A 57,255-nucleotide genomic window follows, 5' to 3' on the forward strand; every position below is an offset into this window, starting at 1 on the left:
AAACGCAGGTAGCGAGAGACCACGTCGAACGAGACAAAAGTACGCCCATGACCGATATGACAGAGATCGTAAACAGTGATACCACACACGTACATGCCGACTTCCCCGGCATGGATAGGTTTAAATTCCTCTTTTTGGCGCGTCAGAGTATTAAAGATTTTTAACATCGAAGATTCCGTGTAGACGTGTGTGGATAATAAAGTCTGTATAATACCCATAATTCAGACCGGAATCAGCACACAATGCAAGATGATCCCGTCTTACGGTTATGCTATAACAGCCCTCTTATCTGTGACCTTACAGAGGTCGACGTACCACAATACCGGAACAGGATGCAAAAATGGTTACTTTCCACACTAATCATGGCGATATCGTCATCAAAACTTTTGACGATAAAGCGCCTGAAACAGTTAAAAACTTCCTGGACTACTGCCGCGAAGGTTTCTACAACAACACTATTTTCCACCGCGTGATCAATGGCTTTATGATTCAGGGTGGCGGTTTTGAACCTGGCATGAACCAGAAAGAAACCAAAGAAGCGATCAAAAACGAAGCGAACAACGGTCTGAAAAACACCCGTGGTACGCTGGCAATGGCGCGTACCCAGGCTCCACACTCTGCGACTGCCCAGTTCTTCATCAACGTGGCTGACAACGACTTCCTGAACTTCTCCGGCGAAAGCATGCAGGGCTGGGGCTACTGCGTATTCGCAGAAGTGGTTGAAGGCATGGACGTGGTTGAGAAAATCAAAGGCGTGGCAACTGGCCGCAGCGGTATGCACCAGGACGTTCCTAAAGAAGACGTTATCATTACCAGCGTGACCGTCAGCGAGTAATTGGTGGCGACACTCTTTATTGCAGACCTCCATCTGCAAACAGAAGAACCGGCGATCACCGCCGGTTTTCTGCGTTTTTTACAAGGCGAAGCCCGCTCTGCCGATGCGCTCTACATTCTGGGCGATCTCTTTGAAGCCTGGATTGGCGACGACGATCCCAACCCTCTGCACCGTGAAATCGCCGCCGCCATTAAAGCACTGGTTGATTCCGGCGTCCCCTGCTTCTTCATCCACGGCAATCGCGATTTTCTGATTGGCAAACGCTTTGCCCGTGAAAGCGGTATGACGCTGCTGCCGGAAGAACAGGTGCTCGATCTCTACGGTCGCCAGGTGCTGATCATGCACGGCGACACGCTCTGTACCGACGATACCGGCTATCTGGCGTTTCGCGCCAAAGTCCATACGCCATGGATTCAGACCCTGTTTCTCGCTCTGCCGCTGTTTATCCGCAACCGCATTGCCGCCAAAATGCGCGCAGGCAGTAAAGCCGCCAACAGCAGCAAATCCCTGTCCATCATGGATGTGAATCCGCAGGCGGTTATCGAGGTGATGGAAAAACATCGCGTGCAATGGCTTATCCACGGCCATACCCATCGCCCGGACGTCCACACGCTGTGCGCTAACGGCGAGCCCGCGCACCGCGTCGTGTTAGGCGCCTGGCATACGGAAGGCTCGATGGTAAAAGTCACGCCAGACGGTATAGAACTGATCCCTTTCCCGTTTTAATCCCCCTCTGTTTGTTGCCGAAATCATCGCTACGCAATCGTTTTCCTGCTCGTGATTTAATGCTATTCTCTGTGCCCTCAAAGCAGTGTGTTCCGCACCCACAGGAGTTTTAAGACGCATGTCTTCCCGCAATAATCCGGCGCGTGTCGCCATCGTGATGGGGTCCAAAAGCGACTGGGCTACCATGCAGTTTGCCGCCGAAATCTTCGAAATCCTGAACGTTCCACATCATATTGAAGTGGTCTCCGCGCACCGTACTCCCGATAAACTGTTCAGCTTCGCCGAAGGCGCAGAAGAGAACGGCTATCAGGTGATCATTGCCGGTGCGGGCGGTGCTGCACATCTGCCAGGCATGATCGCCGCCAAAACGCTGGTGCCAGTGCTGGGTGTGCCGGTGCAAAGTGCTGCCCTGAGCGGCGTCGACAGCCTCTATTCCATCGTACAGATGCCGCGCGGGATCCCGGTCGGTACGCTGGCGATTGGCAAAGCAGGTGCCGCGAACGCTGCACTGCTGGCGGCACAAATTCTGGCAACACACGATAAAGAGCTGCATCAGCGTCTGGCAGAGTGGCGTAAAGCCCAGACCGACGAGGTGCTGGAGAATCCGGATCCGCGAGGTGAGGCATGAAACAAGTCTGCGTCCTCGGGAACGGTCAGTTGGGCCGAATGCTGCGTCAGGCGGGTGAGCCGCTGGGCATCAGCGTCTGGCCCGTCGGGCTGGACGCCGAGCCGGAAGCCGTGCCGTTTCAGCAAAGCGTCATCACCGCTGAAATCGAGCGCTGGCCGGAAACCGCGTTAACCCGCGAGCTGGCGCGTCATAACGCCTTCGTGAACCGCGATGTGTTCCCGATTATTGCTGACCGACTGACGCAAAAACAGCTGTTCGACAAGCTGGGCCTGGCGACGGCCCCGTGGCAACTGCTGGCGGATAAAAGCGAATGGCCGGCGGTCTTCGAGACCCTCGGCGAGCTGGCGATCGTAAAGCGTCGCACCGGCGGCTACGACGGGCGCGGCCAGTGGCGTTTACGTGCAAACGAAACCGCCGAGCTGCCGGACGAGTGCTACGGCGAATGTATCGTCGAGCAGGGGATCAATTTTAGCGGCGAAGTGTCGCTGGTTGGCGCGCGCGCCCATGACGGCAGCACGGTGTTTTATCCCCTGACCCATAACCTGCATCAGGACGGTATTCTGCGCACCAGCGTGGTGTTCCCGCAGGCGAACGCCGCTCAGCAGGCGCAGGCCGAAGATATGCTCTCAGCCATCATGCATGAGCTGGGCTACGTCGGCGTCATGGCGATGGAGTGCTTTATCACGCCAGCCGGTCTGCTGATCAACGAACTCGCCCCGCGCGTGCATAACAGTGGCCACTGGACGCAAAACGGCGCCTCCATCAGCCAGTTTGAGCTGCATCTTCGCGCCATTACCGATCTGCCTTTGCCGCAGCCGGTGGTGAACAGCCCGTCGGTGATGATCAATCTCATCGGAACCGATCTGAATTATGACTGGCTGAAACTGCCGCTGGTCCATCTGCACTGGTACGACAAAGAGGTGCGCGAAGGCCGTAAAGTCGGGCATCTCAATCTGAACGATGACGACGCTGGCCGCCTGAGCGCCACCCTCGAAGCGATGGTTCCGCTGCTGCCACCTGAGTACGCAAGCGGCATCGCCTGGGCGCAAAGCAAACTCAAATAAGGTCTAAATGCCGGGGAGTTGATCTTTTCCTTCCCCGGCATCTTTCAACGCGCGTAAAATCCCCGCCTATTGCTGTTTTGTTTCCTTCAGGACTTCTCATGAACGATGGAACGGACTATCGCGCGATCCTTGCCGCCGATACCCCTTTACTCGACGTTCGCGCGCCGATCGAATTCACCCAAGGCGCCATGCCTGCTGCGCTCAATTTGCCGCTGATGACCGACGACGAACGCGCCGCCGTGGGCACGTGCTATAAACGCCAGGGGCCAGAAGCCGCGCTGGCGTTGGGCCATAGTCTGGTCAGCGGCGACACGCGGGAAGAGCGGATTAACGCCTGGCGCGACGCCTGTCTGGCAAACCCTGGCGGCTATCTCTGCTGTGCGCGTGGCGGGCAGCGCTCGCACATTGCCCAGGCGTGGTTAAACGCGGTGGACATTGATTACCCGCTGATTGTGGGCGGCTACAAAGCCCTGCGTCAGACCGCGATCCAAGCCACCGCCGAACAGGTGCAAAAGCCGATGGTGCTGATTGGCGGCTGTACCGGCAGCGGCAAAACGCTGCTGGTTAAACAGCACGCGTCGGGCATCGACCTGGAGGGGCTGGCGCGTCATCGCGGCTCATCCTTTGGCCGCACGCTTAATGCCCAGCTGTCGCAGGCCAGTTTTGAAAATCACCTGGCCGTTGCGCTGCTGAAAAAGGACGCCGCACGCTGGGTGCTGGAAGACGAAGGCCGCATGATTGGCTCCAACCATCTGCCGGAGTGTCTGCGCGAGCGCATGGCGGAATCGCCTATCGTGGTGGTGGACGATCCTTTTGATATCCGTCTTGAACGCCTGCGCGAGGAGTATTTCGCGCACATGTGGCAGGATTTTTCAGCCGCATTCGGCGAAGAAAAAGGCTGGCAGGAGTACAACGACTATCTGCACCACGGCCTGTTCGCCATCCGCCGCCGTCTGGGGTTACAGCGGTTTGCAGAGTTCAGCGCCTTACTTGATTCCGCGCTCATCGAGCAGCAGCGCACCGGACGTACCGAGGCGCACTATTCCTGGCTTGCGCCACTGCTCGATGACTATTACGACCCGATGTACCGCTTTCAGCTGACGAAAAAAGCCGACAAAATTGTTTTTCGGGGCGAATTTAACGCGGTGGCCGCCTGGCTGGCGGCCTGATTCTCTAACGGCGATCGCGCTTATCGGCGCGTTTCGCCAGCCAGTCGCCCAGCACCTGAACAATCTGCACCAGCACGATCAGCGCGATCACGGTGACAACCATCACCTGGGTTTCGTAGCGGTAATAGCCGTAGCGGATCGCCAGATCCCCTACCCCACCGCCGCCGACAATTCCCGCCATCGCCGAGTAACCGATCAGGCTCACCAGCGTAATGGTCAGGCCGCGCAGCAGCCCGGCGCTCGCTTCCGGCAGTAAAACAGTGCAGATAATCCGCATCGGGCTGGCACCAAAGGCTTCTGCCGCTTCGATGATCCCCTTGTCCACTTCTCTTAGTGCGCTGTCCACCAGACGGGCGTAAAACGCAATCGCCGCCACGGAGAGCGGCACCGACGCCGCAATCGGGCCGATGGTGTTGCCGAGCAGCAGCTGCGTCAACGGCAGCAGCAGAACCAGCAGGATCACGAACGGCACCGAACGGATAATGTTCACCAGCACGGAGCTCACCAGATAGACAGCGCGGTTTTGCCAGAACAGGTGGCGGTCGGTGACAAAAATTAAAAAGCCGAGCGGCAGGCCGCCAATTATCGCCAGCACCGTTGAGATGCTCAGCATCTGGAAGGTTTCGTTAAACGCAAGGCCCAGATCGGCCACTAAATCATCCACGGATCACCTCCACCTGGGCTGTACGATGACGAATATGTTCCACGGCAGACGCCACCACGGACGTGTCATCCGCCGTCAGCTGCACCACCAGAATCCCCAGCGCGCGTTCACCGATGTACTCGATTTTGCCGTGCAGAATATTCACCGCCACGCCAAATTTGATCGCCACATCCGAGAGCACGGGCTGCTCGGCGGAATCCCCAATAAACAGAATTTTCAGCAGTTGCCCCGGCAGGTGCTGCTGCAACCGCTCCGGCAGGGTCAGGTTCAGAGTATGGGAGACCAGCTGCTGCGTGAACGGATGCTGCGGATGGGCAAAGACGTCAAACACCTCGCCCAGCTCCACCACTTCGCCGCCGGACATCACCGCCACGCGATCGCAGATAGATTTGATCACGTTCATCTCATGGGTGATCAGCACGATCGTGATCCCCATCTGCTGGTTGATCTGCTTCAGCAGCGCCAGAATGGTGGCCGAGGTTTCCAGATCCAGCGCGGATGTCGGTTCGTCGCAGAGCAGGACGTCAGGATGGTTGGCAATCGCACGGGCGATCCCCACGCGCTGTTTCTGCCCGCCGCTCAGCTGCACCGGGTAACGATTCGCTTTGTCCGTCAGCCCGACCAGGGCGAGGATCTCCGCCACACGCGGGGCGATGTTGCTGCGCGCCCATCCGGCGGCTTTGAGGCTGAACGCCACGTTCTGCGCCACTGTGCGGGTATGCATTAAATTGAAATGCTGGAAAATCATACCGATGCGCTGGCGTGCTTTACGCAGATTCACGCCGTCGAGGGCTGAAATCTCCACGCCGTTAACATTCACGCGGCCCGCGCTCGGGCGCTGGAGCGCGTTAAGGGTGCGCAGCAGCGTGCTTTTCCCGGCGCCGCTGGTGCCGACAATGCCAAAAATCTCGCCCGCCGCAATCGTCAGGCTGACGTCGGAAACCGCACGGGTGGAAGGTCCACGTCCTGTCTGGAAGTCGACGCATACCTTGTCTAACTCAATCATGACTACCTCAGAAATGCGAAAAGGGCAGACTCGGCTGCCCTGTCGATCGGTTACGCGATTACGGTTTTGCGGCCGTCATCCAGTCCGGTTTCTGGAAAGCGGTATACACGTTTTTCGGATCGTCGATCACCGCGCGATAGGCCGGGGACTGCACCACCGCCACGATATCTTTCGCGAAGGGTTTATCCGCATCTTCCGTGCGTACGGCGATGATATTTTTCAGGTTTTCATCGAGATGCTCCTGCGCCAGAGCGCTGGAGAGATCCAGCCCGGCGGCAATCGCAAAGTTGCCGTTCACCAGCGAGGCTGTGACGCTATCAAGCGTGCGCGGCAGCTGCGCGGCTTCCAGCGGTTTGAAGACCAGCCCTTTCGGATTGCTGGCAATATCGCGCTCAGAGGCTTTGGTCGGATCGATGTTGTCTTTGATGGTGATTAATTTCAGGGACTGCAGGAAACGCAGGCCGCGCGCGAGGTTGGTCGGGTCGTTTGACAGGGTCACAATATCGCCCTTTTTAAGCTGATCCAGGCTCTTGATCTGGCGCGAGTAAAAGCCCATTCCCGCAGTCGGCACGGTGAGTAATTTGGTCAGTTTCAGCCCTTTATCCGCCGTGAACTTATTAAAATAGAGCGAGTGCTGGAACAGGTTAACGTCGATGCTGCCGTTTGAGAGCGCCATATTTGGCTGCACGTAATCACTGAATTCGCGCACCACGACGTTGTAGCCCTTCTCTTTCAACGAGGGGGCAATGGCCTGTTTCACCATATCGCCGTAAGGGCCTGGGGCGACGCCAAACACAATGGTGTGCGGATCGCTGTTAGCGTGGGCGGTCTGCAAACCGCAGAGCAGCAAAAGCGCACCGGCGGCGGCGCGAAACGTATGACGAATTCCCATGAGATCTCCATTTCAAAGCGGTGTGACGTTGTGATGCCCCGTACGATGCGGGGCAGAGTCTGTTTAACATGACACAGATCACAAGCGGCTGTCCTTGAAATTATTTCATGATGTTGCGGAATATGTCGTTGAATGTGCAGGAAATTGGGATATGCGTTTTATGGGAAAGGATAGACCGTGCGCGTATATAACCGGTGAGATCGGCACAGTTCGTCGCCCCGGTAGCAACGTGCCACCGGGGCCATACGTTCAGACTTAGAAGTCGTAACGCAGACGTACCAGGTTCATATCACCCAGGTCGTCGGTGCTGGAGGTAAAGACGTGCTCGTAATCAACACGGAAACCGTAATCCAGCTGGAAGCTCACACCCACGCCATTATCAGTGCGCTGGTAGTTGCGGCCATTCACATACTCAATACGATCGCCCATCACGTACGGCTGAACGGATTTCAGCGCAAACTGGCCAACCGGGATTTTGTAGCCCGCGAAGTATTCAATACCCCACGCATCACCGGCAAAGTAGTCGTTCACGGACACTTTTTTGGTGGTCATGAAGTTCTGATACCAGCCGCCGCCTGCGGAGAAGGTCCAGTTGTCCGGGGTCCAGCTCAGCGCCGTACCGAGGATATTCTGGTCGTAAGATTTGCTGTCGCCGTTGTCCGGGTTACGCATATCCGCACGGGTGTAGTTCCACGCCGCGCCCCAGGTCAGGTCGGTAGTCAGGTGATAATCCAGACCCAGTGAACCGCCGCCTTTACGTTTGTAACGCAGGCCGTTACCTGGCAGGTATTCACCGTCTTCAAACAGGTAGGAGGCGTAGATATCGGCATCGCCCACGGTTTTCTTATATTTCAGCATTTTACGGGATCGATAAGAGCCGTCGTAGTCGCCGTTGATGCCGTTACCCGGAGCCTGACCGATCATGTCATAGTCCCAGATATCGGTTTTCGCGCCCACCACATCGTAATAGACGCTGTTCTGTTGACCGAAGGTCAGCGTACCCCAGGTATCGCTTTTCAGGCCGGTGTAGAGCATACGGCGAGAGGTGTTGTTCGCGCCTTCTGCGTAGTGATTATCCCAGTCGAACAGCGCCGGAATGTTCACACCCAGCTCGTAGTAGCTTATCCAGCTGATGTCATCGAACAGGTAGTAATCTGCGGCGAAACGGAAACGTGTACCGCCGTCGAAGCCGTTACGCTTGTAAGAACCTTTGTCGCCGTCGCCCGTCATCATGTTGAACTGAGGACGAATACTGCCGCCAACGGTGAAGTTAAGACGGCTGAGGGGGTTGCCCGCCTGCGGATCTTGTTTCAGTACGGTGATTTCCGCTTGTGCTGCGAAAGACGCCAATGCCACTGCCGCGCCGATCGTTGCCGCCAGCGCTGTTTTTTTTATGGTCATTATTATTCCTTGATAGACACGCTGCTAATTATTTAGCAGACAAATAATATCCGGAATTAAACGAGCCGTGGTGTTGGGTTTTTAATGTTTTGTGCTGCTAAAAGTGGGGGTATTATCGATTTGTGCTACTTAATGATTACACACCAGTATATAAACCGGTGCGTAATCATCACGTAAGGGAATTAACTGGCAAACTGACGGAACAGAGCTTTGCCTTTTAACAGACGCGTTCCCAGCCAGCCACCGCACAAGGAGAGCAGCACTGCGCCGGAGACCGGAAGGATCAGCCACAGCCGCCAGTCCGGCTCCCACGGGAAGTCGAAGACTTTGGTCTGAAGCACGGCCAGCGCGGTTTCTGCACCGATGGCCGCCACCAGTCCTGACACCAGCCCCAGCAGCGCAAACTCGCACCACAGGGTTGTGCGCAGCAGGGATTTACTCGCGCCGAGCGTGCGGTACACCACCAGCTCCTGATGGCGCTGTCGCATTCCCACCTGCACCTGCGCCAGCAGCAGCAATAGGCCGCAGGCGGTGACCAGCACCACCATGACCTCCAGCGCACGGCTTACCTGCTCCAGCACCTGGCCGACCTGTTTCAGGATCGCGCCAATATCCAGCAGGCTCACCGTCGGGAACTCGCGGTTCAGCTGCGTCAGCATGCCGTTGCCGTTTTCCCAGCGGAAGCTGGTCAGCCAGCTTTGCGGCTGCCCGTCGAGCGCCCCGGACGGGAAGATAAAGAAGAAGTTCGGACGCAGGCTTTCCCAGTCCACTTTACGCAGACTGGTCACTTTGGCGCTAAAGTCCTGGGTATCGCCAGTGAAGGTCACCGTATCCCCTAAACCGACTTTCAGCCGCGCAGCCAACCCTTCTTCCATCGACACTTCACCCGCTTTTGGCGGCCAGTTTCCGGCGGTAATCGGGTTATGATCCGGACGCTTATCCTGCCAGGTCAGATTCAGCTCACGGTTAAGCGCCTCGTCCTGATTCCCCTCCGTCGGCTTGCCGTTAATCTGCGTCAGCCGCGCGCGAACAATCGGATAGAACGACTCGGGCACAATCTGATGCTCAGAAAGGAAACCCTTCAGCGGCGTGACCTGCTCCGGTGCGATGTTAATCAGGAAATAGTTCGGGCTTTCCGGCGGCAGCTGCTGCTGCCAGCGGTCAAGCAGATCGCCGCGCAGCACCAGCAGCATCGCCAGCAGCATAAAGGAGAGTGAAAATGCCGACAGCTGGCTGAGGGTAGACCACGGCTGGCGCAGCAGACGATTCACCGCCAGACGCACGGGCAGGGATTTCAAGGTCAGCCCTTTCAGCACGTTCAGCAGCATCCAGCCCAGCACGCCGCACAGGAGCGCCAGCACAACGGCGCCGGCCAGCACCGCCCACAGCAACATGCTGCCGCCCATCAGCCAGGCGAGCAACATCACCACCACTGCCACCACAACCGGCAGATAGAATTTAAGCGGCCAGACGCTGGCAACCACATCTCTGCGCAGCACCCGCAACGGCTGCGTGGCCAGCAGCAGGCGATAAGGGCGCAGCCCCACCAACAGCGAAATCACCACCATCGCCCCCATGGCCCACAGCCAGGGCCACAGGCTGGCTGGCGGAAGTGCGGCAGGTAGCACCGGTTTCAGCAGGATCATCAGCACTTTTTCAAACAGCAGCCCAATCGCCCCGCCGGTGATGGCAGACAACGCCAGCACCATCAGCCACTGGCCGACGATCAGCTTACGCAGCTGCGCCCTGCCCGCGCCGAGGGTTTTCAGGATCGCCACCAGATCGTAGCGGCTGCGGCAGTAGTGCCCCATCGCCACCGCCACGGCAGCAACCGCCAGCAGCATGGTCAGTAGCGCAGAGAGCAGTAAAAACTGCTGCGAGCGTTCGAGGGATTTCCCCAGTGCACCGTCGTCCTGCTCCATGCCAATCCAGCGATGTTCCGGTTTCAGCTGCGGTTTCAGCCACTTTTCGTAGGCGTCGATCTGTGCAGGCGTGCCGCCAAATTTGTAGCGCCAGGTGACGCGGCTGCCCGGTTGTACGGCTCCGGTTTTTGCCACATCAGCGGTATTCATCAGCAGACGCGGTGCCATCTGGAAGGGGTTAAAGCCGGAATCCGGCTCCTGCACCACTTCCCCGGCGATTTTCAGCGTGGCGTCGCCCACGTCGATGCTGTCGCCGGTTTTCAGGTTCAGCAGCGCCATCAGCCGAGGGGCCAGTAGCACTGAGCCTGCCGTCGGTTTTAAGCCCGGCGGCTCGGTTTGCAGCTCGCCGTACATGGGATAGATGTCGTCGACCGCTTTCACGCTCGCCAGCTGGGGCGTATCAGCGGCGAAGGTCATGGTCTGGAAACTCAACTGCTGACCGACCTTCAGCCCCTGTTTACGCGCCTCATCGATCCACGCCTGCGGCACATCGCGTGAGCTGCTCAGGGTGCGGTCGCCCGCCATAAACTCGCGGCTTTGCTGACTTAAGCCCTTTTCCATACGATCGCTGACGCTGCCGAGCGCCAGCACGCAGGCCACCGCCAGACTCAGCGCCAGCCAGACAATCAATAGCGAGGGCGAGCGCCATTCGCGCCAGAACCAGCGTGCAATCATGCTTCCTCCTGCAATTGCCCGTTAACCAGACGCAGACGTCTGTCGCAGCGGGCGGCAAGCTGCGGATCGTGGGTGACCAGAATCAGCGTGGTGCCGTGCTCGCGGTTGAGGGAGAAGAGTAAATCGGCAATTTTATCGCCGGTCTGCCGGTCGAGATTCCCCGTCGGTTCATCGGCAAACAGCACCTCCGGGCGACCGTTGAACGCCCGCGCCAGTGCCACACGCTGCTGCTCGCCACCGGACAGCTGCGCCGGGAGATGATCCAGACGCTTGCCTAACCCAAGCTGCTCCAGCAGCGCTTTTGCACTGCTGCGGCTCTGACTGGCGTTTTCACCGCGCAGCAGACCCGGCAGCTCAACGTTTTCCAGCGCATTGAGAGTCGGGATGAGCATGAAAGACTGAAACACAAAGCCGATATGCTTTGCTCGCAGCGCCGCACGCGCCTCTTCATCGAGCTTATGCAGCGGCTGACCGACCAGGTTGACCTCCCCGCTGCTGCCATCGTCCAGCCCGGCCAGAATCGCCAGCAGCGTGGACTTACCGGAACCGGATTCACCAATCAGCGCAATGGTTTCAGCGCGTTTGACAACGAGTTCAACTCCGGTGAGGATGGATAGCTCGTGCTCACCCTGACCGACGGACTTCTTAAGATGATGAACTGCAACAATGTTTTCCGCTGGCATTTGCCCTTCCTGTTTCTGATTCTGATGACCTTTCGCGCCGCTGCGGCGGACACGTTACTGGTGCTGGGTGACAGCCTGAGTGCGGGCTACCGGATGGCGGCCACTGCCGCCTGGCCTGCGCTGCTCAACGATAAGTGGCAGACCCAAACGCCGGTGCTGAATGCCAGCATCAGCGGCGATACGTCCCAGCAGGGGCTTGCGCGCCTGCCCGCTTTGCTTAAACAACATCAACCTCGCTGGGTGCTGGTCGAACTGGGCGGTAACGACGGTCTGCGGGGATTCCAGCCGCAACAGACAGAAGAAACCTTACGCAAAATTATTACGGATATTCAGGCCGCCAACGCGCAGCCGTTATTAATGCAAATTCGTCTGCCTGCGAACTACGGACGCCGTTATAATGAGGCCTTTAGCGCCATCTATCCCAAGCTTGCCAAAGAATTCGATATTCCGCTGCTGCCATTTTTCATGGAGGAGGTCTATCTGAAACCGCAATGGATGCAGGATGACGGTATTCACCCCAATCGCGACGCCCAGCCCTTTATTGCAGACTGGATGGCGACTCGACTGGCTCCTCTAGTTAAACATGACTCTTAATTAAGCGGAGATCCTGACAGGTAAAGTTATGCAAAAATCGGTCTTAATTACAGGATGTTCCAGCGGAATTGGCCTTGAAAGCGCGTTCGAACTGAAGCGCCAGGGATTTTGGGTAATCGCCGCATGCCGGAAACAAGAAGACGTGGAACGCATGAACAGCAAAGGTTTTCAGGGCGTGTTACTGGATCTGGACTCGCCGGAAAGCATTGAACGCGCCGCCGCAGAAGTGATCGCCCTGACGGGTAATCGTCTGTACGGCCTGTTTAACAACGCCGGTTTTGGCGTGTACGGCCCGCTGCAAACCATCTCGCGCGAGCAGCTTGAGCAGCAGTTTTCCACCAACTTTTTTGGCATCCACCAGCTGACCATGGCGCTGTTGCCTGCGATGCTGCCCCACGGAGAAGGCCGCATTGTGATGACCTCGTCGGTGATGGGCCTGATCTCCACGCCGGGCCGTGGGGCATATGCCGCCAGCAAATATGCGCTGGAAGCCTGGTCAGATGCCTTACGCATGGAGCTGCGCCACAGCGGCATTAAGGTCAGCCTGATTGAGCCTGGCCCGATTCGCACCCGTTTCACAGAAAACGTAAATCAAACCCAGTCCGACAATCCGGTCGAAAACCCTGGCATTGCCGCACGCTTTACCCTCGGACCAGAGGCAGTTGTCACCAAAGTGCGCCATGCTTTTGAAAGCGATCGCCCGAAAATACGCTATCCGGTGACACTCGTCACCCACGCCGTGGGCTGGCTTAAACGTCTGCTGCCGGGGCGTATGATGGATAAAATTTTACGCGGTTGAGTTGAAGCCACGCTCCTCATCCCCCATGTATTTGTCAAATTGATAAAAGAGAATGCCGTATGTCCGTACAGAATATTGTCAACATCACTGAAGCGAACCTGCACCAGACACTCGAAGTGTCTATGACCAAACCTGTGCTGTTCTATTTTTGGTCCGAGCGCAGCCAGCACTGTCTGGAGCTGACGCCGGTGCTGGAAAGCCTGGCGGCGCAGTACAACGGTCAGTTCCTGCTGGCAAAACTGGACTGCGACGCCGAACAGATGGTGGCCTCCCAGTTTGGTCTGCGTGCCATTCCAACCGTCTATCTGTTCCAGAATGGTCAGCCCGTAGATGGCTTCCAGGGCCCGCAGCCTGAAGAGGCGGTTCGCGCCCTGCTCGATAAAGTGCTGCCGCGCGAAGAGGAGCTGAAAGCGCAGCAGGCGCTGGCATTGATTCAGGAAGGCAAACACGACGAAGCGCTGCCGCTGCTGAAAGAGGCGTGGCAGATGTCGAACCAGGACAGCCAGATTGGCCTGCTGCTGGCGCAGACGCAGATCGAACTGCATCGTTCCGAAGAGGCTGAAGCGGTGCTGAAAACCATTCCGCTGCAGGATCAGGATACCCGTTATCAGGGTCTGGTAGCGCAAATTGAGTTGCTGAAACAGGCGGCTGACACGCCGGAAATCCAGCAGTTGCAGCAGGAGGTAGCCGAGAACCCTGACGATGCGGCGCTGGCCAGCCAGCTGGCGTTACAGCTTCATCAGGTCGGCCGTAACGAAGAGGCGCTGGAGCTGCTGTTTAGCCATCTGAAAAAGGATCTGGCGGCTGCTGACGGCCAGGCACGTAAAATGTTCCAGGAGATCCTGGCGGCACTGGGTACCGGCGATGCGCTGGCCTCAAAGTATCGTCGCCAGCTTTACGCCCTGCTCTACTAATCCAGTCTGAAAGCCGGGCAAGCGACATGCTGCCCGGCAACACACCTACGCGTTACTCTGCTTTTTTCAATTGCGTCACCACCAGCTGATGGCGCGAGTTGTAGAATTTTCGATAGGTTAAATAGCAGGCGATAATGGTCGACAGGCTGGCCGTCGAGAGCAGCATAAACGTCACCATAATCTGATACTTAATCGCTTTCACGGGATCGATACCGGCAAAAATCAGCCCGGACATCATCCCCGGTAAACTCACCAGCCCGACCGTTTTCGCCGAATCGACCGTTGGGATCAGCGACGATCGTATACTCTCACGGATCAAACGCGCCGACGCCGTTTTTGGCGTGGCTCCCAGGCTAAGTTTCTCCTGGATCTGCTGCTGCTCGCTGCTAAAACGCTGGCCGAGATTGTTGTAGCACAACCCCACCGCCACCATCGCGTTACCCGCAATCATCCCGGAAATCGGGATCACCTGCATCGGTGAAAATTCAATCGATCCCGACAGCACCAGCACTGCCAGCGTCAACGCCGTGCCGGTGGTAATGGCGATAAACGAAGAGATAAAGGCCTTGTCGATGTATTTACTGCGTTTTTGCGCATTCCACGCGGCGTTAAAGCAGATAAACAGCACCATCAGCAGCGTCAGCACCGCGTGGTTGACGTTGAAAATATACTTCAGCACATAGCCGACGATAATCAGCTGAATGACCGCCCGACAAATGCTCCACACAATGTCCTTTTCCAGACCGAGCTTCTCCCGATGGCTGACCAGAATCGCCACAAGGACCAGCACCATCGAAAGCGCCAGTGATTCGTTGGTAATATTATGCTCGTTCACGGTTCTCCTCCTTCATCTTCCCGCCCTGTGGCTGAAGGGTAATCACCTCATCTGCGTGGGCAATCTCACCGGCGTCGTGCGTTACCCACAGCACCGCAATGTTGTTCTCTTTGGCGTAGCGATGAATGATCTCATTCACGTTGCGTTTGTTGTTTTCGTCGAGGGCGCTGGTCACTTCATCCAGCAACAGCACTTTGGGCAGAAACTGCAGATTACGAATCAGCGAGACGCGCTGTTTTTCACCGCCGGAAAGTTCGTTTACGGACTTTGTCAGGGTTTCCGCTGGCAGACTAAAACGCGCCAGATCGGCAATGAATTTTTCCGGTTCGGGGGCTTTATCGCGGATCTGCCAGGGGAAGATCAGATTGTCGTACACCGTCTCACCAAACAGCGAGGGCGTTTGCACGCAGTAGGAGACCTGCTGGCGATAATGCTCGGGTGTGAGCGTCGTGATGTCCTTGTCTTCAAAGAAAATTCGCCCTTCCGTCGGGCTGAGGAGTGAGGCGATAATCTTCAGCAACGTGCTTTTACCGCAGCCAGACGGGCCCGTGATGAGCCTGAATTCTCCCGGCTGCACGTTGAAGCTAATCTGCTGCAATATCGTGGTTTCGCCCACGCGAAAACCCACGTTCCTGAGTTCCAGAAGCGCATTATTATCCTTCATATTATTTCCCGTTTTTTAATTCAGCTTCGTTCCAATATTGTAACCACGTTAATGGATTGGAGGCGAACTTCCCTGCAATAGTCGATATACTTAAGTTCAACAAACGAGCAGTTTTTGCTGCTCCACGGAATGCAAAACAGGAGGTTTTCATGTTGATCGTCATCCCTATTCTTATTTTCGTCGCGCTGGTGATCGTCGGGGCAGGCGTAAAGATCGTGCCCCAGGGTTATCAGTGGACGGTCGAACGTTTTGGCCGTTATACCAACACCCTCCAGCCAGGCCTGAGCCTTATCGTCCCGTTCATGGATCGTATTGGCCGTAAAATCAACATGATGGAACAGGTGCTGGATATCCCTTCCCAGGAGATCATCTCCCGAGACAACGCCAACGTCACCATCGACGCCGTTTGCTTTATTCAGGTGATCGACGCGCCAAAAGCCGCCTATGAGGTCAGCAACCTGGAGCTGGCGATTATCAACCTGACCATGACCAACATCCGTACGGTACTGGGGTCGATGGAGCTGGACGAAATGCTCTCCCAGCGCGACAACATCAATACGCGCCTGCTGCATATCGTTGATGAAGCGACCAATCCGTGGGGGATTAAAGTCACCCGTATCGAAATCCGCGACGTGCGCCCACCGGCAGAACTGATTTCGTCGATGAACGCTCAGATGAAAGCCGAGCGAACTAAACGTGCGTACATTCTTGAGGCCGAAGGGGTGCGTCAGGCAGAGATCCTGAAAGCCGAAGGGGAGAAACAGTCGCAAATTCTGAAAGCCGAAGGGGAACGCCAGTCGGCCTTCTTACAGGCAGAAGCCCGTGAACGTTCCGCCGAGGCAGAAGCACGCGCTACCCAGATGGTGTCCGAGGCCATCGCGGCCGGTGATATCCAGGCAATTAACTACTTCGTGGCGCAGAAATACACCGATGCGCTGCAGAAAATTGGCTCCGCCAACAATAGCAAAGTGGTGATGATGCCGCTGGAAGCCAGCAGCCTGATGGGCTCTATCGCCGGGATCGCGGAGCTAATCAAGAATAGCGGAGATGAGCGCAAAAAATGATTGAGATGATTGCAGCACACCCTCATGTTTTCTGGCTAAGCCTGGGCGGGCTGTTGCTGGCGGCTGAGATGCTGGGCGGCAACGGGTATCTGCTCTGGAGCGGCGTCGCGGCGGTCATCACTGGGCTGCTGGTCTGGGTCACACCTTTTGGCTGGGAGTGGCAAGGCGCCCTCTTCGCCCTGCTGACGCTGGTCGCTGCCTGGCTCTGGTATCGATGGCTGACGCGCCAGGTGCGCGAGCAAAAACCTGCCGATGCCGCACTCAATCAGCGCGGCCAACAGCTGGTGGGTAAGCGCTATACGCTGGATACCACGTTAATTAACGGGCGCGGACATGTTCGTGTCGGTGACAGCACGTGGCCAGTGGTCGCCGATGATGACCTCGTGGCAGGGACTCGCATTGAAGTCATCGCGGTAGAAGGCATTACGCTTCGGGTGAAGGCCCGTTAAACGCTGGCCTTACGATGGCAGCAGCCGGAAAGATTATCAATAATCGGACAGTCGGCGCTGTCATCCCCCGGACAAGATTCGGCGAGTGAGAGCAGCTGTTCACGCATCGCCTGCAGCTCCAGGATATGGCGCTCGATTTCCGCGACCTTTTCCAGAGTTCTCTTTTTCACATCGGCACTGTGCCGTTTAGGATCGTTGAACAGATGGACCAGTTCACCGCACTCCTCAAGGTTAAACCCCACCTGCCGGGCCTGGCGTAAAAGCGTGAGTTCTTCGAGGTGCAGCTGCGTGTAACTGCGATAGCCGTTTTCGCTGCGCAGCGGCGGCGTGACCAGCCCTTTCTCTTCGTAAAAACGAATCGCTTTGCTGGTTAACCCGGTTTTTTTTGCCACATCACTGATATTCACATTTCCCCCTTGACCTTCCCCTTGATGGAAGGTTTAACCTTCATAACACTGTTCCAGAAAGAGTATGTTGGCTGAATAATCATACAGGAGTTTTGCTATGTCTCACACAATCAACCTGACGCTGGATGGCCTGACCTGCGGTCACTGCGTCAAACGTGTCAAAGAGAGCCTTGAACAACGTCCTGACGTTGAAAGTGCAGACGTAACGATCGAAAGCGCCGTTGTCACCGGCAGCGCCAGCGCCGACGCGCTGATCGATACCGTTAAACAAGCAGGTTACGGGGCGGAGCTAAGCCACCCAAAGGCTAATCCGCTGACAGAGTCATTAACCCCGTCGGAAGCACTGACAGCGGATACTTCTGAGCTTCCGGCAGCCCATGATATTGACGACAGCCAACAGCTGCTGATCAACGGCATGAGCTGTGCCAGCTGCGTCTCCCGCGTACAGAATGCGTTGCAGGCCGTACCGGGCGTCTCACAGGCGCGGGTAAACCTCGCGGAACGCACTGCGCTGATTATGGGCAGTGCGTCAGCCGCAGAATTAGTGCAGGCGGTGGAAAAAGCCGGTTACGGCGCAGAGGCCATTGAAGATGATGCCGAGCGCCGCGAACGCCAGCAAGAGACCGCCATCGCCACCATGAAACGCTTCCGCTGGCAGGCGATTGTCGCTCTGCTGGTCGGTATTCCGGTGATGGTGTGGGGAATGCTCGGCGACAACATGATGGTCACCGACGACAACCGCACGCTGTGGCTGGTGATTGGTGTGATCACCCTTGGTGTGATGGTCTTCGCCGGTGGGCATTTCTACACCAGCGCCTGGAAGAGCCTCAAGAACCGCACCGCGACGATGGACACACTCGTCGCCCTCGGCACCGGCGCGGCGTGGCTCTACTCCATGAGCGTGAACGTCTGGCCGCAGTGGTTCCCGATGGAAGCACGCCATCTCTATTACGAAGCGAGCGCGATGATTATTGGTCTGATCAACTTAGGCCATATGCTTGAAGCGCGCGCGCGCCAGCGGTCGTCCAAAGCGCTGGAACGTCTGCTTGATCTCACGCCACCGTCGGCCCGTGTGGTGACGGACGAGGGTGAAATCAGCCTGCCGCTCGCCGAGGTGCAGGCAGGCATGACGCTGCGCTTAACGACGGGCGATCGCGTGCCGGTCGACGGTGAAATCACTCAGGGTGAAGCTTGGCTGGATGAAGCGATGCTGACCGGCGAACCGGTGCCGCAGCAAAAATCCGCCGGTGATGCAGTCCATGCCGGTACGGTGGTGCAGGACGGCAGCGTGCTTTTCCGCGCCAGTGCTGTCGGGAGTCATACGACGCTTTCTCGCATCATTCGCATGGTGCGCCAGGCGCAAAGCAGCAAGCCGGAGATCGGTCAGCTCGCCGATAAAATTTCCGCCATATTTGTGCCCGTGGTGGTCGGCATCGCGCTGTTCAGCGCCGCCATCTGGTACGTTTTTGGCCCGGCACCGCAGATTGTCTACACCCTGGTCATCGCCACCACGGTGCTGATCATCGCCTGTCCGTGTGCTTTAGGACTGGCGACGCCGATGTCGATTATTTCCGGCGTTGGTCGCGCCGCCGAGTTTGGTGTGTTGGTTCGCGACGCCGATGCCCTCCAACGCGCCAGCACGCTCGACACGCTGGTGTTTGATAAAACAGGCACCCTCACCGAAGGCAAACCGCAGGTCGTGGCGGTGAAAACCGTCGGTGTTACGCAAGAAGATGCCTTACGTCTGGCCGCCGCGCTTGAACAAGGCTCCAGCCATCCGCTGGCGAGAGCGATTCTCGAGAAAGCCGGTCACGCAGCATTGCCGCAGGTGAATAACTTCCGCACCCTGCGCGGGCTGGGGGTCAGCGGTGAAGTCGATGGCCACACACTGCTGCTTGGTAATCAGGCACTGCTCAACGAAAACGGCATTGATACCGCTGCGCTGAACGATGAATTAACCGCCCAGGCCTCTCAGGGCGCTACGCCGGTGCTGTTGGCGGTCGAGGGTAAAGCGGCAGCGCTGTTCGCTATCCGCGATCCGCTGCGGGCCGACAGCGTGGCCGCGCTGAAACGTCTGCATCAGGCTGGCTATCGTCTGGTGATGCTCACCGGCGACAACCCGACCACTGCCAACGCCATTGCCAAAGAAGCAGGTATAGACGAGGTGATCGCGGGCGTGCTGCCAGATGGCAAAGCCGATGCGATTATCAAACTGCAACGTCAGGGCCGACAGGTGGCGATGGTCGGCGACGGCATCAACGACGCCCCCGCACTGGCGCAGGCGGATGTCGGCATCGCTATGGGCGGCGGGAGCGATGTGGCGATTGAGACGGCGGCGATTACCCTGATGCGCCATAGCCTGTTGGGTGTTGCCGATGCGCTGGCGATTTCGAAAGCCACGCTGCGCAACATGAAGCAAAATCTGCTCGGTGCGTTTATCTACAACGCGTTCGGCATCCCGATTGCCGCCGGGATCCTGTGGCCGCTGACCGGCACCTTGCTCAACCCGGTCGTCGCCGGGGCAGCAATGGCGCTCTCGTCCATTACCGTGGTCAGCAACGCGAACCGGTTGCTGCGCTTCAAACCGAAAGAGTAAACCTGCAGGCCGGGTGGCGGCTTCGCCCTACCCGGCCTGGAGTTGCACCTTCAGCCACCACGCGCTAGCATGAACTTTTCCATCAATGGAGCGCGTATGAGTCTGTTTAGTCGTATAAAAACCACCTTCCGCGCTTTGTTTCCCCGCCGCTATCCCTGGCCGGGGCTGGATATTTCACTCCCGGGCGGGCAGCATCTGCACCTGGTCGGCAGTATCCATATGGGCACGCGCGATATGTCGCCGCTGCCACCGGCACTGGTACAACTGTTGCGCAAAGCCGATGCGCTGATCGTCGAAGCCGATATTTCCGGCAGCGAATCGCCGTTCGCCAATCTCGATATCCCGCCGCCGCTGAGCGAGCGTCTCAACGAATCGCAGCGCGCCGAGCTTGAACGTGTGGCCGATGAGCTGGGGCTTTCTTTATCCCTTCTGGAAACGCAGCCCCTGTGGCAAATCGCCATGGTATTGCAGGCGACGCAGGCTCAACGACTGGGTTTGCGCGGGGAGTACGGTATCGACTACCAGCTCCTCAACGCCGCGCGTGCGCGTAATCTTGCCATTATTGAGCTGGAGGGCGCCGACAGTCAGGTTGCTCTTTTGCGCCAGCTTCCTGAGGATGGCCTGCTGCTGCTGGATGATACCCTTACCCACTGGCACACCAACGCGCGTCTGTTGCAGATGATGATCAGCTGGTGGCTGGAGACGCCGCCGACTAACGGCAAGCTGGAACTGCCCTCGACCTTCAGCGAATCGCTGTACGATGTGCTGATGCATGAGCGCAATCAGGCCTGGCGAGAAACGTTGCAGGCTCTGCCCGCCGGGCGTTACGTGGTGGCCGTGGGGGCGCTGCATTTGTATGGCGAAGGGAATTTGCCGTCACTGTTGAAATAAAAAAAATGGCCAATATTTCTATTGGCCCGTCAAAGAGGAATTTCATCGTTATTATTATGCCGAAGGAGACCTTCGGTCAGAGCCGATTGTCGCTCAAAGTAACCATCACTGCCAATACTATTGCGCAAGATGGTGCTATTTTTTAGACAGCAGTCAGGCGTATGCTGAGCGCGTAAATTGTCTGTGGTAAGAAGGATCATTATGACTCCCGCCGTTAAATTACTCGAAAAAAACAAAATTCCTTTCCGTATCCATATCTACGATCACGACCCCAGTGAGACAAACTTTGGTGACGAAGTGGTGCGTAAGCTGGGCCTGAACGCGGATCAGGTCTATAAAACGCTGCTGGTGGCGGTGAACGGTGATATGAAGCACCTGGCCGTGGCGGTGACGCCTGTGGCCGGTCAGCTGGATTTAAAGAAAGTCGCCAAAGCGCTGGGCGCGAAAAAGGTCGATATGGCCGATCCGATGGTTGCGCAACGCACGACCGGCTATCTGGTGGGTGGAATTAGCCCTCTCGGGCAGAAGAAACGCCTGCCGACATTGATTGATGCGCCGTCGCAGACCTTTGACACTATCTACATTTCCGGCGGTAAGCGCGGGCTGGATATTGAGCTGACGGCGGGCGATCTGGCGAAGATGCTGGATGCGACGTTCGCGGATATTGCGCGCCGGGATTAAACGCGCAGCCCCCTTAGCGGGCCAACGTTCAGGCGTGAATTTAGTCTCTACACCCTGACAGCGCAGGAACCCGCGTACACATCGTACATACGGATTCCGGACGCTGCCCGAGTTCAAAAAGGGCGAACAAAATAGCCCGTTACTGCCAGCTCACCTCGCCTTTCGGCTCGTAGGCATTCACATCCAGCGGAGAATTCTGCTGGATGTACTGCTTAAGCACTTCGGCGTCGATAAAGCCGGTGTTGACGTAGCCCGGTTTGTTGTCGATATGCGGATACCCGTCGCCGCCCGTAGCGTTAAAGCTTAATGTTGCCATGCGGTAGGTTTTAGCGGGATCGACCGGCTCACCTTTGATTTTCAGATCGTTAAGCGTGCCGTTTTTAGCCGTAAAGCTGACGTTAGCAAATTGCGGATAGGCCCCGGAGTCCGGCTTCATTTGCGCAACGGCGGTGAGATAGTCGATCACCTCTTTTCCGCTCATGTCCGCATACACCACGATGTTGCCGAACGGCTGAACCTTCAGCACGTCTTTGTAGGTAATATCGCCGCCGTCGATGGAGTCACGCACACCGCCGCCGCTCATGACGGCAAAATCAGCACCGGTGCGCGCCATTTGTGCCGCCAGCAGCAGACGGCCCATGTTGGTCTGCACGAAGCGGACCTTGCTGCGATCGCCTTCGAGTCGGCCATTCACCGTACCGATTTTCACATCAAGCTGCGCTTTACCTTTGTTCTGGAATGGCGTCAGCAGCGACAGCATCTGGGCGTTTTCAGCAATTTCCGGGGTGTAAAGTACGCGCTCACTTTTCCCGTCGTCGTAGGTCACTTTCTTCTTCAGGTTCACCGGGATCAGCTGGTAGCGCACCATTTTCATTTCGCCATTGCGGAATTCAAAATCTGCGCGCCCCACGTATTTGCCCCACTCGTGCGCCTGAACAATCCAGATCCCGTTCTGGCGATCCGGTGCGCACGGTGTGCCCGGCACGTAATCAACCTGCTTTTTATTCTCCGATGCCATGCACACTGGGTTTTGTGAGTGACCACCCACAATCATCGCCAGCGAGCCTGCTGGCAGGCTGCGCGCCATTTCTACGTCGCCAGGCGCGTTCGAGCCGTGCTCGCCGTTGTCGTAGTGCCCCATATGGGTGGTGGCGATAATCACGTCTGGTTTTTCGTTTTGATTCAATTCCTGAATCACCAGCTTCGCTTCGTCAGCCGGTTTGCGGAATTCAATATCCGTGAAATATTCCGGATTACCAATTTTCGCCGTGTCATCGGTGGTTAACCCGATCACCGCGATTTTCAGATCTTCTCGTTTGAACAAGGCCCAGGGTTTAAACAGGCGCTCGCCGGTACTCTTCTGATAAATATTGGCCGAGAGGAACGGGAATTTGGACCATTTTTCCTGCTGGCGCAGAACGGTTAGCGGGTTATCAAACTCATGGTTACCGACGGCCATCGCGTCATAGCCGATTAAATTCATGCCGCGGAAATCCGGCTCGGCGTCCTGCAAATCGGATTCCGGCACGCCGGTGTTGATATCGCCGCCAGACAGCAACAAGACGCTGCCGCCCTCAGCCGCCACCTCTTTACGAATACCGTCCACCAGCGTTTTTTGTGCGGCCAGACCGTACTCGCCGTATTCGCTACGCCAGAAATGGCCGTGGTGATCGTTGGTATGGAGAATGGTTATTTTATAGGTTTTATCTTTTTCGTACGCCTGTGCAGGCTGGCTTGCCAGCGCCCATGCGGCTATCAGCGCCAGTGCGACGCCTCGCTTCATTAACTTCATATTCTCGCTCCCTGACCAAAAGACAAACGCAAAAATTACAATGAGTAAGAAGAATAGACAAATATGTTTTCAGAATTGCGACTTTCTTCAAATCTCGCGCACAGGTATGTTAGCGGGATAATAATGACATCCTGCACTTCTCCTAAAAATAGACGTGGTATTTATGGCAATCAGTGAATCGACTCCGCCTGTTACGGGCACTCCGGCGTCCGCGCCGAAATCGCGCACCGCATTTGGTATTTTGGGTGCCATCAGTCTGTCGCATCTGCTTAACGATATGATTCAGTCGCTGATTCTGGCGATCTATCCGCTGCTGCAGTCAGAATTTTCATTAACCTTCGTGCAGATCGGGATGATTACGCTGACCTTCCAGATGGCGTCGTCCCTGCTTCAGCCGGTAGTCGGCTACTGGACGGATAAATATCCGATGCCGTGGTCGCTGCCTATTGGCATGTGCTTTACCCTGAGCGGGCTGGTGCTGCTGGCGCTGGCAGGAAGCTTTGAGATGGTGCTGCTGGCTGCGGCGCTGGTGGGTACCGGTTCGTCGGTCTTCCATCCGGAGTCCTCGCGCGTTGCGCGTATGGCGTCAGGTGGACGTCATGGGCTGGCGCAATCCCTGTTCCAGGTCGGCGGCAATTTTGGCAGCTCCCTCGGCCCTTTGCTGGCCGCCGTGGTCATTGCCCCCTACGGGAAAGGTAACGTTGCGTGGTTCGTCCTCGCGGCGCTGCTGGCCATCGTGGTGCTGATCCAGATCAGCCGCTGGTACGCGGCTCAGCATCGGGTAAACAAAGGGAAACCTAAAGCCGTGATTATCAATCCGCTTCCGCGCGATAAGGTTATTCTGGCGGTGAGTATCCTGCTGGTGCTGATTTTCTCGAAATACTTCTATATGGCGAGCATCAGCAGCTATTACACCTTTTATCTGATGGAGAAATTCGGATTATCGGTGCAAAACGCCCAGTTCCACCTGTTTGCTTTCCTGTTCGCGGTTGCGGCGGGAACCGTCATTGGCGGCCCTGTGGGTGATAAAATTGGACGTAAATATGTGATTTGGGGCTCTATCCTCGGCGTAGCGCCTTTTACCCTTGTTTTACCCTATGCAAGCCTTGAATGGACGGGGATTTTAACCGTGATCATTGGCTTTATCCTCGCGTCCGCGTTTTCCGCTATCCTGGTGTATGCTCAGGAGCTGATGCCGGGCCGTATTGGCATGGTTTCCGGGCTGTTTTTCGGATTTGCGTTTGGGATGGGAGGCCTTGGTGCAGCTGTGCTGGGGCTGGTTGCAGACCATACGAGCATCTTCCTGGTCTATAAAATCTGTGCTTTCCTGCCACTTCTGGGGATACTGACCATATTCCTGCCTGATTATCGCCATAAGGCGTAGTTTCTCTGCGGTCAAAGTAAACTTTGGCCGCACCTCTCACCTACTGCCATAAGGCTTTCCTCTTCATCCCTCCGGTAATTTGTCCTAATCTGCTTTTTTTAACGCTTATTGCTGTTTTCTTCAAATTTCAACAATTATTCATAAACATAATGGCCGAAATTGTCATAAACTATTAATCGGCTTTTTGGTTTTTACGCCAAAAATGGAACACCCCACGACGAAAGGAGACGGAATGCATCACGCCACACCGCTTATCACCACCATTGTAGGTGGACTTGTGCTCGCTTTTATCCTTGGCATGATCGCCAACAAATTACGTATTTCTCCTCTCGTGGGCTATTTATTAGCGGGTGTGCTGGCGGGTCCGTTTACGCCGGGTTTTGTTGCGGATACCAAACTGGCTCCTGAACTGGCGGAATTAGGCGTGATTCTGCTGATGTTCGGCGTGGGCCTGCACTTCTCCCTGAAGGATTTGATGGCGGTAAAGCATATCGCCATACCCGGCGCAATCGCCCAGATAGGCGTGGCGACGTTGCTGGGGATGGCGCTTTCCGCTCTGCTTGGCTGGTCGCTGATGACCGGTATTGTATTCGGGCTGTGTCTCTCAACCGCCAGTACCGTGGTGCTGCTGCGCGCGCTTGAGGAGAGGCAACTGATAGACAGCCAGCGCGGGCAAATCGCCATCGGCTGGCTGATTGTTGAAGATCTGGTGATGGTCCTGACGCTGGTTCTGCTGCCTGCCGTCGCCGGTATGGTTGAACAAGATAACGTCGGCTTTGCCACGCTGACGCTGGATATGAGCATTACCATCGGCAAAGTGGTCGCCTTTATCGCCATTATGATGCTGGTGGGCCGCCGTCTGGTGCCGTGGATCCTCTCCCGCAGCGCCGCTACCGGCTCTCGCGAACTGTTTACGCTGTCGGTGCTGGCCCTGGCGCTCGGTATCGCCTTCGGTGCCGTCGAGCTGTTTGACGTCTCCTTTGCGCTGGGTGCGTTCTTCGCAGGTATGGTGCTGAACGAATCCGAGCTGAGCCACCGCGCGGCGCACGATACGCTGCCGTTGCGTGATGCGTTTGCGGTGCTGTTCTTCGTCTCTGTCGGCATGCTGTTTGATCCGCTAATCCTGATCGAGCAGCCGCTGGCCGTGCTGGGCACACTGGCGATTATTATCTTCGGTAAATCCGTGGTGGCATTCGGCCTGGTCAGATTGTTCGGCCACTCACCGCGCACCGCGCTCACCATCGCCGCAAGCCTGGCGCAGATTGGTGAGTTTGCCTTTATCCTGGCAAGCCTCGGCATGGCGCTGAACTTGCTGCCACAGGCCGGGCAGAACCTGGTGCTGGCGGGAGCGATCCTCTCCATTATGCTCAACCCGGTGCTGTTTGCCCTGCTTGAGAAATACCTCGATAAAACCGAAACGCTGGAAGAGCAGACGCTGGAAGAAGCAATTGAAGAAGAGAAGCAGATCCCGGTGGATATCTGCAACCACGCTCTGCTGGTCGGCTTTGGCCGCGTCGGGAGTCTGCTCGGTGAGAAATTGATGGCGCAGGGCATTCCGCTGGTGGTGATTGAAACGTCACGCACCCGTGTGGATGAGCTGCGCGCACGCGGCATCCGCGCGGTGCTGGGTAATGCGGCGAACGAAGAGATTATGAATCTGGCGCATCTCGACTGTGCGCGCTGGCTGCTGCTGACCATTCCGAACGGCTACGAGGCGGGTGAAATCGTGACCAAGGCACGGGAGAAGTGCCCGACTATCGAGATCATTGCTCGCGCGCATTATGACGATGAAGTGGAATACATTACCGAACGCGGGGCGAATCAGGTGGTGATGGGCGAACGTGAGATTGCCAATACCATGATTACATTGATTGAGAAGCCACCAATTGAAGAGGCGGTAACGGGTTAAACGTCTTCGTTCTGCCCCCTCTCTACGCGAGAGGGGGAACAATCTTCCCTCACCGCCAGGGCGAGGGAAACCATCAACGATCCCAGTACGACTCTTCCAGACTGTCTTCCCGTTCCGGCAAGCCACGCGTTAAGCGCGGGGAGTGCTGATTCAGCACCTGATAGCTCACGCGGTTCGCGTACTTACACACCTGCGCCAGCGACGAATAGGTCAGCCAGTTCAACTGGTGTTTGCTCGAATTAGGGACGTTGGTGCGATGATAGGCGTTCGCAGTGATGTCGTGCAGCAGGGCGGCCAGCGCGCCATCGCCTGCGCCATTGGTGTTCATGATCTTCTCGGGTCCGCCCATGTACGGGGCAATGTGCGAGAAAATACGCAGCGGATTCACGCAATCTTTGTGGCGCATCGCGCGGCTGAACTCGTACTGGTTGAACTCGGCAATCGCCCCCGGTAGCAGCGGGTGCTGGGTTTTGCGTTTGTTCTCTTCTTCGGTAAACCCGGCCATAAACAGCCCGATCGGGCCTGCGGTGCAGAGCACCAGGTCTACCCAGTCCAGCGCCTTATCGGCGGCCAGCAGCGGGTCGCTTTCACCCGTCAGGGCTTCAGCCTCTTCTTCGTTCATCGCCAGAATCGAGACGTGCTCTTTCAGGAACGCCTGCCACCACTCCGGGTTATCGGCGATCACAAACTTGGTACCCAGCGTCAGCACCACCGGCACGTTGTATTTCTTCGCATACTCCACCGCCTTCATGGTCGCTTCCGGCATCGGTTCGCCGGGCTTGCAGCGTACCAGATAGGAGGTAAGCACCAGCGCGGAGGCACCGGCAATCACCTCTTCCGGAATACTTTCCGCGCGCAGTTTGTTCATGTGCCCAGGGCTGATGGCAAAGGTTCGCTCGCCGGCGTCGCTGATCAGCGTAAAACAGCGGCCAATGGCCCCATCGACGCCCTGCAGGTAGTTCAGATCGGTGCGGCTGGAGGTGTTGCAGAGGTAGCGGTAGGCGTAGCCACCGATTTCGATATTACGGCACATGACGCCCAGTAAGACGGAGCGGTCATCGGCCAGCACCGAGTAGTTGTGCATGGTATTGCCGATGGTGCCACCGGCAAACTGGTGAGTGATCAGGTTTTCGCGCACCAGCTCCTGATACAGGGCTTCGGCAACATCATCTTCGATCACCAGCGAATGCCCGGAACTCAGCCCATAACGTGCGACAAACGCATCATCCACTTTTGCTTCGATATCCACCAGCGTCTGATCGATACCGACCACCCAGGCTGCGTTAGTTTCTTTGACCGGCTGAATTTGTTGCAGCAGCGGATCGCGGGCGTTGACGGGGAAATAGTGTTTGGACTTGCGTTTACCGGGAAATTTCATGATCAGGGCTGCGAGTGACTATTGGGCCGGAAATGGTAGCACAAACCCGGCCCAATACGCGATTAGCGGCTGCCGGTCACCAGCGCCGCCATCATCTCAATATGTTCCGGGGAGTCATTAAGTGCCGGAATATATTCATACTTCGTGCCGCCTGCTTCGAGGAAGAACTCCCGGTTTTGTACCGCGATCTCCTCCAGGGTTTCGAGGCAGTCCGCCGAGAAGCCCGGCGACATCACCTGAACATGTTTCACGCCCTTCTCGCCCAGCATTTTGAGCGTTTCATCGGTGTATGGCGTCAGCCACGGCTCACGGCCAAAGCGCGACTGGAAGGTCATCATCACCTTTTCCGGCGGCAGTCCGAGAGCAGAAACCAGCTCGCGGGTGGTGTCGCGACAGCGCTGTGGATAGTCATCGCCTTCATCGGCGTACCGCTGCGGAATACCGTGGTAGGAGAGCAGCAGCAGATCCGGCTCGCCGTGTTTTTCAAACGAGGCGCGCGCACTGCTGACCAGCGCCGCGATATACAGCTCGTTTTCGGCGTAATCGCGGATAAAGGTAATACCTGGAATGCGGCGACGGGTGGCAAGAATGCGCGCCAGTTCGTCCCAGACGGCGGCCACCGTCGAGCAGGAGTATTGCGGATAGAGGGCCAGCACCACGATATGATCCACGTCCTGCGAAAGCAGTTCGTCGACCGCGCTTTCCAGCGACGGTTTGCCATAGCTCATTCCGAGGGCGACGGGCATATCCGGTAAACGGGCGGCCAGCGCTTTTTCCTGACGACGGCTGTAGACCATCAGCGGCGAGCCCTCTTCCATCCACACCGACTGGTAGAGTTTAGCCACACGGGGGGAACGAATCGGCAGAATGACACCGCGCAACAGCGGCCACCACAGCAATTTTGGCGTATCCACCACGCGGGAGTCGCTTAAAAACTGTCGCAGATAACGTTTAACTGCCGCAGGGGTAGGTGCTTCTGGAGTGCCCAGATTGGCAAGCAGGATGCCGGTTTTCGCCTGACTCATTCACGCCTCTTAACCATTTGAATAGCTAATGATTGTAACTGAAAAGCGGGGAAACGGAACCCATTGCAGCAATAGGTGGAGCGGGGATTGTCGGAGGGTGGCGTAAACGCCTATCCGGCCTACAGAATTCTAAGCAGGCCGGATAAATCGCACATTAGCCGAGGATTTTTTCCAGCTCTGCGCGCACGTCAGCCACGGCTTTGGTGCCGTCAACTTTCGCGTATTTGGTGTTACCGGACTGCGCTTCTTTCGAATAGTAGCCGATCAGTGGCGCGGTCATCTGATGGTATTCCACCAGGCGTTTACGCACGGTCTCTTCCTGATCGTCTTTACGCGTGGTCAGCTCTTCGCCGGTCACGTCGTCTTTGCCTTCCACTTTCGGTGGATTGAATTTGATGTGGTAAACGCGGCCGGAAGCAGCGTGAACGCGACGACCGATGATGCGGTCAACGATCAGTTCGTCAGGCACGTCGAATTCCAGAACGTAATCCACGTTGATGCCCGCTTCTTTCATGGCGTCAGCCTGCGGAATAGTACGCGGGAAGCCGTCCAGCAGGAAACCGTTGCGGCAATCTTCCTGAGTGATGCGTTCTTTTACCAGTGCGATAACCAGTTCATCAGTCACCAGTTTGCCCGCGTCCATAATGTCTTTCGCTTGTTTGCCCAGCTCGGAGCCAGATTTAACAGCGGCACGCAGCATGTCACCCGTAGAGATTTGCGGAATACCGTATTTCTCCATGATGAACTGAGCCTGAGTTCCTTTACCCGCGCCCGGAGCGCCAAGCAGAATAATACGCATTGCGAAAATCCCCTCAAAAGTTGGTTCAATATTTCAAAAAGCGCTAAACAATACCATCAGAACGGGTATCGCTCAAGGAAGGCGGGACGGCTGAAACGGTTAACGGGGGAGATTATTTTGGTTAGTGCGGTTTGGTGCCCTCACCCTGGCCCTTTCCCTCGGGGAGAGGGAGAAGACCAGGGGAGGCCGGGTGATTACGCCATCAACAGCGCATTCACACGTTTGATGAACAGGTTTGGATCTTCCAGCGTGCCGCGCTCGGCCAGCAGGGATTGATCCAGCAGCAGCTCAACCCACTCTTTAAACTGCGTTTCGTCCTGGGTATCCGCCGCGCGTTTAACCAGCGGGTGATCCGGGTTCAGTTCAAAGATGTATTTCACTTCCGGGATCGCCTGGCCCGCAGCGGCGAACAGTTTCGCCATCTGAGTGCCCATTTCATCCGCATCGGTGGTCACAATCGCCGGAGTATCGGTCAGACGGTGGGTGAAACGTACCTCTTTCACGCGATCGCCCAGCAGGGTTTTCACACGCTCAACGAATGGCTCCAGCGCCTTTTCCGCCTCTTTCGCCGTTTCGTCCACTTCATCCGCCAGCTTGTCGATAGATTCGTCAGCTTTCGCCACGGACTGGAAGGACTTACCGTCGAACTCGGTCAGGTAGTTCATCATCCACTCATCGATGCGGTCGGAAAGCAGCAGGACTTCGATGCCTTTCTTACGCAGCAGTTCCAGATGCGGGCTGCTCTTCGCGGCGGCATAGCTGTCTGCGGTGATGTAGTAGATCTTCTCCTGCCCTTCTTTCATGCGGGACACATACTCTTCGAGAGAGACCGTCTGCTCGGAAGAGTCAGTGTGCGTAGAGGCGAAACGCAGCAGTTTGGCGATGGCTTCCACGTTCGACGAATCTTCCGCCGGGCCTTCTTTCAGCACCAGGCCGAAATGTTTCCAGAAGGTCTGGTATTTTTCAGCGTCGTCTTTCGCCAGTTTCTCAAGCATCTGCAGGGAGCGTTTGGTCAGAGCGTTACGCAGGTTACGCGTGACGGTGCTGTCCTGCAGGATTTCACGAGAGACGTTCAGCGGCAGATCGTTGGAATCTATCAGACCACGCACAAAGCGCAGGTAGTTCGGCATGAACTGCTCAGCGTCGTCCATGATGAACACGCGCTGCACGTACAGCTTCAGGCCGTGCTTGTGATCGCGGTTCCACATATCCCACGGCGCCTGGGCCGGGATGTACAGCAGGCTGGTGTACTCCTGCTTCCCTTCCACGCGGTTGTGGCTCCAGGTCAGCGGATCGGTAAAGTCGTGGGCGATGTGCTTGTAAAATTCGTTATATTCGTCGTCTTTAATCTCAGACTTGTTACGCGTCCACAGCGCCTGGGCTTTGTTAATTTTTTCCCATGAAACTACGGTTTCGCCGTCGACTTCTTCGGTTTTTTCGATCTCTACCGGCAGCGCGATGTGGTCGGAGTATTTGCCGATAATAGAGCGCACGCGCCAGTCATTCAGGAAATCGTCTTCGCCTTCGCGCAGATGCAGGGTGATCTCGGTCCCGCGATCGGCTTTGGTGATGTCATCAACGGTGTATTCACCTTCACCGTGAGATTCCCAGAACACGCCGTTTTCTGCGCTATCGCCCGCTGCACGGGTGCGCACGGTCACTTTGTCGGCCACGATAAAGGCGGAGTAGAAGCCCACGCCGAACTGGCCGATCAGCTGGCTGTCTTTCGCCTGATCGGAGCCCATGGACTCAAGGAAGGATTTGGTGCCCGATTTCGCGATGGTCCCGAGATGATCGATCACCTCGTCGCGGTTCATACCAATACCGTTGTCGGCAATGGTCAGGGTGCGGTTTTCTTTGTCAAAAGAGACGCGCACGCGCAGCTCGCCGTCACCTTCATACAGATCCGGGTTGGACAGCGCGCGAAAACGCAGTTTGTCCGCCGCATCTGAGGCGTTCGAGATAAGCTCACGCAGGAAGATTTCTTTATTGGAATACAGGGAATGGATCATCAGGTGCAGAAGCTGTTTTACTTCTGACTGGAAACCACGGGTTTCTTGTCCTTTCATCTAGATCGACCTCAACAATGCCATTTAATGGGGTTTGAACACGTTGAGAGTGAGATGGGGATAGCGGGGAAGAATTTCAAGCGGAGGCCAGGGTTCCAGCCTCCGTTTGGTCAGAAAATAAGCTTGTGACGACCAGCCAGAGAGTGAGACAGCGTGGTGCCGTCCACCATTTCCAGCTCACCGCCAACCGGCACGCCGTGGGCGATTCGACTGGCCTGCACGCCGTACTGCGCGCACAGTTCACCGATGTAGTTCGCGGTCGCTTCGCCTTCCACCGTCGGGTTGGTGGCGAGGATCACTTCGGTCAACGTCTCGGCTTCCAGACGCTGCTCAAGGCGATCGAGACCGATATCGTCAGGGCCAATGCCATCCAGCGGAGAGAGATGGCCCATCAGCACGAAATAGCGGCCCGAAAACTGCCCGGTTTGCTCTATGGCGTAGATGTCCGCCGGACTCTCCACCACGCAAATCAGGCCGTTTTCCTGACGACGCGGGTTCGAACAGATATTGCACACATCCTGCTCGGTAAAGGTACGGCAGTCCGCACAGTGACCGATTTCCGACATGGCGCGGGTGAGTGCCTGCGCCAGGCGCATCCCGCCGCTGCGGTCGCGCTGTAAAAGCGTAAACGCCATGCGTTGCGCTGATTTCGGGCCAACGCCCGGCAGGCAGCGCAACGCTTCCATTAACTGCGTGAGCAGCGGACTGGTTTGCATCAGAACGGCATCTTAAAGCCTGGCGGCAGCTGCATCCCGGAGGAGACAGAGGCCATTTTCTCTTTCTGGGTTTCGTCGATACGGCGCGCGGCATCGTTAAATGCGGCAGCGACCAGATCTTCCAGCATATCTTTGTCGTCTTCGAGCAGACTTGGGTCAATTTCCACGCGACGGCAGTTATGCGCGCCGTTGATGGTCACTTTGACCAGACCTGCACCGGATTCGCCAGTGACTTCCAGCTGTGCGATCTCTTCCTGCATTTTCTGCATTTTGTCTTGCATCTGCTGGGCCTGTTTCATCAGGTTACCCAGACCGCCTTTACCACCAAACATAGGCTTCTCTCTTAAGTAGTCACGTTAAGGACAACGACCGGGAGTCTGACTCACGGTCAAATGGGACGGATACTCTCTTCATCCAGATCGGCGTCGAAGAAACGGCGCAGGGTCTGGATGTTGTTATCCGCAATAATCGACTCGCGCGCCTGCGCGAGCTTCTCTTCATAAATGGCCTGACGCCACTCCAGCGGCGTGCGCATCGCCGGATTATCATCTTCAATGATAGTCAATTCAACCGGCGCGCCCTGTAATGTGGAGAGCGCCTCCGCCAGAACCTGCTGCGCGCTGGCAGAATTGAGATGGCGCTGGCCCGGACGCAGATGCAGACAGATATGATTTCCATCCTGCTCTTTCCAGGCGTTGAGCGCGACCTGCTCGACCAGTTTCGGCAGCTTTAACTGGCTGACCTCAGCGGCCCAGGCGTCACGCTCAAGGGATTCCGCCGCAAGCTTCGCGGAAAGCTCCGGCGTTTTATCATGCTCCAGCGCTTTCTTCAGCGCTTTTGGCGTGGCGACTTCTACCTTCACCTCTTCGGTGATGGTCGTCGCTTTCCAGCGGTAAGCCTCTTTCTTCGCCGGGGCTTTTTGTTCGAGCGCCGACGGTGACGGGCGCGACTGGACGCGCTCCGTTACCGATGCCAGTCGTTCGAGTGCGGCGTTGTTAACCGGCCGCGCTCTTCCTGGCGCTGCCGGTTCACTCTTTTTTGGTTTGGTTGCTCCCTGCGCACGCTGTAGCTGACTGCGCGCGGCGAGCACCGAACTGGTGGCATCCGGCAGCGGAACGTCCGGCCCAGGCGGTGGCGCTGCGTGCTGCGGCATCGGTGGCGGCGTCATCACCGCCGTCGGTGCGACGGGGGCGTAGGATTGTCGCGGCACTTCAGGCTCGGGCAGCGGCATTCGCGGATGGAACGCCAGCGCACGCAGCAGCGTCATTTCGACGCCCATGCGGCGGTCTGGTGCGAAAGGCAGCTCTTTGCGGCCAATCAGTAACGTCTGGTAGTAAAGCTGTACGTCAGCCGGTGGAACCGTGCGCGCAAGCTCACGCATTCGCTGTTCAATCGTCGCCATGTCAGCGCCGATCGCCGACGGGGAAAGTTGCAGCATCGCCACGCGATGCAGCAGCGCCAGCATTTCGACCAGCAGAGCTTCCCACTCCACGCCGCGAGAGGCCGCGACGTTCACCAGAGACATGGCGCGTTCACCGTTGGCTTCGATGATGGCTTCAATCAGCGACAGGGCCTGATCGTCGTCGAGGGTGCCGAGCATGGTGCTCACCGCCTCGGTCGAGAGCTGGCCATCGCCGCTGGCAATCGCCTGATCGGTCAGACTTAATGCGTCACGCAGACTGCCATCCGCCGCGCGGGCCAGCAGTTGCAGCGCACGCGGTTCGTGAGTGATCTTCTCTTCATCGAGAATGTGTTCGAGCTGCGCGCGGATCTGATCGACGTCGAGCGCCTTCAGATGGAACTGCAGACAGCGCGACAGGATCGTGACCGGCAGTTTTTGCGGATCGGTCGTCGCCAGCAGGAATTTAACGTGCGATGGCGGCTCTTCCAGCGTTTTCAGCAGGGCGTTAAAACTGTGGCGCGACAGCATGTGGACTTCATCGATCAGATAGACCTTGAAGCGACCACGCGCCGGCGCGTACTGCACGTTATCCAGCAGATCGCGGGTATCTTCGACCTTAGTGCGCGACGCGGCATCGATTTCGATGAGATCGACAAAACGCCCCTGCTCGATCTCCCGGCAGTTATCACACACACCACAAGGTGTAGCGGTGATCCCGGTTTCGCAGTTGAGGCCTTTTGCCAGCAAACGGGCAATAGAGGTTTTACCGACGCCGCGCGTGCCGGAGAAAAGATACGCGTGATGGATGCGTCCTAGCGATAAACCGTTCGCCAGGGCGGTCAGCACATGTTCCTGGCCGACGACGTCAGCGAAGGTTTGGGGTCGCCACTTTCGGGCTAACACCTGATAACTCATGGGCAGGCTCTGCAACGCTGGAAGGTGGATATTCAGGGGGGTAATGCTAACACAACCTCACCCATTGGGCGAGGTTGCGGGATGAGGGATTAATGACCCGGGAAAGGGACCAGGCTGTAGCTGGTGATACCCTGTTTTTCCAGGCGCTGTTCGCCGCCGAGATCGAACAGATTGATGATGAAGGCCGCATCGGTCACTTCGCCACCCAGACGACGGATCAGCTTCACAGTCGCTTCGATCGTGCCGCCAGTGGCCAGCAGATCGTCCACCACCAGCACTTTGTCACCCGGCTTGATCGCATCCACGTGAATTTCCAGCTGATCGGTGCCGTACTCCAGCTCATAGCTCTCGGCAATGGTTTCACGCGGCAGTTTGCGCGGTTTACGAACCGGCACAAAACCCACGCCCATCGCCAGCGCAACCGGTGCGCCGAACAGGAAGCCACGCGCTTCCGTCCCTACTACTTTGGTGATCCCGGCGTTTTTATAACGCTCAACCAGCAGTTCAATGCTGAGTGCGTACGCTTTCGGGTCTTCCAGCAAGCTGGTGACATCACGGAAAAGAATGCCAGGTTTTGGATAGTCCTGGATGCTTTTGATGCTGTTTTTCAGAAATTCAAGCTGCTGCGCAGTCGCGGTCATAAATGTATGCCTGGTTAAAAACGGTGTTACTCACGGCGCGCATAACATGATGGTCAAAGTAACAAGTGATTAACTTTTGACCAGGCGCACCTGTGCTCGAAAACGGTCGAATTTACTGGCTGCGCGGGATAATTGCAACAGCCATCATTGCACTTCAGTGCTTTTGTTGCTTTTCATCAACGACGGGGATTCGCCACATAAAGAAAAGCAGACAGGAGAGGATCACCAGCAGCAGGATTCGCACCCACATCATCTTCACCAGCCATAATGAAATGGCGAAGGTCACGAGGATCACCGCAATTGCGCGAGGCTTTGCGCCAGGCGGCATTGCCCGGTATTGTTGCCAGTGGCGCAGATAGCCGCCAAACCACGAGCGATAGAGCAGCCACTGGTGAAAGCGCGGCGACGAGCGGGCAAAACACCAGGCCGCCAGCAGAATAAAGGGCGTCGTGGGCAGCAGCGGCAAAACCACGCCAAGCGTACCCAGCACTACCGCAAGCCAGCCAATGATGATTAAAATAGTACGCTTCATAATGCGAATCGTTATCAAACTGAACGGCTACTTTACCACTGGAGAGCGTATTGAAAACAGCCTTGCTTTTAGAGACGCTGCAAAATCAGCTGATTGCCCTGCGCGCGCAGGCATCACCGCTGCTGCAGCATGCGACGCTGAAACCACGCTTTGACCGGCAGCTGTTTCGTACACGCAGTACGTTGATAAAAGATTATCTCGATGAAGCCCAACATAATCTTGATGAGCTGCGTCACGCCGTGGAGAGTCAGCAACGCGAGCAGGTGGCGTGGCTGGCTGACCATCTGGTGGAACAGATAACTGCCCTGCACCGGGAGATGACCGCGTGGCCGCTTCGCGCGTGGGACACGCCCACGCCTGGCGCGGCAAAATGGCAGCGCAAGCGGCTGGAGCATCAGGATTTTGAACGTCGTCTCTATGCGATGAAAAACGAACGCGAACAGCAGCTGAAAGGGAGCGAAACCCTGGAAGAGCAGCAGCGTTTGATGCGGGAAATTTCCGCCCTGGAAGGACGACTCACCCGCTGCCGTCAGGCGCTGGACGAGATAGAGCGCGTAATTGCGCGTATGACCCGCTAAATGGAGCTGAACATGTCGCTTGAAAACGCCCCCGACGAAGTCAAACTAGCCGTCGATCTGATTATGCTGCTGGAAAATCATGATCTGCCGGCAGAGACGGTGCTGAAAGCGCTGGAGATTGTGCGGCGCGATTTCGAAGGGAAAGTGAGGGACGACCGCCCTCACCCTGACCCTCTTCCTTGAAAAAGAAGGCGTTCGATCAGGCTGGTGTTGGATCGTCGCCTTTGATCTCGCGCTTCACTTCCGTATGCTCGTCGCCCTTCTCGTTGCGCAGATGCACTTCAAGCTGGTTGAAGGCGATATTAATGTCGTTTTCACGGCACAGACGATCGATGGTGCGGTTCAGTTCGTCCACCGCATAGCTGCGATCGCGCAGCTCTCGCACGTATAAACGCAGCTCGTGATCCAGGGTGCTCGCCCCGAAGGTGGTAAAGAAGACGGACGGCGCGGGATCGTGCATCACTTTCGGATGTTCCGTTGCGGCCCGCAGCAGCACCTCTTTCACTTTATCCAGATCCGATCCGTACGCCACGCCGAGGCGGATCACCACGCGGGTGATGGTGTCGGAGAGCGACCAGTTGATCAGACGTTCCGTGACGAAGGCTTTGTTCGGGATGATCACCTCTTTGCGATCAAAGTCGGTAATTGTCGTCGCGCGGATGCGGATCTTGCTGACCGTCCCGGAGAACGTGCCAATGGTGACCGTATCGCCGATACGCACCGGGCGTTCGAACAGAATGATCAGACCGGAGACGAAGTTACCGAAGATCTCCTGCAAACCAAAGCCCAGACCCACCGACAGAGCGGCGGCCAGCCACTGCAGTTTATCCCATGAGACGCCCAGCGAGCCGAAGACGGTCATCGCCCCGACCACCAGAATCACATAGTTGAGAATAGTGGTGATGGCGTAAGACGAACCCTGGCGCATGTTCAGGCGCGACAGCACCAGTACTTCCAGCAGCCCCGGTAAGTTGCGGATTAACGCCCAGGCCACCACCGATGAGACCAGCGCGAACAGCAGGCTGCCCATGGTCACGCTTTTCATCACCGCCGCACCGGCTTCGGTGCCGTTGTATTGCCAAAGCGTAATGCTGTCGAGATAGGCAAACACGGTGATTAAATCAGACCAGATCGCCCAGAATATGACGCCAAACAGCGCCACCATCACCAGCATGGTGATGCGTAGCGTCTGCTGGTTGACCTGCTCCAGCGCGATAGTCGGCTCTTCCAGCGGCTCCGCCCCTTCTGCGCCCTCCTTCACCATATTCTGACGACGCGCCAGCGCGCGACGATAGGCAATACGGCGCGCCGCGACGCTCAGCCCGCGCAGCACCGTCTGATAGAGCAGGTTCCAGAGGATCACCAGGTAGACGGTTTCAATCCAGCGGCCCGACAGGCGCAGTGTGGTGTAGAAATAGCCCGTTGCGGTGAGCACCATCAGCGCCAGCGGAATAATCGCCAGCACCGTGACGGTGATTAGGCGAATATTATGCGACTCTTTATCGCGCCAGCTGTCGCGGCACATCGGCCACATCAGCACGGCGATCAGCAGCAGGTTGAGGAAAATCGCCAGCTGACCCAGCACGTCATCCATCAGATGCAGCGGGGAAAGTTCAGCCACGACGGACCAGAAGTGCAGCGGCAGCAGCGCCAGACTCACGCGCACAATCTGGCGGCGCCAGTGGCTGGTGAGCTGCTCCGGCATTGAGAAGTGACGCACCGCCACCCCGTCTTTTTCCAGCACTTTCCAGCACAGGCCAAACACCAGCCAGAACAGCGCCAGTTTTTTACTGAACGCCCACAGCAGATCGCTGATGTTGAGCTGCATCGTCAGCAGAATCAGCCCCGCCGCCAGAATAAACAGGCACACCGGCAGGGCGCGGATCAGATCGATAAGAATCGCTTTTGGCGTATGGAGCTGGCTGTCGTTGCGCAGTTGCCCGACTTCATGGGCGAGCTTCGCCTGGTATTTTTTGAGCCAGCCCAGACGCCAGCGGATCAGCCCTGCAATCAGCAGCAGCGGCAGCCCGGCCAGGAAGGCAATCATCACCGCAGGCCAGGCTTTCTCCCAGTTCACGGTAATTTTCATGCTCTTGATCTGGGATTTCAGCGCCTCCGGGAAGGACTTCAGCCAGTCCCAGTCCATCGGTTTGTTGCTGTTAACCCAGAAGATTTGCTGGGTGAGGATCTCTTTCAGGCTTTTCGACACGCTCACCAGCTGCTGCTGATTGATTTGCAGGTTAATCGCCATCATCAGCTGGTTGCCCAACTGTTTGTTGAGCTGGTCGAGTAGCTCGCGGCGCATATCCACCACCTGCAACAGCGCGTCGTGCACTTCGTCGTTCACTTCGCTGGTGTGACCCTCTTCCACTTTGGCGACAAACGCATCGCTCTGGAAAAGCGCATCGCGCTGCTGGTTGATTTCAAACTGCTCCAGACGCAAATCCGCGATGCGGTTGGTCATGTCTTCCAGCTCATCGGCGGAGGGCAGCGTCTGTTGTTGCTGATACAGAATGCGCGATAACAGCAGGCTGCCCTTGAGCACCGCAATCTGTTCTTTAATATTGCGTTCGGCCTGCAGGGCGCGATCCAGCCAGTTCTTCACTTTGATATTTTGCTGAACCAGCGAGTTACCGCTTTCGGTAGCCTGAATCAGGCGCTGGCTGAGCTGATGGTTCACATCCAGCTCCTGCTTCACCAGCGGGTTGTTCTGGATGCGGGTAGTTTCATCCGGAGAGACGGCTTCCTGCGCGGTTTTTTCGGTTAGCGTCAGGCGCTTACTGTTGACCGCTTCCTGCAGGAGCTGGAGCTGATGTTCCAGACGATTAATATTGGCGGTGACATAATCCCGTTGCTTTTGCAGCGTATCCTGCAAAATGGTGTTGCCTTCAAGGCTTTTGCGCTGCTGGTCGATCTGCGCATTGAGCAGCGTCTGCTGGGCCAGCAGCAACGTTTGCTGAGTCGGGCGTAGCGCCCCCTCGCCGAGCGTGGTGCCATTCAGGCGGTTGCGGATCTGCTGGAGCTGCTGAGAGGCCGAGTACATGGCATTCTGCACGCGCTCCGGCTGGGTTTGCAGCGAGACCAGTTGGCTGTTGTAAGTGGCGAGATCGCTCTGCCCGGTCTGCAGGTCATCGAGCACCTGAGTCATGCGGGATTCAAGCTGGCGCAACGAGAGCGTGGCCAGGGTTTTGCGGGTTTCGTCGTCGTTATCGACGTCGCTCAGGGCATTCAGCGCGGCGGTCGCCTGCCGCATTTTTTCCGGCGCTTCAGCCACTTTCTGACGCAGCTGGGCGGTTTCGGTTTTAACACGCTCTATTTTATCAAGGGTTTCGAGCGTCTCGGTCAAATCGGCCTGAATCAGTTTTTCCTGCGGGGTCAGCTCTTTTTGTTTGTTCAGCGTATCCAGCTGAGACTGAACATCCGCACGCGTCGGGCCGTCGCTGTTATTCTCAGCGCGAGCGTAAACGGCAGAGGCCGTAGTGAAGAAAAAAAGCACGGCGAAGATCAAGACAAAAACAGGGTTTTGCAAGCGAGTGTAGTGCAGCATAGTGATGAATTTGATGTCAGAAATGACCGGGAATAGTCTGGTGCGAAGGATATCACGGCAGGTGAAAGCAGAATAGCGCGAAGGCAATCCTCCAGGAGAATTCCTGGTACCGATCAGGCTGGCAGCGCGCCCGGCTCCATCCGCAGCGTCGGGCAGAACTGGCACATCTCCAGCAAAATGGCGACGTAGCTGCGTGCTTCTTTTTTCAGGTCAAAGGACTGCGGGGCAAACAGCCAGTTTTCCATCAGCCCGGAGATATAGCTGCGCATCAGGATGGCGGTGCGGCGGGTGAGTAAATTTTCCGGCAGCATATTCGCCTGAATGCATTGATTCAGAGTATATTCGATGCGATCGTAGCTCTCCAGACACAGGCTTCTCTGCGCCTGTTGCACTACGGCCATTTCACCGACAAACTCACATTTATGGAAGATGATTTCCATCATCAGGCGGCGTCTTTCTTCAATGACCGTCGCCTCAAGGACATGGACCAGAATTTCTCTCAGAACTGAGAGTGGATCGTCAGGGAATTTTGCCCGATACTCAGTCTCAAGATCGGTAATACTGGATTCTGATAACTCCCAAATTTCACTGAATAAATCTGACTTATTTTTGAAATGCCAGTAAATCGCTCCCCGTGTGACGCCAGCGGCCTGAGCAATCTGCGCCAGAGAGGTTGAAGAAACCCCCTGCTGCGAAAACAGACGTAATGCCACATCCAGGATGTGTTGACGTGTCTCAAGCGCTTGTTGTTTGGTTTTTCGTGCCATACGTCAATGAATTTACAGGAGTCAGATTTACATACATTTATGAATGTATGTACCATAGCACGACGATAATATAAACGCAGCAATGGGTTTGCGGACTTTTGATCCATTGATCAATTTGAAATCGGACACTCGAGGTTTACATATGAACAAAAACAGAGGGTTAACGCCTCTGGCGATCGTTCTGATGCTCTCAGGCGGCTTAGCGCTTACAGGATGTGATGAGAAACAGGCTCAACAAGGAGCACAGCAGATGCCAGAAGTCGGTGTCGTTACGCTGAAAACTGAACCTCTTCAAATCACCACAGAATTACCAGGCCGTACAAGCGCTTACCGCGTTGCGGAAGTTCGTCCTCAGGTTAGCGGCATTATCCTGAAACGTAACTTCACCGAGGGTAGTGATATCAAAGCGGGTGTTTCTCTGTATCAGATTGATCCGGCAACCTATCAGGCCTCGTACGACAGTGCGAAAGGTGACCTGGCGAAAGCCGAAGCGGCAGCCAAAATTTCTCAGGTGACCCTGAACCGTTATAAAAAGCTGCTCGGCACGCAGTACATCAGCCAACAGGATTACGACACGGCGCTGGCCGATTCTCAACAGGCTAACGCTGCGGTACTCGCTGCAAAAGCCGCTGTTGAAACGGCACGCATTAACCTGGCGTACACCAAAGTGACCTCCCCTATCAGCGGTCGCATTGGTAAATCAGCTGTCACCGAAGGTGCGCTGGTGCAGAACGGTCAGGCCACCGCGTTGGCTACCGTGCAGCAGCTTGATCCGATCTATGTTGATGTTACGCAGGCCAGCAACGATTTCCTGCGTCTGAAACAAGAGCTGGCAAGCGGTGCGCTGAAGCAAGAAAACGGCAAAGCAAAAGTGGAGCTGGTGACCAGCGATGGCATCAAATTCCCACAGGCTGGCGCGCTGGAATTCTCTGACGTGACCGTCGATCAAACCACTGGTTCTATCACCTTACGCGCAATCTTCCCGAACCCTGACCATACGCTGTTGCCAGGTATGTTCGTGCGTGCCCGTCTTGAAGAAGGCACCAACCCAACCGCACTTCTGGTGCCACAGCAGGGCGTAACACGTACGCCACGCGGTGATGCCAGCGCGCTGGTTGTAGGTGCGGATGACAAAGTCGAAACGCGTCAAATCACTGCAACGCAGGCGATTGGCGACAAATGGCTGGTGACGGACGGTTTGAAAGATGGCGATCGCGTGATTGTCACTGGTTTGCAAAAAGTACGTCCTGGCGCGCAGGTGAAAGCGCAGGAAGTCAAATCTGACGATAAACAACAAGCCGCAGCCGGTGGCCAGTCAGAACAAACCAAGTCTTAACTTAAACAGGAGCCGTTAAGACATGCCTAATTTCTTTATCGATCGCCCCATATTTGCGTGGGTGATCGCCATCATCATCATGCTTGCAGGGGGACTGGCGATCCTGAAGCTGCCCGTAGCGCAATATCCAACGATTGCGCCGCCAGCAGTTTCGATCACCGCGACCTATCCTGGGGCTGATGCAAAAACGGTGCAGGACACCGTGACTCAGGTTATCGAACAGAACATGAACGGTATCGATAACCTGATGTACATGTCCTCCAACAGTGACTCAACCGGTACGGTTCAGATCACGCTGACCTTCGAGTCTGGTACGGATGCGGATATCGCGCAGGTTCAGGTGCAGAACAAACTGCAGCTGGCGATGCCGTTACTGCCGCAAGAAGTCCAGCAGCAGGGTGTAAGCGTGGAGAAATCCTCCAGTAGCTTCCTGATGGTTGTCGGCGTTATCAACACCAACGGTACCATGACGCAGGAGGATATTTCCGACTACGTGGGCGCCAACATGAAGGACGCCATCAGTCGTACTTCAGGTGTGGGTGACGTTCAGCTGTTTGGTTCCCAGTACGCGATGCGTATCTGGATGGACCCGAACAAACTGAACAACTTCCAGCTGACCCCTGTCGACGTGATTAGCGCGATTAAAGCGCAGAACGCCCAGGTTGCAGCCGGTCAGTTAGGTGGGACACCGCCGGTGAAAGGGCAGCAGTTGAACGCCTCTATCATCGCGCAGACCCGTCTGACCTCCGCCGATGAGTTCAGCAAAATTCTGCTGAAGGTCAATCAGGATGGTTCTCAGGTTCGCCTGCGCGACGTTGCGAAGGTTGAGCTGGGCGGTGAAAACTACGACATCGTGGCGAAGTTTAACGGCCAGCCGGCTTCCGGTCTGGGGATTAAACTGGCGACCGGTGCGAACGCCCTGGATACCGCGACCGCGATCCGTGCTGAACTGGCGAAAATGGAGCCGTTCTTCCCGTCAGGTCTGAAAATCGTTTACCCGTATGACACCACACCGTTCGTTAAAATCTCGATTCACGAAGTGGTGAAAACGCTGGTCGAAGCGATCATCCTGGTGTTCCTGGTTATGTACCTGTTCCTGCAAAACTTCCGCGCGACGCTGATTCCAACCATCGCAGTTCCGGTCGTACTGTTAGGGACCTTTGCAATACTGGCGATATTCGGCTTCTCGATAAACACCCTGACGATGTTCGGGATGGTGCTCGCCATCGGCTTGCTCGTGGATGACGCCATCGTGGTGGTCGAAAACGTCGAGCGTGTGATGGCCGAAGAGGGGCTGCCGCCGAAAGAAGCGACGCGTAAATCCATGGGCCAGATCCAGGGCGCGTTGGTCGGCATCGCGATGGTTCTGTCTGCGGTATTTATCCCGATGGCCTTCTTTGGTGGGTCAACCGGTGCGATTTACCGTCAGTTCTCCATCACCATTGTTTCGGCAATGGCGCTGTCGGTTCTCGTGGCGTTGATTCTGACCCCTGCCCTCTGTGCCACCATGCTGAAACCTGTTCAGAAAGGCGGCCACGGCGAGCATAAAGGCTTCTTCGGCTGGTTTAACCGCATGTTCGATAAGAGCACGCACCATTACACCGACAGCGTAGGCAACATTCTGCGCAGTACCGGTCGTTATCTGCTGCTCTATATCATTATCGTCGTGGGCATGGCATTCCTGTTCGTTCGTCTGCCAAGCTCCTTCCTGCCAGATGAAGACCAGGGCGTGTTCCTGACGATGGCACAGCTTCCGGCGGGTGCCTCGCAAGAACGTACCCAGAAAGTGCTGGATGAAGTGACCAACTACTACCTCACCAAAGAGAAAGCGAACGTTGAATCCGTGTTTGCGGTTAACGGCTTTGGCTTTGCGGGTCGTGGTCAGAACACCGGTATCGCCTTCGTTTCTCTGAAAGACTGGAGCGAGCGTCCGGGCGATGAGAACAAAGTCGAAGCGATCACCGGGCGTGCGATGGGAACCTTCTCGCAGATTAAAGATGCGATGGTATTCGCCTTTAACCTGCCAGCGATCGTCGAACTGGGTACGGCGACCGGCTTCGACTTCCAGCTGATCGACCAGGGCGGTTTGGGTCACGAGAAACTGACTCAGGCTCGTAACCAGCTGTTTGGCGAAGTGGCGAAACACCCTGATCTGTTGGTCGGCGTGCGTCCTAACGGCCTGGAAGATACCCCGCAGTACAAGATCGATATCGACCAGGAAAAAGCACAGGCGCTGGGCGTGTCTATTAGCGACATCAATACCACACTGGGCGCAGCCTGGGGCGGTAGCTACGTCAACGACTTCATCGACCGCGGTCGTGTGAAGAAAGTGTACGTGATGTCTGAAGCGCAGTACCGTATGTTGCCGAACGATATCAACAACTGGTATGTGCGTGGCAGCGAAGGTCAGATGGTTCCGTTCTCCGCCTTCTCTACTTCACGTTGGGAATACGGTTCACCGCGTCTGGAGCGTTACAATGGCTTGCCATCGATGGAAATCCTTGGTCAGGCGGCACCAGGCAGAAGTACCGGTGAAGCGATGAACCTGATGGAAGAACTGGCGGCGAAACTGCCTTCCGGCATCGGCTACGACTGGACGGGGATGTCCTATCAGGAACGTCTGTCCGGTAACCAGGCCCCTGCCCTGTACGCCATCTCGCTGATTGTGGTGTTCTTGTGTCTGGCAGCATTGTACGAGAGCTGGTCAATTCCATTCTCCGTCATGCTAGTGGTACCACTGGGTGTTATCGGTGCGCTGCTGGCCGCGACATTCCGTGGCCTGACCAACGACGTTTACTTCCAGGTGGGCCTGCTGACAACCATTGGCTTGTCGGCGAAGAACGCGATACTTATCGTCGAATTCGCCAAAGATCTGATGGATAAAGAGGGCAAAGGTCTCGTTGAGGCCACGCTGGAAGCAGTACGTATGCGTCTGCGTCCAATCCTGATGACCTCCCTGGCGTTTATCCTTGGGGTAATGCCGCTGGTTATCAGTACCGGTGCGGGTTCCGGCGCGCAGAACGCCGTGGGTACCGGCGTAATGGGCGGGATGATTACCGCAACCGTACTGGCTATCTTCTTCGTTCCGGTGTTCTTCGTGGTGGTACGCCGCCGCTTTAGTCGCAAGAATGAAGATGTGGAACACAGTCACTCAGTAGATCATCACTGATACCGGTTTCACATGCTAAAAAGGCCGCAAATTGCGGCCTTTTTCTTTATCTGACGAAAATCATAAATTACGCTTATTGTTCGTTTATTTATTTTATGTCACCGCATTGAACTTCTGTTGTTTAAAGTCATCGTTAATCCTTACGGCAATTATTTAATTATTTCGTTTGCCCTAAAGATATTAGGATTATTCCTGGCGGTTTTAGGTAATGAGGAAGATTTGGGATTCCACATTTCAGGTGTAAGTTTTAGCTAACATGATGAATCCTAAGGTAGCCGACAAAATCTCTGCCATGATTTAGATAAAATTGGCACCGTGAATGAGGGAGATTCAGAGACGAACGGCGGCTAACGTTTTAATTGTAATTTTTCGTAATAGCGCGGTGAAATCTTGATCAGCATGGCTTATAGTTAAAGACATCAGGAAACAGCACCCGTTAAGGTAAGCTAGTTGTATCCATCCCGACAGCGTTGTTCGGGTGAGTAAAGAATCACTCAAAAGGGGATGCGCTATGGACGAATACTCGCCAAAAAGGCATGATATCGCGCAGTTGAAATTTCTCTGCGAATCCTTGTACCATGACTGCCTTGCCAATCTTGATGAAAGTAACCATGGCTGGGTTAATGATCCGACCTCCGCAATCAATTTGCAGCTAAATGAACTCATAGAGCATATAGCAACCTTCGCACTTAATTATAAAATTAAGTACAATGAAGATAATAAATTGATTGAGCAAATTGATGAATATCTGGACGACACCTTTATGTTGTTCAGCAGTTACGGCATTAACACACAAGATTTGCAAAAATGGCGTAAATCGGGAAACCGCCTATTCCGTTGTTTCATCAACGCGAGCAGAGCTAACCCGGTCAGTCATTCATGTTAAAATTATTACAATTACTAAGGTGAATTTATGTCTGATAAACCATTAACAAAGACAGATTATTTGATGCGCTTGCGACGCTGCCAGTCACTGGACACCCTGGAGCGTGTTATTGAAAAGAATAAATATGAACTTCCCGATCATGAACTGGCTGTATTTTATTCAGCAGCCGACCACCGCCTTGCAGAGTTAACGATGAATAAACTGTATGACAAAATCCCAGTATCTGTGTGGAAATTTGTCCGTTAATACCTAGTGCTTTGTTTTGAGGTTATATCAATACCTTCTTACGCTGAATTCACCTTTCGATATACGATCCCTGCGTGGCAAACAGACCCATCGTTTCAAACGTGCACGTCGGCAACAATGTTGTGATTATCATCACATCAGCTTAATGGGAACGTTCCTTTCACGATGAGGTTCTTTACGCTGTAGCGTCAGGACCATTCCCGTGAGGTTTCCCATGAGTGAAGAAAAACAGAAAATGATTGCCGGTGAGCTTTACCGCCCCTCTGATGACACATTGCGGGCCGAGCGTCTGCGCGCGCGCCATCTGGTTCATCGTTATAACCATACTGAACCCGATGCTAAAGTTGAGCGTCGGGCAATATTGACGGAGCTTCTCGGCCAGGCAGAAGATGCCTATATCGAGCCAAGCTTTCGCTGCGATTACGGCTATAACATTTATCTCGGTAAATCGTTCTACGCCAATTTCGACTGCGTGATGCTGGATGTCTGCCCTATTCATATCGGTGATAACTGTATGCTGGCACCAGGTGTGCACATCTACACGGCCACCCATCCCCTGGATGCCACAGAACGCAACAGCGGCGCTGAATTAGGCAAACCGGTGACCATCGGTGATAATGTGTGGATCGGTGGCCGCGCGGTAATAAACCCAGGCGTCACGATTGGCGATAACGTGGTGGTGGCCTCCGGTGCGGTGGTCACCAAAAACGTGCCGAATAACGTGGTGGTCGGCGGTAACCCGGCGAAGATCATCAAAACGCTTTAAGTCAGAAATTGGTAACTGTTATGGTTTTTATGCCCATAACTGTTACTTCTTTCCCCCCCACCGCTCCCCTAAAATGGGCAGATCCCCTGTATTTTGCAAAATTCATGAAGGTTATAAATGACAGAGATACAGCGCCTGCTTACTGAAACCATCGACGATCTGAATGCCCGCGAAAAGCGCGATAATCGCCCGCGCTTTAGCATTAGCTTTATCCGTAAACACCCTGGCCTGTTCCTGGCGATGTACGCCGCACTGCTGGCAACGCTGGTCGTTATGCTGCTGTCAGAAACGCTGATCGACTCGGTCTGGCTGCTGGTGGTGCTTTTCGTCGTCTTTAACGGCTTTTTCTTTTTCGACGTAAATCCCCGCTATCGCTATGAAGATATCGATGTGCTCGATTTCCGCGTTTGCTATAACGGTGAGTGGTACAACACACGCTATGTGCCGTCGGAGCTGATCAGCAATATTTTGCATTCGCCAAAGGTAGAAGACGAGCAAAAGGCGAAACTGCAGAAAATGATCTCCACCAAAGGCGAACTGTCGTTCTACGACGTCTTTACCCTCTCTCGCCCTGCCACTGCGTAATCAGGGTCTGCAAGCGCCTGATCCCAGGCGCAAACTGCGACGCTGACGTATTCCCGTATCCCAGCACCAGCCCGGTTTGTCCCTGTTTTGTATCAAGGTAGTAACCGCTCAGGGCGGCCGGTGCGAGCTGAAAGGCTCTTGCCTGCTGCACAATCGCTTTATCATCCACACCATCAATAGCAACCGTCAGATGCATCCCCCCCTCACCGGCCAGCACCCGATGTGGGATGTGCAGTTCAGCGGCCAGCGCCTCGCGTAGCTGTCGGTAGCGCTTGCGATATAGTCTGCGCATCGCTGCTAGATGGCGCGCGTAGTGCCCCTCTTCGATAAACAACGCCAGGGTGCGCTGTTCGGCGCGATGCCCACCGCGCAGCAGCGAGCCGATGGCCGGGTGCGCAGCGCGGGCTAGCGCCTTCGGGAGTACCATAAATCCGGTACGCAGCGACGGAAAGAGCGTTTTACTGAACGTCCCGAGATACACCACCGGCGCGTTCTCCTGCATCCCCATCATCGCCGGAACCAGCTCGCCGCTGTAGCGAAACTCGCTGTCGTAATCGTCTTCGATAATCCAGGCATTGTGCTGACGGGCAAACTCCAGCAGCGCCAGCCGCCGGTTAATACTTAACACGCTCCCGTAGGGAAACTGGTGCGACGGCGAGGTGAATATCAGTTTGGGCGAGTGATCGTGGGTTTCCAGACGCATGCCCTCTTCATCGACGGGCAAACCGACCATCGTCAGGCCCGATTTGGCAAACACGCTTTTCGCCCCGGCGTACCCCGGATCCTCAATCCAGGCGATATCCCCCGTTTCACTCAACAGCTGGGTACAAAGACTGACGCCTTCCAGCGCCCCTTCGGTGATCACAATCTGGCTGGCATCGCACTGGATGCCGCGCGAGAGCGCAAGATGACGGGCAATCGCCTCACGAAGCGTAAGCTCACCCGCCGGTAAACCATAGCCCAGCAGCGCACTGCCCTCTTCGCGCAGAACCCGATCGTACAGACGCCGCCACAGAGGCAGCGGGAAATAGTTGATCGCAGGCGTACCGGGGGTAAATGCGGGCACCGGGGTACCACGCGGTGTCGGGGCAGGAAGATTCGCCACCCGGCGCGCAAGGGTGATGTCCAGGGCTTGCGATGACTGCCCGGCGTGACAGTGCGCGAGATGCGCCACCCGCGTGCCCTGTCGGTTGCGCAGCAGATAACCTTCCAGCGTCAGCTGTTCCAGTGCGCCATTCACCGTATTACGCGAAATCGCTAACTGTTGGGCGATCAGACGGGAGCCGGGTAACCGGCTGTCGGCCTGCAATCTGCCGCTCAGGATCGCCTCACGCAATGCCCGATACAGCGTGCGCTGGAGTGTTTCTGCCCCACGGCGTTGCAGCGCCTGGGTGATGAGTGTGTAAAAGTCGTCGCCTGGAATGTTCATCTCGCCCTCCGTGGTACCACCATAATACACTCATGTGGACCTTTTTACAGGGCCACATTTTTCTTACTCTGAGGCTCTCTTTCAGCCAACGGGAATCAAGATGAATCAATTCAACCAGTTTGGTCAGCCAGTGGGCGATGAACTTATCGACTGGCAGCCGCGACCGCATCCAGAGCGCGTAGAGCTGAACGGACGCTATTGCACCTTAACGCCGCTACGCCCGGAACACGCCGCCGCGCTGTTCGCCGCGTACAATCTGGCGGAAGATACCCGCAGCTGGACCTGGCTGTTGCGTGAACCGGATGCAAATGTAGAGGCGTTTACCGCGTGGGTCGAGAGCGTCTGCGCACTGTCCGATCCGATTCACTTCGCGGTCATCGACAATCAGACTCAGGCTCCCGTCGGCACGCTGGCGCTCATGCGCATCGATCCGAAAAACGGCGTGGTAGAAGTGGGTCATGTCCATTTCTCCCCCCTGCTGAGCCGCACGCCGATGTCCACAGAAGCCCAGTATTTACTGATGCGCTACGTGTTTGAGGTGCTGGGATATCGTCGCGTTGAGTGGAAATGCAACAGCCTCAATGAGCCATCACGGCGAGCGGCGCTGCGCTTAGGATTTCAGTATGAAGGGCGTTTTCGTCAGGCGCTGGTGACCAAAGGCCACAACCGCGATACGGACTGGTTTTCAATCATAGATAAAGAGTGGGAGACGCGGGATCGCGCCTTTCAGAACTGGCTTGCCGCCGACAATTTCAGCGCCGACGGCAAGCAGATAAAGTCCCTGGAAAATTGGCGAATGCTACAGAACTAACGTCTTTTCTTACGTCCCTGCACCGCTTTAAACCGCGGATTCGTTTTGCAGATCACGTACAGGCGGCCTTTGCGTTTAACAATCTGACAGTCCGGATGGCGCTGTTTTGCACTGCGCAGCGAGTTAAGTACCTGCATGATTAACCTCGCTTCGCATTAATGAAACCGCCAAAACGCTGACGGAAACGGGCCGCGCTGCCTTCGGTCGAGAAGGTTTTCTGCTTACCGGTGTAATACGGGTGCGATTTCGATGACACCTCGATGGTGATGTACGGAAACGTCTCGCCGTCGAGTTCGATTTCGCGGTCGGTCTTAATGGTCGAGCCTACTTTAAAATATTCGTTCGCACTGGTGTCATGGAAAACGACGGTGCGGTAGTACGGATGGATATCAGCTTTCATGGTCATCTCGTCATGTTTTGTTATAACATAACAAAATGGTATCCGAGTCGCGAACAAAAAACAACCCCCGCCGTCAGGCGAGGGTTTAGCTTACTTTTCTTCCGCCTGTTCTTTCCCCACCAGCATGGTCGTCAGGACAAACGACAGCACCAGCGCTATCAGCACGCCCGAGAGCGCAAAGATAAAGTAAGGCCCGATATAGGCCGGCAGGCTGAAAATGCTCGACAGAATGTAGCCGTAGAGACGAACGCCAAAGAACGCGATAAACGCTGAGGCCAGAGAGCTGGCGACGGTGGCGGCGATAAACGCTTTTTTGTAGCGCGTCAGCACCCCAAACAGCGCCGGTTCCGTAATCCCGAGCAGAGCGGAAATGGCGGCAGACAAGGTCACGGTGCGCTCCTGGCGATCGCGGCTTATACGCCAGATTGCAAAAGTCGCTCCGGCAATCGCCATGTTAGCCATAAACATCATTGGCATCAGCATGTCGTAGCCACGATCGCTGAAGTTTTGCAGCGCGATAGGCGTCATTGCATGGTGCATGCCGGTGAGGATCGCCACCGGACGAATCGCGCCGACCACCAGCCCGGCGAAACTCGCCGACACGCCAAACAAGCCTTCGATAAACAGCGCCAGCCCTTTACCGAGCCAGATGCCAATCGGCCCGATCACCACCAGCGCAGCCAGTGCGCCGAGGAACAGCGTCAGCGTCGGGGTAAAGACCGTTTTCAGCACGTCGGGCATGATGCTGTCCACCCAGCGGTGGATGTAGCTCAAAGCCAGAATAGAGAAAATCACCGGGATCACGCTGGAGGCATAGTTAAAGACCGACACCGGGATCACATCCAGCAGCCAGATCGCGCTAACCGCCCCTTCCTGATGCGTGGCCAGCGCTTTCGCCGCCTCGATGAGCGACGGATACATCAGACAGGCCGCAACGGCCGCCGCCAGATATTCATTAGTCTTAAAGATTTTCGCCGCCGAAACGGCAAGGAAAAATGGCAGGAAGTAAAAGACGCCGCTGGCGATGAGATCGATCACCATCACCGTGTCGCTTTTCGCCGAAACAACTTTCAGGGCGATAAGCCCGGCCAGCAGACCTTTAATCATCCCTGCCCCGGCAATCGCCGGTACGATCGGGCCAAACACGCCCGACACCGTGTCCATAAACAGCGACACCAGGCTCTTACGCCCTTTTGTCGCCGCAGGTGTCGCGGTGTCGTTATTGCCCAGTACGCTGAGCATTTGCTCGTACCAGCTGTTCACCTTCGGTCCGATAATCACCTGAAACTGATCGCTCTGCAGCTGCGCGCCCAGCACGCCAGGCAGTTTTTTAATCTCGTTTTGATCGACTTTATTATCGTCAATCAGATCAAAGCGTAAGCGCGTCATGCAGTGCCAGACTTTATTTATATTCCCCTGGCCGCCGACCAGACGAATAATATTATTGATGGCTTCTTGCGTCCCCATAAAGACTCCTGCCGGATGTTGTTGTCGTTTTAATGTTGCCATGAGGATAATTAAACCCTCACAACAAAACAAACCAATAAAATTTGATTCCGCTCACACTTAGCCACTGCAAAAGCCAAAAAACCCTCACCACTCAATAATTGGTCTGGTTTTTAATTACTTTACCGTTAAATAACTGACCAAAATAAATAGTCAAAAAAACGGTTTACCCGCCAACATTTTTAGGGTGATGATATTCCCATAACCTATTCCCACAGAGCCCCCAAGGAGTTATTTCGTGACGCCTGTGATGATTAAAAATATCGAATGTTTTATTACCCGCCCGGACCGACATAATCTGGTGACGGTACGTGTCACTACCGACCAGGGGATCACCGGCCACGGCTGCGCCACCTTTCAGCAGCGCCCGCTGGCGGTCAAAACCCTGGTGGATGAGTACCTCAAACCGCTGCTCATTGGTCGCGATGCCAACAATATCGAAGATCTCTGGCAGATGATGAACGTCAACGCCTACTGGCGTAACGGCCCGGTGATGAACAATGCGATATCGGGTGTCGATATGGCGCTGTGGGATATCAAAGGCCAGTTGGCAGGCATGCCGCTCTATCAACTGCTGGGCGGTAAATCCCGCGACGCGATCCCCGCCTACAGCCACGCCAGCGGCGAAACGCTGGAAGAACTGTTCGCCTCCGTGGATTCACTGCTGGCGCAGGGTTACCGGCATATTCGCTGTCAGCTTGGCTTTTACGGCGGCACGCCGTCGGCACTTCACGCCCCGGATAATCCAACGCCTGGCGCCTGGTTCGATCAGCAGGAATACATGGCGAACACAGTCGAGATGTTCCGCGCGCTGCGGGAAAAATATGGCTGGAAGCTGCACATTTTACACGATGTCCACGAGCGACTGTTCCCGCAGCAGGCCGTTCAGCTGGCAAAACTGCTCGAACCGTTCCAGCCCTATTTTATTGAAGATATTTTACCGCCACAGCAGAGCGCCTGGCTGGAGCAGGTACGCCAGCAAAGCTGCGTACCGCTGGCGATGGGAGAATTGTTCAACAACCCGGCAGAATGGCACGACCTGATCGTCAATCGTCGTATCGACTTCATCCGCTGTCACGTATCACAGATCGGCGGGATCACCCCGGCGATCAAACTGGCACATCTGTGTCAGGCCTTTGGCGTGCGTCTGGCGTGGCACGGGCCGGGTGACATGACCCCTATCGGCGTAGCGGTGAATACCCATCTTAATATTCATCTGCATAATGCGGCGATTCAGGAGTTCATTCCCCGTTCGCAAACCACGGATGCGGTTTTCCCTGGCGCACCGGTGGCAAAAGAGGGATTTGTCTATCCGCCTGTCAACGCCGGAATCGGCGTGGGCTTCAACGAGGAGCAGGCCCTGGCGCATCCGGTTGTCTACCGCCCGCATGAGTGGACGCAGAGCCGCCTGCCCGATGGGGCGATTCATACACCCTGATTTTGCCGCCAGGTTAAGTTGTCGCGGTTGTAGGGAATGACGTAAGTACAGGTGTAGTTGATGTCGATAATATCGCTCACCTCGAACACGCGTCCTCCGTCGAGAATACCGCGATTATTAATATGCATCGCCGGGCTGCCCTTCTTGCAGCCCAGAATCACCGCCTGTTCGCGGCTGACGCTCACCGCGCGATAGGTGGTCAGCATGTGGGAAATGGTGAAACCTTTGCTCAGCACGTACTGCTGAATCGATCGCTCAATCGCCTGCTGGTTAAGGTCGGGAAAATCCGCCACCGGCATGCTGGAGATCTCCAGCTGCACCGGCGCATCATCGACGTAGCGCAGGCGGCAGAAGTGCCAGATAAAACTCTCCTCGTCTAGCCCAAAAATCTGCTGCGCGGCGCGGTCCGGGCGTGTTTTATGCAGGCTAATCATCCGGTAGCGGATCTGATCGAAGCGTTTCTCCGTGATCGAGTTATAGACCAGCGGATTATTGCGCGCCTGCTCGTTGATCCAGATCCCCGAACCCTGCACAATCCGCACCACTCCGATGCTGACCAGCTTTTCCAGCGCCTGGCGAATAGTAAAACGCGACACGCCGTACTCCTCGGCGAGCTGTCTTTCCGGCGACAGCTTACGCGGTCCAGGCGTCGTATCCTGGTAAATTTTGCTCAGCAGATCTTGCGTCACAAACTCTTTTTTTTTCATAAGCCTTACCTGAATGAAATCAAACTCTGCCGCATACTATAAGATTATTATTCAGCGGTAATGTAAATCAGCGGCTCAGAAAGGAAACCCTAGCATGACAACTCGCCAACTGGTCAGTCTGGTGACTGGTGTTCTGATCTTTGCCGTGCTGATCCCCATTTGTCTGAGCGTCTGGATGGCGCACCGCCAGGCAGAAGAGAATTTCGTCGAAGCGCTGGACCGGTACTCCTCACGCGTCTTACTTCGTGCAGATAAAGTCGTAAGCCAGGGAAAAACCGCCTTAAAACAACTCCAGCCCCTGCAAAGCACGCCCTGCAGTCACGAACATCTTCTCGACATGCGCCGGGTGGCGTTCTCCCTGCGTTACGTTCAGGAAGTGATGTACGTCGTCGACCAAAAGCCGATCTGCTCGTCGCTTGAACAGGTCAGCAACTCCGTACCTTTTCCTGCGCCTGTGCGCACCACCGCCGATGGCTATCGCGCCTGGCTAACGACGCAAAACGATCTGGACGTTAATCGTTTCATGCTGATGCTGGGAAAAGGCCACTACATGGTGGTGATTGACCCGTCATCCCTGATTGACGTTATTCCCTTTGGTTCCTGGCCGATTGATGCCGCGCTGGTCGGCGAGGACAGTAATCGGGTGTTCGCCAGCAGCAACCCACTAGACCCGCTTATCTGGAAAAAGCTCCATACGCAGAATCTCACGCGTCTCCAGCATGATGGCTTCATGTATGTGGTCAAAGAGGTACCGGAATTACGCTATGCCGTCGTCGCCTGGGCCTCCCTGAAACCGTTAAAAGCGAGCTGGCATCAGCAGCTGCTTTTCTGGTTCCCGTTTGGTGCGCTCATCAGTTTACTGGCCGCCGCGTTTATCCTGCGCGTGTTGCGCCGTTTGCAGTCGCCACGCTATCGCCTGTTGGATGCGATCAACGCCCGCGAACTGGTGGTGCATTATCAGCCCATTGTGGCACTGGACACGGGTAAAATTACCGGTGCAGAAGCCCTCGTCCGCTGGCCGCAGCCGGACGGCAGTATGCTGTCGCCGAACATCTTTATTCCGCTGGCCGAACAGACCGGATTAACCTCCAGGCTTACCCGCCTGGTGTTCGAGAAAGTGTTTGAAGATATGGGCGAATGGCTGCGCCACAATCCGGATCAGCATATTTCGATCAACCTCTCTCCCGCCGATCTCTTTTGCACTGAATTGCCGCCCCTGCTTAGCCGCCTGCTGAACCACTGGCAGATCACACCGCAGCAGATTGCACTTGAGCTGACCGAGCGCGGATTTGCCGATCCGAAGGTGAGCGCGCCCGCGATTGCCAGCTTCCGCCGCTCGGGCCATCCTATTCATATCGATGATTTTGGCACCGGCTACTCCAGCCTCAGCTATCTGCAGGATCTGGACGTGGACATCCTGAAAATCGACAAGTCGTTCGTGGACGCACTGGAGTACAAAAACGTCACGCCACACATTATCGAAATGGCTAAATCGCTGAAGCTGGCGATGGTCGCCGAAGGGATTGAAACAGAAGGACAGCTTGAGTGGCTGCGCCGCCACGGCGTGCAGTACGGGCAGGGCTGGTTGTACAGCAAGGCCTTGCCAAAAATTGAGTTCATACTGTGGGCAGAGAATAACCTCGATCCAGAGTAATGCCCGGCGAGCCTCGCCGGGCGCACGGATTACTCATCCAGCAGCGGCGCAAATCCGCCGTAGATCATCCTTTTACCGTCAAAGGGCATCGACTCGCCGAACTCTTTCATGCGCGGGTCGGCCATCATCTGCTGGTTAGCTTTATCGCGAACCTCTTTTGAAGGATATTCAATCCAGCTAAAGACGACCTCTTCGCCCTCTTCCGCTTTCACCGCCATGCGAAAATCGGTGAGCTTTCCATCGGGAACATCGTCAGCCCAGCACTCCACGATCCGTGTCGCGCCAAATTCTTTAAACAGCGGGGCCGCTTTTGCTGCCATCTCGCGATAAGCCTCCTTATTTTCCGCGGGAACAGCGACCACAAAACCATCAACATACTTCATGAGTCAAACCTCCGAAGTGATCATGCGGCCACCTGGTGTGGCCGCCTCTGACGGATTTAAGTTTAGTCCTGTCGCCAGCTAAACGCGTAACGCAGTGACCGTTCTGCGAGGATAAACTCCGGCGAAACGCTTGGGCTCCACGAGTCATCCCCGCCCACGCCCATATGGAATGCGTCGAGAGACAGCCAGCAGCCCGGCTCCTCAATCAGCAGATGATGATGCGTGGTGTCGCGCAGCTGCTGCTGACTGTAGCGGCTGAGCGCAAAGTGGAAATGGCCCTGCAACTGGTGCGCGCCAAATGTCAGCTCGCGGGTATCGCAGCGCAGGCCGTTTTCCGTCGGGAAGATATAGGGCGTGTGCAGCGCCTCCAGCGGCAGCGTCCAGCGCCCCTGTCGCGCCGCCAGTTTTCGGTCCGGGTAGTTCTCATTCGGCCCGAGCCCCAGCCAGCTTGCGGACGCCGACGCCTCTGCCAGCTGGCAGCTCAGGCCAATGCGCGCCGGCTGCGGAATATCACTTGCCACCTGAATCTGCACATCACCTTGCAGCACACCGTTGCTGTCAATGGTCCAGACTTTCCGGCTCATGAACAGCGTTTTGCCGTTAAACTCCCAGGCATGAAGCGTGGTAATCGCCACCTCCTGCGCACGCTGCTCGCCTTCGCACTGCAACACGCGCGGCACGAGGTTATACATTCCCGCCGCTTTCCAGCGTTCCACCCAGGCATTCGGATCGATGCGCGTCGCTTCGCTGACGCCAATATCGTTATCCAGCGGCGCGCGGGTAAAGTTGTCGATGAGCGGCGAGCGCAGTGTTTGCGTACCGCGGTTCCACCACTGGACCAGATTTCCGCTGGCGCGATCGAAATGCCAGCGTTGATCCAGGTGGCTCACTTCCAGCACTTCGTCGTTAACCGTCAGCTGCGGTTT

Annotated in this window: 55 protein-coding genes and 1 other annotated feature (2 of these 56 only partly in view); of the genes, 26 read left to right on the forward strand and 29 right to left on the reverse strand. The window is 56.0% G+C overall.

Annotated elements, in window-relative coordinates; translation table 11 throughout:
* Positions 1-167 carry the 5' end (the start) of a cysteine--tRNA ligase gene (gene cysS / locus ETG88_RS03210; protein WP_102104252.1) on the reverse strand. It extends 1,219 nt beyond the left edge of the window, so the window shows 167 of its 1,386 coding nt (coding positions 1-167); it begins with the start codon at positions 165-167; the stop codon falls past the left edge of the window.
* A 173-nt stretch (positions 168-340) separates the two neighbouring features.
* Between cysS and ppiB the strand changes: the two genes are divergently transcribed.
* From ppiB to mnmH, 5 genes are all read left to right on the forward strand, one after another.
* Complete coding sequence (gene ppiB, locus ETG88_RS03215; RefSeq protein WP_107704116.1) at positions 341-835, forward strand: peptidylprolyl isomerase B; 495 nt, start codon at positions 341-343, stop codon at positions 833-835.
* Between the two features lie 3 nt (positions 836-838).
* Positions 839-1,561 (forward strand): UDP-2,3-diacylglucosamine diphosphatase, encoded by a 723-nt coding sequence (gene lpxH, locus ETG88_RS03220; protein WP_102104410.1) that lies wholly within the window; start codon positions 839-841, stop codon positions 1,559-1,561.
* A 118-nt stretch (positions 1,562-1,679) separates the two neighbouring features.
* Complete coding sequence (gene purE / locus ETG88_RS03225) at positions 1,680-2,189, forward strand: 5-(carboxyamino)imidazole ribonucleotide mutase (RefSeq protein WP_100777340.1); 510 nt, start codon at positions 1,680-1,682, stop codon at positions 2,187-2,189.
* The gene (purK, locus tag ETG88_RS03230) at positions 2,186-3,253 is read left to right on the forward strand and encodes a 5-(carboxyamino)imidazole ribonucleotide synthase (RefSeq protein WP_100777341.1); all 1,068 of its coding nucleotides are present in this window, start codon (positions 2,186-2,188) and stop codon (positions 3,251-3,253) included. The genes purE and purK overlap by 4 nt, the downstream gene beginning before the upstream one ends.
* 98 nt (positions 3,254-3,351) lie before the next feature.
* Positions 3,352-4,422, forward strand: coding sequence for a tRNA 2-selenouridine(34) synthase MnmH (gene mnmH / locus ETG88_RS03235; protein WP_129034588.1), 1,071 nt, complete (start codon positions 3,352-3,354; stop codon positions 4,420-4,422).
* 4 nt (positions 4,423-4,426) lie between these two features.
* On the opposite strand, the gene ETG88_RS03240 is transcribed toward mnmH, so the two are convergent.
* The 6 genes from ETG88_RS03240 to ybbA form a co-directional block, all read right to left on the reverse strand.
* Complete coding sequence (locus tag ETG88_RS03240; protein WP_100777343.1) at positions 4,427-5,086, reverse strand: methionine ABC transporter permease; 660 nt, start codon at positions 5,084-5,086, stop codon at positions 4,427-4,429.
* A complete protein-coding gene (gene sfbB, locus ETG88_RS03245; RefSeq protein ID WP_129034590.1) occupies positions 5,079-6,092 on the reverse strand; it encodes a virulence-associated ABC transporter ATP-binding protein SfbB in 1,014 nt (337 codons plus the stop codon). Before sfbB ends, ETG88_RS03240 begins: the two co-directional genes overlap by 8 nt.
* A 58-nt stretch (positions 6,093-6,150) precedes the next feature.
* Positions 6,151-6,984 carry a MetQ/NlpA family ABC transporter substrate-binding protein gene (locus ETG88_RS03250; protein ID WP_129034591.1) on the reverse strand — a complete coding sequence of 278 codons (834 nt, stop codon included), beginning with the start codon at positions 6,982-6,984 and terminating at the stop codon, positions 6,151-6,153.
* A 255-nt stretch (positions 6,985-7,239) separates the two neighbouring features.
* On the reverse strand, positions 7,240-8,391 hold the full coding sequence (locus ETG88_RS03255; protein ID WP_187469893.1) for a porin: 1,152 nt from the start codon (positions 8,389-8,391) through the stop codon (positions 7,240-7,242).
* Between the two features lie 176 nt (positions 8,392-8,567).
* On the reverse strand, positions 8,568-10,982 hold the full coding sequence (ybbP, locus tag ETG88_RS03260) for a putative ABC transporter permease subunit YbbP (RefSeq protein WP_102104259.1): 2,415 nt from the start codon (positions 10,980-10,982) through the stop codon (positions 8,568-8,570).
* Positions 10,979-11,665, reverse strand: a complete 687-nt coding sequence (gene ybbA / locus ETG88_RS03265) for a putative ABC transporter ATP-binding protein YbbA (protein WP_100777348.1) — start codon at positions 11,663-11,665, stop codon at positions 10,979-10,981. The genes ybbP and ybbA overlap by 4 nt, the downstream gene beginning before the upstream one ends.
* Between ybbA and tesA the strand changes: the two genes are divergently transcribed.
* From tesA to ETG88_RS03280, 3 genes are read left to right on the forward strand one after another with little or no spacing between them, the layout of a single operon-like run.
* The gene (gene tesA / locus ETG88_RS03270; protein WP_100780759.1) at positions 11,633-12,259 is read left to right on the forward strand and encodes a multifunctional acyl-CoA thioesterase I/protease I/lysophospholipase L1; all 627 of its coding nucleotides are present in this window, start codon (positions 11,633-11,635) and stop codon (positions 12,257-12,259) included. The two genes, ybbA and tesA, sit on opposite strands and share 33 nt — an antisense overlap.
* Positions 12,260-12,287: 28 nt before the next feature.
* Positions 12,288-13,058, forward strand: a complete 771-nt coding sequence (locus ETG88_RS03275) for an SDR family oxidoreductase (RefSeq protein WP_100777349.1) — start codon at positions 12,288-12,290, stop codon at positions 13,056-13,058.
* Between the two features lie 59 nt (positions 13,059-13,117).
* A complete protein-coding gene (locus tag ETG88_RS03280) occupies positions 13,118-13,972 on the forward strand; it encodes a co-chaperone YbbN (RefSeq protein ID WP_100777350.1) in 855 nt (284 codons plus the stop codon).
* A gap of 52 nt (positions 13,973-14,024) precedes the next feature.
* Here ETG88_RS03280 and fetB read toward each other — a convergent pair whose 3' ends face one another.
* Together fetB and fetA are read right to left on the reverse strand one after the other, a co-directional pair.
* A complete protein-coding gene (gene fetB / locus ETG88_RS03285; RefSeq protein ID WP_100777351.1) occupies positions 14,025-14,807 on the reverse strand; it encodes an iron efflux ABC transporter permease subunit FetB in 783 nt (260 codons plus the stop codon).
* Entirely contained in the window at positions 14,794-15,471 is a 678-nt protein-coding gene (gene fetA, locus ETG88_RS03290; RefSeq protein WP_100777352.1) for an iron efflux ABC transporter ATP-binding subunit FetA, read from the reverse strand. Before fetA ends, fetB begins: the two co-directional genes overlap by 14 nt.
* Before the next feature lie 149 nt (positions 15,472-15,620).
* Between fetA and ETG88_RS03295 the strand changes: the two genes are divergently transcribed.
* Both ETG88_RS03295 and ETG88_RS03300 read left to right on the forward strand, forming a co-directional pair.
* On the forward strand, positions 15,621-16,535 hold the full coding sequence (locus tag ETG88_RS03295; protein WP_100777353.1) for an SPFH domain-containing protein: 915 nt from the start codon (positions 15,621-15,623) through the stop codon (positions 16,533-16,535).
* The gene (locus ETG88_RS03300) at positions 16,532-16,984 is read left to right on the forward strand and encodes an NfeD family protein (RefSeq protein ID WP_129034595.1); all 453 of its coding nucleotides are present in this window, start codon (positions 16,532-16,534) and stop codon (positions 16,982-16,984) included. Before ETG88_RS03295 ends, ETG88_RS03300 begins: the two co-directional genes overlap by 4 nt.
* Here ETG88_RS03300 and cueR read toward each other — a convergent pair.
* The gene (gene cueR / locus ETG88_RS03305; protein WP_100777355.1) at positions 16,981-17,391 is read right to left on the reverse strand and encodes a Cu(I)-responsive transcriptional regulator; all 411 of its coding nucleotides are present in this window, start codon (positions 17,389-17,391) and stop codon (positions 16,981-16,983) included. The two genes, ETG88_RS03300 and cueR, sit on opposite strands and share 4 nt — an antisense overlap.
* A 97-nt stretch (positions 17,392-17,488) precedes the next feature.
* Between cueR and copA the strand changes: the two genes are divergently transcribed.
* The 3 genes from copA to ybaK all read left to right on the forward strand — a co-directional run bounded on the left by copA (position 17,489) and on the right by ybaK (position 21,559).
* On the forward strand, positions 17,489-19,987 hold the full coding sequence (gene copA, locus ETG88_RS03310) for a copper-exporting P-type ATPase CopA (RefSeq protein ID WP_129034597.1): 2,499 nt from the start codon (positions 17,489-17,491) through the stop codon (positions 19,985-19,987).
* Between the two features lie 96 nt (positions 19,988-20,083).
* Positions 20,084-20,878, forward strand: a complete 795-nt coding sequence (locus tag ETG88_RS03315) for a TraB/GumN family protein (RefSeq protein WP_129034599.1) — start codon at positions 20,084-20,086, stop codon at positions 20,876-20,878.
* 201 nt (positions 20,879-21,079) lie between these two features.
* Entirely contained in the window at positions 21,080-21,559 is a 480-nt protein-coding gene (ybaK, locus tag ETG88_RS03320; protein ID WP_129034601.1) for a Cys-tRNA(Pro)/Cys-tRNA(Cys) deacylase YbaK, read from the forward strand.
* A 139-nt stretch (positions 21,560-21,698) separates the two neighbouring features.
* On the opposite strand, the gene ushA is transcribed toward ybaK, so the two are convergent.
* Positions 21,699-23,351 carry a bifunctional UDP-sugar hydrolase/5'-nucleotidase UshA gene (gene ushA, locus ETG88_RS03325; RefSeq protein WP_102104266.1) on the reverse strand — a complete coding sequence of 551 codons (1,653 nt, stop codon included), beginning with the start codon at positions 23,349-23,351 and terminating at the stop codon, positions 21,699-21,701.
* A 163-nt stretch (positions 23,352-23,514) separates the two neighbouring features.
* On the opposite strand from ushA, the gene ETG88_RS03330 reads away from it, so the two are divergent.
* Positions 23,515-24,735 carry an MFS transporter gene (locus tag ETG88_RS03330; protein ID WP_100777360.1) on the forward strand — a complete coding sequence of 407 codons (1,221 nt, stop codon included), beginning with the start codon at positions 23,515-23,517 and terminating at the stop codon, positions 24,733-24,735.
* Positions 24,736-24,967: 232 nt separating this feature from the next.
* Positions 24,968-26,644 carry a YbaL family putative K(+) efflux transporter gene (gene ybaL / locus ETG88_RS03335; RefSeq protein WP_129034604.1) on the forward strand — a complete coding sequence of 559 codons (1,677 nt, stop codon included), beginning with the start codon at positions 24,968-24,970 and terminating at the stop codon, positions 26,642-26,644.
* Positions 26,645-26,717: 73 nt separating this feature from the next.
* On the opposite strand, the gene ETG88_RS03340 is transcribed toward ybaL, so the two are convergent.
* The 9 genes from ETG88_RS03340 to ETG88_RS03380 all read right to left on the reverse strand — a co-directional run bounded on the left by ETG88_RS03340 (position 26,718) and on the right by ETG88_RS03380 (position 36,121).
* Positions 26,718-28,022, reverse strand: a complete 1,305-nt coding sequence (locus ETG88_RS03340; protein WP_100777362.1) for an inosine/guanosine kinase — start codon at positions 28,020-28,022, stop codon at positions 26,718-26,720.
* Positions 28,023-28,084: 62 nt separating this feature from the next.
* A complete protein-coding gene (gene hemH / locus ETG88_RS03345; RefSeq protein ID WP_102104267.1) occupies positions 28,085-29,047 on the reverse strand; it encodes a ferrochelatase in 963 nt (320 codons plus the stop codon).
* A gap of 154 nt (positions 29,048-29,201) precedes the next feature.
* A complete protein-coding gene (gene adk, locus ETG88_RS03350; RefSeq protein WP_100777364.1) occupies positions 29,202-29,846 on the reverse strand; it encodes an adenylate kinase in 645 nt (214 codons plus the stop codon).
* 194 nt (positions 29,847-30,040) lie between these two features.
* Positions 30,041-31,915 (reverse strand): molecular chaperone HtpG, encoded by a 1,875-nt coding sequence (gene htpG / locus ETG88_RS03355; protein ID WP_129034605.1) that lies wholly within the window; start codon positions 31,913-31,915, stop codon positions 30,041-30,043.
* A gap of 110 nt (positions 31,916-32,025) precedes the next feature.
* A complete protein-coding gene (gene recR / locus ETG88_RS03360; protein WP_129034607.1) occupies positions 32,026-32,631 on the reverse strand; it encodes a recombination mediator RecR in 606 nt (201 codons plus the stop codon).
* Entirely contained in the window at positions 32,631-32,963 is a 333-nt protein-coding gene (locus ETG88_RS03365; protein ID WP_052283815.1) for a YbaB/EbfC family nucleoid-associated protein, read from the reverse strand. The genes recR and ETG88_RS03365 overlap by 1 nt, the downstream gene beginning before the upstream one ends.
* A gap of 56 nt (positions 32,964-33,019) precedes the next feature.
* Entirely contained in the window at positions 33,020-34,948 is a 1,929-nt protein-coding gene (dnaX, locus tag ETG88_RS03370) for a DNA polymerase III subunit gamma/tau (protein WP_100777367.1), read from the reverse strand.
* Positions 33,626-33,690 (reverse strand) — a sequence feature (DnaX frameshifting element). Its footprint overlaps the gene before it by 65 nt.
* An 89-nt stretch (positions 34,949-35,037) precedes the next feature.
* Entirely contained in the window at positions 35,038-35,589 is a 552-nt protein-coding gene (gene apt, locus ETG88_RS03375) for an adenine phosphoribosyltransferase (RefSeq protein WP_010428187.1), read from the reverse strand.
* A gap of 154 nt (positions 35,590-35,743) precedes the next feature.
* Positions 35,744-36,121, reverse strand: coding sequence for a DUF454 family protein (locus ETG88_RS03380; RefSeq protein ID WP_100777368.1), 378 nt, complete (start codon positions 36,119-36,121; stop codon positions 35,744-35,746).
* A 50-nt stretch (positions 36,122-36,171) separates the two neighbouring features.
* On the opposite strand from ETG88_RS03380, the gene priC reads away from it, so the two are divergent.
* Positions 36,172-36,699 carry a primosomal replication protein N'' gene (priC, locus tag ETG88_RS03385; RefSeq protein ID WP_129034608.1) on the forward strand — a complete coding sequence of 176 codons (528 nt, stop codon included), beginning with the start codon at positions 36,172-36,174 and terminating at the stop codon, positions 36,697-36,699.
* A 12-nt stretch (positions 36,700-36,711) separates the two neighbouring features.
* On the forward strand, positions 36,712-36,882 hold the full coding sequence (gene rsmS / locus ETG88_RS03390) for a pleiotropic regulatory protein RsmS (protein ID WP_100777370.1): 171 nt from the start codon (positions 36,712-36,714) through the stop codon (positions 36,880-36,882).
* A gap of 16 nt (positions 36,883-36,898) precedes the next feature.
* Here the strand turns inward: rsmS and mscK are convergent, their stop codons facing one another.
* Both mscK and acrR read right to left on the reverse strand, forming a co-directional pair.
* Complete coding sequence (mscK, locus tag ETG88_RS03395) at positions 36,899-40,252, reverse strand: mechanosensitive channel MscK (RefSeq protein WP_129034645.1); 3,354 nt, start codon at positions 40,250-40,252, stop codon at positions 36,899-36,901.
* Between the two features lie 107 nt (positions 40,253-40,359).
* On the reverse strand, positions 40,360-41,013 hold the full coding sequence (acrR, locus tag ETG88_RS03400) for a multidrug efflux transporter transcriptional repressor AcrR (RefSeq protein ID WP_100777371.1): 654 nt from the start codon (positions 41,011-41,013) through the stop codon (positions 40,360-40,362).
* A 142-nt stretch (positions 41,014-41,155) separates the two neighbouring features.
* On the opposite strand from acrR, the gene acrA reads away from it, so the two are divergent.
* From acrA to ETG88_RS03430, 6 genes are all read left to right on the forward strand, one after another.
* A complete protein-coding gene (acrA, locus tag ETG88_RS03405) occupies positions 41,156-42,349 on the forward strand; it encodes a multidrug efflux RND transporter periplasmic adaptor subunit AcrA (protein ID WP_129034610.1) in 1,194 nt (397 codons plus the stop codon).
* Between the two features lie 22 nt (positions 42,350-42,371).
* Positions 42,372-45,518: a multidrug efflux RND transporter permease subunit AcrB gene (acrB, locus tag ETG88_RS03410; protein ID WP_100777373.1), complete on the forward strand. Its 3,147-nt coding sequence runs from the start codon at positions 42,372-42,374 to the stop codon at positions 45,516-45,518.
* A 511-nt stretch (positions 45,519-46,029) separates the two neighbouring features.
* The gene (gene tomB / locus ETG88_RS03415) at positions 46,030-46,404 is read left to right on the forward strand and encodes an Hha toxicity modulator TomB (protein WP_100777374.1); all 375 of its coding nucleotides are present in this window, start codon (positions 46,030-46,032) and stop codon (positions 46,402-46,404) included.
* Between the two features lie 27 nt (positions 46,405-46,431).
* Complete coding sequence (gene hha / locus ETG88_RS03420) at positions 46,432-46,650, forward strand: hemolysin expression-modulating protein Hha (RefSeq protein ID WP_012016344.1); 219 nt, start codon at positions 46,432-46,434, stop codon at positions 46,648-46,650.
* Between the two features lie 214 nt (positions 46,651-46,864).
* Complete coding sequence (gene maa, locus ETG88_RS03425) at positions 46,865-47,416, forward strand: maltose O-acetyltransferase (protein ID WP_129034612.1); 552 nt, start codon at positions 46,865-46,867, stop codon at positions 47,414-47,416.
* A 117-nt stretch (positions 47,417-47,533) separates the two neighbouring features.
* The gene (locus tag ETG88_RS03430; protein ID WP_100777376.1) at positions 47,534-48,001 is read left to right on the forward strand and encodes a YlaC family protein; all 468 of its coding nucleotides are present in this window, start codon (positions 47,534-47,536) and stop codon (positions 47,999-48,001) included.
* Here the strand turns inward: ETG88_RS03430 and pdxR are convergent.
* Positions 47,973-49,430 (reverse strand): MocR-like pyridoxine biosynthesis transcription factor PdxR, encoded by a 1,458-nt coding sequence (pdxR, locus tag ETG88_RS03435; RefSeq protein ID WP_129034613.1) that lies wholly within the window; start codon positions 49,428-49,430, stop codon positions 47,973-47,975. The genes ETG88_RS03430 and pdxR overlap by 29 nt on opposite strands.
* A gap of 100 nt (positions 49,431-49,530) precedes the next feature.
* On the opposite strand from pdxR, the gene ETG88_RS03440 reads away from it, so the two are divergent.
* Positions 49,531-50,241, forward strand: coding sequence for a GNAT family N-acetyltransferase (locus ETG88_RS03440; RefSeq protein ID WP_129034615.1), 711 nt, complete (start codon positions 49,531-49,533; stop codon positions 50,239-50,241).
* Here ETG88_RS03440 and ykgO read toward each other — a convergent pair.
* The 3 genes from ykgO to ETG88_RS03455 all read right to left on the reverse strand — a co-directional run bounded on the left by ykgO (position 50,238) and on the right by ETG88_RS03455 (position 52,108).
* Complete coding sequence (ykgO, locus tag ETG88_RS03445) at positions 50,238-50,378, reverse strand: type B 50S ribosomal protein L36 (protein ID WP_005125190.1); 141 nt, start codon at positions 50,376-50,378, stop codon at positions 50,238-50,240. The genes ETG88_RS03440 and ykgO overlap by 4 nt on opposite strands.
* 2 nt (positions 50,379-50,380) lie before the next feature.
* Positions 50,381-50,641 carry a type B 50S ribosomal protein L31 gene (locus ETG88_RS03450; protein ID WP_095281030.1) on the reverse strand — a complete coding sequence of 87 codons (261 nt, stop codon included), beginning with the start codon at positions 50,639-50,641 and terminating at the stop codon, positions 50,381-50,383.
* A 90-nt stretch (positions 50,642-50,731) separates the two neighbouring features.
* Positions 50,732-52,108, reverse strand: coding sequence for a PTS transporter subunit EIIC (locus ETG88_RS03455; RefSeq protein WP_129034617.1), 1,377 nt, complete (start codon positions 52,106-52,108; stop codon positions 50,732-50,734).
* Between the two features lie 277 nt (positions 52,109-52,385).
* On the opposite strand from ETG88_RS03455, the gene ETG88_RS03460 reads away from it, so the two are divergent.
* Complete coding sequence (locus tag ETG88_RS03460; RefSeq protein ID WP_129034619.1) at positions 52,386-53,585, forward strand: enolase C-terminal domain-like protein; 1,200 nt, start codon at positions 52,386-52,388, stop codon at positions 53,583-53,585.
* Here ETG88_RS03460 and ETG88_RS03465 read toward each other — a convergent pair.
* Positions 53,573-54,292, reverse strand: coding sequence for a GntR family transcriptional regulator (locus ETG88_RS03465; RefSeq protein WP_100777381.1), 720 nt, complete (start codon positions 54,290-54,292; stop codon positions 53,573-53,575). The two genes, ETG88_RS03460 and ETG88_RS03465, sit on opposite strands and share 13 nt — an antisense overlap.
* Before the next feature lie 94 nt (positions 54,293-54,386).
* Between ETG88_RS03465 and ETG88_RS03470 the strand changes: the two genes are divergently transcribed.
* On the forward strand, positions 54,387-55,946 hold the full coding sequence (locus tag ETG88_RS03470) for an EAL domain-containing protein (protein WP_129034621.1): 1,560 nt from the start codon (positions 54,387-54,389) through the stop codon (positions 55,944-55,946).
* Between the two features lie 29 nt (positions 55,947-55,975).
* On the opposite strand, the gene ETG88_RS03475 is transcribed toward ETG88_RS03470, so the two are convergent.
* Together ETG88_RS03475 and ETG88_RS03480 are read right to left on the reverse strand one after the other, a co-directional pair.
* Entirely contained in the window at positions 55,976-56,329 is a 354-nt protein-coding gene (locus tag ETG88_RS03475; protein WP_102104278.1) for a DUF1428 domain-containing protein, read from the reverse strand.
* Positions 56,330-56,391: 62 nt separating this feature from the next.
* Positions 56,392-57,255: the 3' end of a beta-galactosidase gene (locus ETG88_RS03480; protein ID WP_129034623.1), read on the reverse strand. 2,223 nt of this gene lie beyond the right edge of the window; 864 of the gene's 3,087 nt are visible here — the last part of the coding sequence; its start codon lies beyond the right edge, outside the window; it ends in the stop codon at positions 56,392-56,394.

This window comes from Lelliottia nimipressuralis, assembly GCF_004115925.1.
Taxonomy (GTDB): domain Bacteria; phylum Pseudomonadota; class Gammaproteobacteria; order Enterobacterales; family Enterobacteriaceae; genus Enterobacter; species Enterobacter nimipressuralis.

Bases quoted from the DNA above. Each gene is read 5' to 3' on its own strand.
- ppiB (WP_107704116.1), top strand. From the start codon at position 341: ATGGTTACTTTCCACACTAATCATGGCGATATCGTCATCAAAACTTTT.
- purE (WP_100777340.1), top strand. From the start codon at position 1,680: ATGTCTTCCCGCAATAATCCGGCGCGTGTCGCCATCGTGATGGGGTCC.
- purK (WP_100777341.1), top strand. From the start codon at position 2,186: ATGAAACAAGTCTGCGTCCTCGGGAACGGTCAGTTGGGCCGAATGCTG.
- mnmH (WP_129034588.1), top strand. From the start codon at position 3,352: ATGAACGATGGAACGGACTATCGCGCGATCCTTGCCGCCGATACCCCT.
- sfbB (WP_129034590.1), bottom strand. From the start codon at position 6,092: ATGATTGAGTTAGACAAGGTATGCGTCGACTTCCAGACAGGACGTGGA.
- ETG88_RS03250 (WP_129034591.1), bottom strand. From the start codon at position 6,984: ATGGGAATTCGTCATACGTTTCGCGCCGCCGCCGGTGCGCTTTTGCTG.
- ybbP (WP_102104259.1), bottom strand. From the start codon at position 10,982: ATGATTGCACGCTGGTTCTGGCGCGAATGGCGCTCGCCCTCGCTATTG.
- tesA (WP_100780759.1), top strand. From the start codon at position 11,633: ATGATGAACTGCAACAATGTTTTCCGCTGGCATTTGCCCTTCCTGTTT.
- ybbA (WP_100777348.1), bottom strand. From the start codon at position 11,665: ATGCCAGCGGAAAACATTGTTGCAGTTCATCATCTTAAGAAGTCCGTC.
- ETG88_RS03275 (WP_100777349.1), top strand. From the start codon at position 12,288: ATGCAAAAATCGGTCTTAATTACAGGATGTTCCAGCGGAATTGGCCTT.
- ETG88_RS03280 (WP_100777350.1), top strand. From the start codon at position 13,118: ATGTCCGTACAGAATATTGTCAACATCACTGAAGCGAACCTGCACCAG.
- fetA (WP_100777352.1), bottom strand. From the start codon at position 15,471: ATGAAGGATAATAATGCGCTTCTGGAACTCAGGAACGTGGGTTTTCGC.
- ETG88_RS03295 (WP_100777353.1), top strand. From the start codon at position 15,621: ATGTTGATCGTCATCCCTATTCTTATTTTCGTCGCGCTGGTGATCGTC.
- ETG88_RS03300 (WP_129034595.1), top strand. From the start codon at position 16,532: ATGATTGAGATGATTGCAGCACACCCTCATGTTTTCTGGCTAAGCCTG.
- copA (WP_129034597.1), top strand. From the start codon at position 17,489: ATGTCTCACACAATCAACCTGACGCTGGATGGCCTGACCTGCGGTCAC.
- ETG88_RS03315 (WP_129034599.1), top strand. From the start codon at position 20,084: ATGAGTCTGTTTAGTCGTATAAAAACCACCTTCCGCGCTTTGTTTCCC.
- ybaK (WP_129034601.1), top strand. From the start codon at position 21,080: ATGACTCCCGCCGTTAAATTACTCGAAAAAAACAAAATTCCTTTCCGT.
- ushA (WP_102104266.1), bottom strand. From the start codon at position 23,351: ATGAAGTTAATGAAGCGAGGCGTCGCACTGGCGCTGATAGCCGCATGG.
- ETG88_RS03330 (WP_100777360.1), top strand. From the start codon at position 23,515: ATGGCAATCAGTGAATCGACTCCGCCTGTTACGGGCACTCCGGCGTCC.
- ybaL (WP_129034604.1), top strand. From the start codon at position 24,968: ATGCATCACGCCACACCGCTTATCACCACCATTGTAGGTGGACTTGTG.
- ETG88_RS03340 (WP_100777362.1), bottom strand. From the start codon at position 28,022: ATGAAATTTCCCGGTAAACGCAAGTCCAAACACTATTTCCCCGTCAAC.
- hemH (WP_102104267.1), bottom strand. From the start codon at position 29,047: ATGAGTCAGGCGAAAACCGGCATCCTGCTTGCCAATCTGGGCACTCCA.
- adk (WP_100777364.1), bottom strand. From the start codon at position 29,846: ATGCGTATTATTCTGCTTGGCGCTCCGGGCGCGGGTAAAGGAACTCAG.
- htpG (WP_129034605.1), bottom strand. From the start codon at position 31,915: ATGAAAGGACAAGAAACCCGTGGTTTCCAGTCAGAAGTAAAACAGCTT.
- recR (WP_129034607.1), bottom strand. From the start codon at position 32,631: ATGCAAACCAGTCCGCTGCTCACGCAGTTAATGGAAGCGTTGCGCTGC.
- ETG88_RS03365 (WP_052283815.1), bottom strand. From the start codon at position 32,963: ATGTTTGGTGGTAAAGGCGGTCTGGGTAACCTGATGAAACAGGCCCAG.
- dnaX (WP_100777367.1), bottom strand. From the start codon at position 34,948: ATGAGTTATCAGGTGTTAGCCCGAAAGTGGCGACCCCAAACCTTCGCT.
- apt (WP_010428187.1), bottom strand. From the start codon at position 35,589: ATGACCGCGACTGCGCAGCAGCTTGAATTTCTGAAAAACAGCATCAAA.
- ETG88_RS03380 (WP_100777368.1), bottom strand. From the start codon at position 36,121: ATGAAGCGTACTATTTTAATCATCATTGGCTGGCTTGCGGTAGTGCTG.
- rsmS (WP_100777370.1), top strand. From the start codon at position 36,712: ATGTCGCTTGAAAACGCCCCCGACGAAGTCAAACTAGCCGTCGATCTG.
- acrR (WP_100777371.1), bottom strand. From the start codon at position 41,013: ATGGCACGAAAAACCAAACAACAAGCGCTTGAGACACGTCAACACATC.
- acrA (WP_129034610.1), top strand. From the start codon at position 41,156: ATGAACAAAAACAGAGGGTTAACGCCTCTGGCGATCGTTCTGATGCTC.
- acrB (WP_100777373.1), top strand. From the start codon at position 42,372: ATGCCTAATTTCTTTATCGATCGCCCCATATTTGCGTGGGTGATCGCC.
- tomB (WP_100777374.1), top strand. From the start codon at position 46,030: ATGGACGAATACTCGCCAAAAAGGCATGATATCGCGCAGTTGAAATTT.
- hha (WP_012016344.1), top strand. From the start codon at position 46,432: ATGTCTGATAAACCATTAACAAAGACAGATTATTTGATGCGCTTGCGA.
- maa (WP_129034612.1), top strand. From the start codon at position 46,865: ATGAGTGAAGAAAAACAGAAAATGATTGCCGGTGAGCTTTACCGCCCC.
- ETG88_RS03430 (WP_100777376.1), top strand. From the start codon at position 47,534: ATGACAGAGATACAGCGCCTGCTTACTGAAACCATCGACGATCTGAAT.
- pdxR (WP_129034613.1), bottom strand. From the start codon at position 49,430: ATGAACATTCCAGGCGACGACTTTTACACACTCATCACCCAGGCGCTG.
- ETG88_RS03440 (WP_129034615.1), top strand. From the start codon at position 49,531: ATGAATCAATTCAACCAGTTTGGTCAGCCAGTGGGCGATGAACTTATC.
- ykgO (WP_005125190.1), bottom strand. From the start codon at position 50,378: ATGCAGGTACTTAACTCGCTGCGCAGTGCAAAACAGCGCCATCCGGAC.
- ETG88_RS03450 (WP_095281030.1), bottom strand. From the start codon at position 50,641: ATGAAAGCTGATATCCATCCGTACTACCGCACCGTCGTTTTCCATGAC.
- ETG88_RS03455 (WP_129034617.1), bottom strand. From the start codon at position 52,108: ATGGGGACGCAAGAAGCCATCAATAATATTATTCGTCTGGTCGGCGGC.
- ETG88_RS03465 (WP_100777381.1), bottom strand. From the start codon at position 54,292: ATGAAAAAAAAAGAGTTTGTGACGCAAGATCTGCTGAGCAAAATTTAC.
- ETG88_RS03470 (WP_129034621.1), top strand. From the start codon at position 54,387: ATGACAACTCGCCAACTGGTCAGTCTGGTGACTGGTGTTCTGATCTTT.
- ETG88_RS03475 (WP_102104278.1), bottom strand. From the start codon at position 56,329: ATGAAGTATGTTGATGGTTTTGTGGTCGCTGTTCCCGCGGAAAATAAG.